This is a genomic window from Paenibacillus sp. S25 (assembly GCF_019454085.1).
Lineage (GTDB): Bacteria > Bacillota > Bacilli > Paenibacillales > Paenibacillaceae > Paenibacillus > Paenibacillus polymyxa_B.
This window is the reverse complement of the sequence record NZ_CP073683.1, coordinates 15,001-72,671: the sequence shown is the minus strand read 5'-3', so window position 1 is coordinate 72,671 and position 57,671 is coordinate 15,001. Positions and strand designations below refer to the sequence as shown.

At 47.5% G+C, this 57,671-nt stretch carries 56 protein-coding genes, 2 rRNA genes and 1 riboswitch (2 of these 59 only partly in view); of the genes, 3 read left to right on the top strand and 55 right to left on the bottom strand.

Features of this window, described 5'->3' with window-relative positions; translation table 11 throughout:
- The 29 genes from folP to pth form a co-directional block, all read right to left on the bottom strand.
- Nucleotides 1-68, bottom strand: the start of a protein-coding gene (folP, locus tag KAI37_RS00335) for a dihydropteroate synthase (protein WP_071639023.1). It extends 802 nt beyond the left edge of the window; the window shows 68 of its 870 coding nt (coding positions 1-68); its start codon is at nucleotides 66-68; its stop codon lies off the left edge, out of view.
- The gene (locus KAI37_RS00330) at nucleotides 65-961 is read right to left on the bottom strand and encodes an aminotransferase class IV (protein WP_220030534.1); all 897 of its coding nucleotides are present in this window, start codon (nucleotides 959-961) and stop codon (nucleotides 65-67) included. The genes folP and KAI37_RS00330 overlap by 4 nt, the downstream gene beginning before the upstream one ends.
- 3 nt (nucleotides 962-964) lie before the next feature.
- Nucleotides 965-1,540 carry an aminodeoxychorismate/anthranilate synthase component II gene (gene pabA, locus KAI37_RS00325; protein ID WP_013308153.1) on the bottom strand — a complete coding sequence of 192 codons (576 nt, stop codon included), beginning with the start codon at nucleotides 1,538-1,540 and terminating at the stop codon, nucleotides 965-967.
- A gap of 5 nt (nucleotides 1,541-1,545) precedes the next feature.
- Entirely contained in the window at nucleotides 1,546-3,168 is a 1,623-nt protein-coding gene (locus KAI37_RS00320) for an anthranilate synthase component I family protein (RefSeq protein ID WP_071639021.1), read from the bottom strand.
- A 126-nt stretch (nucleotides 3,169-3,294) separates the two neighbouring features.
- Nucleotides 3,295-4,233, bottom strand: a complete 939-nt coding sequence (gene cysK / locus KAI37_RS00315; RefSeq protein ID WP_028542507.1) for a cysteine synthase A — start codon at nucleotides 4,231-4,233, stop codon at nucleotides 3,295-3,297.
- Nucleotides 4,234-4,472: 239 nt separating this feature from the next.
- Nucleotides 4,473-5,417, bottom strand: a complete 945-nt coding sequence (locus KAI37_RS00310; RefSeq protein WP_220030533.1) for a peptidyl-prolyl cis-trans isomerase — start codon at nucleotides 5,415-5,417, stop codon at nucleotides 4,473-4,475.
- 20 nt (nucleotides 5,418-5,437) lie between these two features.
- Nucleotides 5,438-6,322 carry an Hsp33 family molecular chaperone HslO gene (gene hslO / locus KAI37_RS00305; protein WP_220030532.1) on the bottom strand — a complete coding sequence of 295 codons (885 nt, stop codon included), beginning with the start codon at nucleotides 6,320-6,322 and terminating at the stop codon, nucleotides 5,438-5,440.
- 219 nt (nucleotides 6,323-6,541) lie between these two features.
- Complete coding sequence (locus tag KAI37_RS00300; protein ID WP_025718328.1) at nucleotides 6,542-7,309, bottom strand: type III pantothenate kinase; 768 nt, start codon at nucleotides 7,307-7,309, stop codon at nucleotides 6,542-6,544.
- Nucleotides 7,310-7,315: 6 nt separating this feature from the next.
- Nucleotides 7,316-8,206 carry a carboxylating nicotinate-nucleotide diphosphorylase gene (nadC, locus tag KAI37_RS00295; RefSeq protein ID WP_025718329.1) on the bottom strand — a complete coding sequence of 297 codons (891 nt, stop codon included), beginning with the start codon at nucleotides 8,204-8,206 and terminating at the stop codon, nucleotides 7,316-7,318.
- Nucleotides 8,196-9,809: an L-aspartate oxidase gene (gene nadB / locus KAI37_RS00290; RefSeq protein ID WP_220030531.1), complete on the bottom strand. Its 1,614-nt coding sequence runs from the start codon at nucleotides 9,807-9,809 to the stop codon at nucleotides 8,196-8,198. Before nadB ends, nadC begins: the two co-directional genes overlap by 11 nt.
- A 277-nt stretch (nucleotides 9,810-10,086) precedes the next feature.
- On the bottom strand, nucleotides 10,087-12,126 hold the full coding sequence (gene ftsH / locus KAI37_RS00285; RefSeq protein ID WP_028542511.1) for an ATP-dependent zinc metalloprotease FtsH: 2,040 nt from the start codon (nucleotides 12,124-12,126) through the stop codon (nucleotides 10,087-10,089).
- A 97-nt stretch (nucleotides 12,127-12,223) separates the two neighbouring features.
- Nucleotides 12,224-12,763 (bottom strand): hypoxanthine phosphoribosyltransferase, encoded by a 540-nt coding sequence (hpt, locus tag KAI37_RS00280; protein WP_023986447.1) that lies wholly within the window; start codon nucleotides 12,761-12,763, stop codon nucleotides 12,224-12,226.
- Between the two features lie 47 nt (nucleotides 12,764-12,810).
- A complete protein-coding gene (gene tilS, locus KAI37_RS00275; RefSeq protein ID WP_076294547.1) occupies nucleotides 12,811-14,259 on the bottom strand; it encodes a tRNA lysidine(34) synthetase TilS in 1,449 nt (482 codons plus the stop codon).
- Nucleotides 14,260-14,325: 66 nt separating this feature from the next.
- The gene (locus KAI37_RS00270; protein ID WP_023986445.1) at nucleotides 14,326-15,264 is read right to left on the bottom strand and encodes a protein kinase domain-containing protein; all 939 of its coding nucleotides are present in this window, start codon (nucleotides 15,262-15,264) and stop codon (nucleotides 14,326-14,328) included.
- A complete protein-coding gene (locus tag KAI37_RS00265) occupies nucleotides 15,248-15,997 on the bottom strand; it encodes a vWA domain-containing protein (RefSeq protein WP_023986444.1) in 750 nt (249 codons plus the stop codon). Before KAI37_RS00265 ends, KAI37_RS00270 begins: the two co-directional genes overlap by 17 nt.
- Nucleotides 15,998-16,123: 126 nt before the next feature.
- A complete protein-coding gene (gene spoIIE / locus KAI37_RS00260) occupies nucleotides 16,124-18,631 on the bottom strand; it encodes a stage II sporulation protein E (RefSeq protein ID WP_081366784.1) in 2,508 nt (835 codons plus the stop codon).
- A gap of 505 nt (nucleotides 18,632-19,136) precedes the next feature.
- The gene (locus KAI37_RS00255) at nucleotides 19,137-19,661 is read right to left on the bottom strand and encodes a S1 domain-containing RNA-binding protein (protein WP_014279051.1); all 525 of its coding nucleotides are present in this window, start codon (nucleotides 19,659-19,661) and stop codon (nucleotides 19,137-19,139) included.
- A 123-nt stretch (nucleotides 19,662-19,784) separates the two neighbouring features.
- Nucleotides 19,785-20,114 (bottom strand): FtsB family cell division protein, encoded by a 330-nt coding sequence (locus KAI37_RS00250; protein WP_013308137.1) that lies wholly within the window; start codon nucleotides 20,112-20,114, stop codon nucleotides 19,785-19,787.
- 4 nt (nucleotides 20,115-20,118) lie between these two features.
- Nucleotides 20,119-20,697, bottom strand: coding sequence for a spore cortex biosynthesis protein YabQ (gene yabQ / locus KAI37_RS00245; protein WP_220030530.1), 579 nt, complete (start codon nucleotides 20,695-20,697; stop codon nucleotides 20,119-20,121).
- Nucleotides 20,694-20,978: a sporulation protein YabP gene (gene yabP / locus KAI37_RS00240; protein WP_025721693.1), complete on the bottom strand. Its 285-nt coding sequence runs from the start codon at nucleotides 20,976-20,978 to the stop codon at nucleotides 20,694-20,696. Before yabP ends, yabQ begins: the two co-directional genes overlap by 4 nt.
- A 178-nt stretch (nucleotides 20,979-21,156) precedes the next feature.
- Nucleotides 21,157-21,435: an RNA-binding S4 domain-containing protein gene (locus KAI37_RS00235; protein WP_016818913.1), complete on the bottom strand. Its 279-nt coding sequence runs from the start codon at nucleotides 21,433-21,435 to the stop codon at nucleotides 21,157-21,159.
- The gene (locus KAI37_RS00230) at nucleotides 21,435-21,707 is read right to left on the bottom strand and encodes an HU family DNA-binding protein (RefSeq protein ID WP_007428028.1); all 273 of its coding nucleotides are present in this window, start codon (nucleotides 21,705-21,707) and stop codon (nucleotides 21,435-21,437) included. The genes KAI37_RS00235 and KAI37_RS00230 overlap by 1 nt, the downstream gene beginning before the upstream one ends.
- Nucleotides 21,708-22,040: 333 nt before the next feature.
- Nucleotides 22,041-23,540, bottom strand: a complete 1,500-nt coding sequence (yabN, locus tag KAI37_RS00225) for a bifunctional methyltransferase/pyrophosphohydrolase YabN (RefSeq protein WP_076294546.1) — start codon at nucleotides 23,538-23,540, stop codon at nucleotides 22,041-22,043.
- 159 nt (nucleotides 23,541-23,699) lie between these two features.
- On the bottom strand, nucleotides 23,700-25,358 hold the full coding sequence (locus KAI37_RS00220) for a putative polysaccharide biosynthesis protein (RefSeq protein ID WP_076294545.1): 1,659 nt from the start codon (nucleotides 25,356-25,358) through the stop codon (nucleotides 23,700-23,702).
- 141 nt (nucleotides 25,359-25,499) lie between these two features.
- On the bottom strand, nucleotides 25,500-26,042 hold the full coding sequence (gene spoVT, locus KAI37_RS00215; RefSeq protein WP_023986438.1) for a stage V sporulation protein T: 543 nt from the start codon (nucleotides 26,040-26,042) through the stop codon (nucleotides 25,500-25,502).
- Between the two features lie 167 nt (nucleotides 26,043-26,209).
- A complete protein-coding gene (locus tag KAI37_RS00210) occupies nucleotides 26,210-27,328 on the bottom strand; it encodes a peptidylprolyl isomerase (protein ID WP_071639011.1) in 1,119 nt (372 codons plus the stop codon).
- On the bottom strand, nucleotides 27,312-30,839 hold the full coding sequence (gene mfd / locus KAI37_RS00205) for a transcription-repair coupling factor (protein WP_076294544.1): 3,528 nt from the start codon (nucleotides 30,837-30,839) through the stop codon (nucleotides 27,312-27,314). Before mfd ends, KAI37_RS00210 begins: the two co-directional genes overlap by 17 nt.
- Before the next feature lie 134 nt (nucleotides 30,840-30,973).
- Entirely contained in the window at nucleotides 30,974-31,204 is a 231-nt protein-coding gene (gene fin, locus KAI37_RS00200) for an anti-sigma-F factor Fin (protein WP_013308128.1), read from the bottom strand.
- A gap of 86 nt (nucleotides 31,205-31,290) precedes the next feature.
- Nucleotides 31,291-31,851, bottom strand: coding sequence for an aminoacyl-tRNA hydrolase (gene pth, locus KAI37_RS00195; protein ID WP_023986435.1), 561 nt, complete (start codon nucleotides 31,849-31,851; stop codon nucleotides 31,291-31,293).
- Between the two features lie 197 nt (nucleotides 31,852-32,048).
- Between pth and KAI37_RS26650 the strand changes: the two genes are divergently transcribed.
- Complete coding sequence (locus KAI37_RS26650) at nucleotides 32,049-32,249, top strand: hypothetical protein (protein WP_023986434.1); 201 nt, start codon at nucleotides 32,049-32,051, stop codon at nucleotides 32,247-32,249.
- A 68-nt stretch (nucleotides 32,250-32,317) separates the two neighbouring features.
- Here KAI37_RS26650 and KAI37_RS00190 read toward each other — a convergent pair whose 3' ends face one another.
- From KAI37_RS00190 to KAI37_RS00130, 13 genes are all read right to left on the bottom strand, one after another.
- Complete coding sequence (locus tag KAI37_RS00190; RefSeq protein WP_013308125.1) at nucleotides 32,318-33,271, bottom strand: ribose-phosphate diphosphokinase; 954 nt, start codon at nucleotides 33,269-33,271, stop codon at nucleotides 32,318-32,320.
- Between the two features lie 58 nt (nucleotides 33,272-33,329).
- Nucleotides 33,330-34,727 carry a bifunctional UDP-N-acetylglucosamine diphosphorylase/glucosamine-1-phosphate N-acetyltransferase GlmU gene (gene glmU / locus KAI37_RS00185; RefSeq protein ID WP_220030529.1) on the bottom strand — a complete coding sequence of 466 codons (1,398 nt, stop codon included), beginning with the start codon at nucleotides 34,725-34,727 and terminating at the stop codon, nucleotides 33,330-33,332.
- Nucleotides 34,728-35,072: 345 nt separating this feature from the next.
- Nucleotides 35,073-35,360 carry a septation regulator SpoVG gene (gene spoVG, locus KAI37_RS00180; protein ID WP_007428016.1) on the bottom strand — a complete coding sequence of 96 codons (288 nt, stop codon included), beginning with the start codon at nucleotides 35,358-35,360 and terminating at the stop codon, nucleotides 35,073-35,075.
- Nucleotides 35,361-35,535: 175 nt separating this feature from the next.
- Nucleotides 35,536-36,363, bottom strand: coding sequence for a pur operon repressor (gene purR, locus KAI37_RS00175; RefSeq protein ID WP_071639009.1), 828 nt, complete (start codon nucleotides 36,361-36,363; stop codon nucleotides 35,536-35,538).
- Nucleotides 36,364-36,544: 181 nt separating this feature from the next.
- Nucleotides 36,545-37,399, bottom strand: a complete 855-nt coding sequence (gene ispE, locus KAI37_RS00170) for a 4-(cytidine 5'-diphospho)-2-C-methyl-D-erythritol kinase (protein WP_025723213.1) — start codon at nucleotides 37,397-37,399, stop codon at nucleotides 36,545-36,547.
- 144 nt (nucleotides 37,400-37,543) lie between these two features.
- Nucleotides 37,544-37,723: a small, acid-soluble spore protein, alpha/beta type gene (locus KAI37_RS00165; RefSeq protein ID WP_007428013.1), complete on the bottom strand. Its 180-nt coding sequence runs from the start codon at nucleotides 37,721-37,723 to the stop codon at nucleotides 37,544-37,546.
- A 162-nt stretch (nucleotides 37,724-37,885) separates the two neighbouring features.
- Nucleotides 37,886-38,167 carry a biofilm formation stimulator Veg gene (gene veg, locus KAI37_RS00160; RefSeq protein WP_013308120.1) on the bottom strand — a complete coding sequence of 94 codons (282 nt, stop codon included), beginning with the start codon at nucleotides 38,165-38,167 and terminating at the stop codon, nucleotides 37,886-37,888.
- 201 nt (nucleotides 38,168-38,368) lie between these two features.
- Nucleotides 38,369-39,265, bottom strand: coding sequence for a sporulation peptidase YabG (gene yabG / locus KAI37_RS00155; RefSeq protein WP_023986432.1), 897 nt, complete (start codon nucleotides 39,263-39,265; stop codon nucleotides 38,369-38,371).
- Nucleotides 39,266-39,320: 55 nt separating this feature from the next.
- Entirely contained in the window at nucleotides 39,321-40,205 is an 885-nt protein-coding gene (gene rsmA / locus KAI37_RS00150; RefSeq protein ID WP_071639008.1) for a 16S rRNA (adenine(1518)-N(6)/adenine(1519)-N(6))-dimethyltransferase RsmA, read from the bottom strand.
- A gap of 7 nt (nucleotides 40,206-40,212) precedes the next feature.
- Nucleotides 40,213-40,758 (bottom strand): ribonuclease M5, encoded by a 546-nt coding sequence (rnmV, locus tag KAI37_RS00145; RefSeq protein WP_013308117.1) that lies wholly within the window; start codon nucleotides 40,756-40,758, stop codon nucleotides 40,213-40,215.
- A gap of 146 nt (nucleotides 40,759-40,904) precedes the next feature.
- Nucleotides 40,905-42,053, bottom strand: coding sequence for a resuscitation-promoting factor (locus KAI37_RS00140; protein WP_220030528.1), 1,149 nt, complete (start codon nucleotides 42,051-42,053; stop codon nucleotides 40,905-40,907).
- Between the two features lie 271 nt (nucleotides 42,054-42,324).
- Nucleotides 42,325-42,607, bottom strand: a riboswitch (cyclic di-AMP (ydaO/yuaA leader).
- A gap of 201 nt (nucleotides 42,608-42,808) precedes the next feature.
- Nucleotides 42,809-43,579 carry a TatD family hydrolase gene (locus KAI37_RS00135; protein ID WP_220030527.1) on the bottom strand — a complete coding sequence of 257 codons (771 nt, stop codon included), beginning with the start codon at nucleotides 43,577-43,579 and terminating at the stop codon, nucleotides 42,809-42,811.
- Between the two features lie 42 nt (nucleotides 43,580-43,621).
- A complete protein-coding gene (locus KAI37_RS00130; RefSeq protein WP_076294542.1) occupies nucleotides 43,622-44,905 on the bottom strand; it encodes an HD domain-containing protein in 1,284 nt (427 codons plus the stop codon).
- A gap of 331 nt (nucleotides 44,906-45,236) precedes the next feature.
- On the opposite strand from KAI37_RS00130, the gene KAI37_RS00125 reads away from it, so the two are divergent.
- Nucleotides 45,237-45,491: an AbrB/MazE/SpoVT family DNA-binding domain-containing protein gene (locus KAI37_RS00125; protein WP_007428005.1), complete on the top strand. Its 255-nt coding sequence runs from the start codon at nucleotides 45,237-45,239 to the stop codon at nucleotides 45,489-45,491.
- Nucleotides 45,492-45,615: 124 nt separating this feature from the next.
- Here the strand turns inward: KAI37_RS00125 and rsmI are convergent, their stop codons facing one another.
- From rsmI to KAI37_RS00075, 10 genes are all read right to left on the bottom strand, one after another.
- Nucleotides 45,616-46,497 (bottom strand): 16S rRNA (cytidine(1402)-2'-O)-methyltransferase, encoded by an 882-nt coding sequence (rsmI, locus tag KAI37_RS00120; protein ID WP_220030526.1) that lies wholly within the window; start codon nucleotides 46,495-46,497, stop codon nucleotides 45,616-45,618.
- A complete protein-coding gene (locus tag KAI37_RS00115; RefSeq protein WP_220030525.1) occupies nucleotides 46,494-47,249 on the bottom strand; it encodes a tRNA1(Val) (adenine(37)-N6)-methyltransferase in 756 nt (251 codons plus the stop codon). Before KAI37_RS00115 ends, rsmI begins: the two co-directional genes overlap by 4 nt.
- Before the next feature lie 90 nt (nucleotides 47,250-47,339).
- Nucleotides 47,340-47,714, bottom strand: coding sequence for a DNA replication initiation control protein YabA (gene yabA / locus KAI37_RS00110; RefSeq protein ID WP_025722558.1), 375 nt, complete (start codon nucleotides 47,712-47,714; stop codon nucleotides 47,340-47,342).
- A gap of 27 nt (nucleotides 47,715-47,741) precedes the next feature.
- Nucleotides 47,742-48,542 (bottom strand): PSP1 domain-containing protein, encoded by an 801-nt coding sequence (locus tag KAI37_RS00105; RefSeq protein ID WP_071639003.1) that lies wholly within the window; start codon nucleotides 48,540-48,542, stop codon nucleotides 47,742-47,744.
- A 138-nt stretch (nucleotides 48,543-48,680) separates the two neighbouring features.
- The gene (gene holB / locus KAI37_RS00100) at nucleotides 48,681-49,676 is read right to left on the bottom strand and encodes a DNA polymerase III subunit delta' (RefSeq protein ID WP_071639002.1); all 996 of its coding nucleotides are present in this window, start codon (nucleotides 49,674-49,676) and stop codon (nucleotides 48,681-48,683) included.
- 245 nt (nucleotides 49,677-49,921) lie between these two features.
- Nucleotides 49,922-50,365, bottom strand: coding sequence for a YaaR family protein (locus tag KAI37_RS00095; protein WP_013308108.1), 444 nt, complete (start codon nucleotides 50,363-50,365; stop codon nucleotides 49,922-49,924).
- Between the two features lie 197 nt (nucleotides 50,366-50,562).
- Nucleotides 50,563-50,892: a cyclic-di-AMP receptor gene (locus tag KAI37_RS00090; RefSeq protein ID WP_007427998.1), complete on the bottom strand. Its 330-nt coding sequence runs from the start codon at nucleotides 50,890-50,892 to the stop codon at nucleotides 50,563-50,565.
- 74 nt (nucleotides 50,893-50,966) lie between these two features.
- The gene (gene tmk / locus KAI37_RS00085; protein ID WP_013308107.1) at nucleotides 50,967-51,614 is read right to left on the bottom strand and encodes a dTMP kinase; all 648 of its coding nucleotides are present in this window, start codon (nucleotides 51,612-51,614) and stop codon (nucleotides 50,967-50,969) included.
- Between the two features lie 103 nt (nucleotides 51,615-51,717).
- Nucleotides 51,718-53,301 carry an aminotransferase class I/II-fold pyridoxal phosphate-dependent enzyme gene (locus tag KAI37_RS00080; RefSeq protein ID WP_220030524.1) on the bottom strand — a complete coding sequence of 528 codons (1,584 nt, stop codon included), beginning with the start codon at nucleotides 53,299-53,301 and terminating at the stop codon, nucleotides 51,718-51,720.
- 144 nt (nucleotides 53,302-53,445) lie between these two features.
- Nucleotides 53,446-53,631, bottom strand: a complete 186-nt coding sequence (locus KAI37_RS00075; RefSeq protein ID WP_023986422.1) for a sigma factor G inhibitor Gin — start codon at nucleotides 53,629-53,631, stop codon at nucleotides 53,446-53,448.
- Between the two features lie 400 nt (nucleotides 53,632-54,031).
- Between KAI37_RS00075 and KAI37_RS00070 the strand changes: the two genes are divergently transcribed.
- Nucleotides 54,032-54,559, top strand: a complete 528-nt coding sequence (locus tag KAI37_RS00070) for a hypothetical protein (RefSeq protein ID WP_025720154.1) — start codon at nucleotides 54,032-54,034, stop codon at nucleotides 54,557-54,559.
- Nucleotides 54,560-54,936: 377 nt separating this feature from the next.
- Here KAI37_RS00070 and KAI37_RS00065 read toward each other — a convergent pair whose 3' ends face one another.
- From KAI37_RS00065 to KAI37_RS00055, 3 genes are all read right to left on the bottom strand, one after another.
- Nucleotides 54,937-55,356 carry a hypothetical protein gene (locus KAI37_RS00065; protein ID WP_013308104.1) on the bottom strand — a complete coding sequence of 140 codons (420 nt, stop codon included), beginning with the start codon at nucleotides 55,354-55,356 and terminating at the stop codon, nucleotides 54,937-54,939.
- A gap of 234 nt (nucleotides 55,357-55,590) precedes the next feature.
- Nucleotides 55,591-55,707, bottom strand: a 5S ribosomal RNA gene (gene rrf, locus KAI37_RS00060).
- Nucleotides 55,708-55,859: 152 nt separating this feature from the next.
- Nucleotides 55,860-57,671: ribosomal RNA gene (locus KAI37_RS00055) — 23S ribosomal RNA — on the bottom strand (it continues 1,119 nt past the right edge of the window).

Genomic DNA, 57,671 nt, shown 5'->3' with positions numbered 1-57,671 from the left:
GAATGTCCGAGCGTAAGCTCGGCATCTCCCATTCGGTAACTACGTTGATAAAGGGTCGGTATGTTCACTTGATCCCTGCTTTCTGTCTATAATCGTGCAACAGCAAAGCTGTTATGGACCTGGGCTGCGTCAAGGAAACCGATAAATGGTTCGCTGCTCCTCCCGGCTCCAACAACAAATCCACGGGCCGTATTTCTTGTATAGAGTTGGTCATAAAAATTTCATCAGCCTGTTTCAGCTCGTCCCAGCGGTACAGGCCTTGCTCACAAGGAATGTCTCGCAGATGCGCCAGCTCCAAAATGAACTCACGCGTAATGCCTGGCAGAATCCCTGTAGACAAGTCAGGGGTATACAACGTATTGTTCCGCACAAAGAACAGATTGCTGACCATTCCTTCTGCCAGAAAACCATCCGCCGTAAGCATCATTCCTTCAGCCTTATAACGGACAGCCTCGGCATACTGCTGAAGTTCCCGCTTTGCAAGAATATTATTCATATAATGGAGCGACTTTAAGCGAACCTCACCCTCTGGAGTGTTTCTGGGAGTTCGCAACAACTGAAGTGCCGATGGGGAAGTGGATTGACCGGTTTGTGTATTGGTAGAGGGCAACGTTTTAGCGAACAGAATATGATTAGGACGCGTATAGTCCCCCGTCGGCAATCCTAGCACCTCTTCGCCCGCTGATACAGTGTAACGGATATAGGCTTCATCCAGTCCATTCGCCACTATCAGATGTTGAATGTGTCTCGTAAGTTGCTCCTCATCCGGTTGAAAAGGAATGCCGAGCATTCGGCAACCTTCCTGCAGTCGATGCAGATGCCGATCCAGCAAGAATGGGACACCCTTGTAGGTGCGGAATGTTTCAAACAAACCCATTCCGTATAAAAAGCCGTGATCACTTACGTGAATCACGGCTTTTTCGGCTTCCGTGAGGACGCCATTGACTCCGATATATTTCATGAATCAGACGCCTACCTTGCGTTTTAGGAAATTGCGTAACAGTTGATGCCCATAATCCGTAATAATGGATTCTGGATGGAACTGGACTCCTTCTACGGCAAATTCTTTATGCCGCAAACCCATAATTTCGCCTTCTGCGGTTTCAGCGGTAATCTCTAGACATTCAGGCAGACTCTCGCGCTCCACCAGCAATGAGTGATACCGGGTTGCTGTGAACGGAGAAGGCAAACCTTCAAATACTGACGTATTGTGATGAAGAATCGGTGATGTTTTACCGTGCATGAGTCGTTCAGCCCGGATAACCTTACCGCCGAAAGCCTGTCCGATGGCCTGGTGGCCGAGGCAAACGCCAAAAATCGGAATGCGACCTTTAAAATGGCTGATCACATCCAGTGATATCCCTGCCTCATTCGGCGTGCAGGGGCCCGGCGAGATCAAAATATGCTCTGGTGCCAGCTCTTCTATGCCTTTCACATCAATCTCATCGTTCCGTTTTACGGTTACTTCTTCGCCAAGTTCACCCAAATATTGAACAAGATTGTACGTAAACGAATCATAATTATCAATCACCAAAATCATACGACTCACCCTCCTGTGATACCGCCTCTGCTCAAAGCGGCTTCTTCTTCACCACATTGTACCGCCTTCATGACAGCTCTAGCCTTGTTCCGACATTCCCGGTATTCCCTGTACGGCTCTGAATCGATGACGATCCCCGCACCTGTCTGTAAATAGGCAGTGCTGCCTTTAACAGCTAATGTTCTTATTATAATATTTAATTCCATATTGCCGTTATAGTCAATCCATCCAAGGGACCCTGTATAAGGCCCCCGACGAACGGGCTCTAATTCTTCAATAATTTCCATGGTGCGCACCTTGGGTGCCCCGGTAATGGTTCCGCCTGGAAAGGTAGCAGCAATTACATCTATAGCTGTACGACCTGGGGCTAATTTTCCCTCAACCTGAGAAACCAGGTGCATAACGTGCGAATAATATTCGACCGTCAGCAGTTCAGGCACATGCACCGATCCGTATTCGGCAATCCGTCCGATATCGTTACGCTCCAGATCGACGAGCATAATATGCTCGGCGCGTTCTTTTTCGCTTGATAGAAGCTCTGCTGCCATAGCGGCATCTTCATCCGGTGTTAGCCCTCTTCTTCTCGTACCTGCAATAGGTCGGGCGCTCACACGTCCATTCTCCAGCTTCACCAACAATTCCGGCGAGCCACTAACGATCCGTAAATCTGGCATACGCAGCATACCCATATAAGGGGAAGGATTCAGCAGACGAAGCCATTCATATATATTTTCAGGGGGGGCTGTAAGCGCACGTTGCTGACGAATCGACAAATTAACCTGGAATACATCCCCTTGGGCAATGTATTCCTGCACACGTTTCACGGCTTGTTCAAAATCCTGTTGGTTGAATGCCGCTGTCCAGCCTTCAGATTCAAGATGAGCAGCCTCTAACCCTTCTTCGGCGAGCCTAGCACAACGACGAGGGTACGCAGGATCAATCTCTCCTGCATTTATGATGTTATTCCACTGAGTCAGCATACGTTCTGCACGTTGGGCAGCTTCCGCGTAATACTCGCAAAGTATAGGATTCGGCCCATCCAGCATAGCATGATTGGTCAAATCGGTATTATTGCTGACTTTATCGGAATGCGCAGGAGCGGGCATATGAACAGCACAATATATGCAGGATTTCTCGTGATCATAAATCCATAGCTCATCCACCCGCATCCATACATAATCAGGTATGCCCGTATCGTCTGCAGCTTGAGATGGCAAACGCTCCAACGAGCGAGCTACATCGTAGCCAAGATAACCCGCAAATCCTCCAGAGAAAAAAGGCATGCCAGGTACACGCGGCGCACGGTAAGGAGCGATCCAGTTGCTCATGACTTTCAAAGGTTTACCATGCATTTCTCCATGTTTCCCGCTTTGCAAATCAGTCCAAACTGCATGTTCTCCCTCGCCCTCCAATATAGCAACCGGATTTAAGGCCAGATAGGTGTACCTCCCACCTTTAGCGCTCTCCAGCAAAAAGGCATATGGAGACGAATCCTCCCAAGCCTTTTGCCACGATGACGGTAGACCCCCCACGGGTAATGAGTACTCAGCAATATAAGGAAGTATGCTCCAGCCTTCCTCCTGCCAAACCTGCCACTGCGCCTCCGTCACTCTAGCTGTCGATTTCATCCGTGTGTGCTTCCCCTTCCCTACTTTTCAATAAGTCTATATTCTCTCCTTAAAAAGAAACCCCCACCCCCCTGCAACAGGGAAATGAGGGAATCCTTACGTATAGTATACACAATTACGACATAATTACAGCTCGAAATTGTATAGTGGTGTACTCAGGTAACGTTCTCCATTACTTGGAACAATGACAACGATCCGTTTACCCTTGCCCAATTGCTTAGCAAGTTTCAAAGCCGCATGAACAGCCGCGCCAGATGAAATACCGGACAAAATGCCCTCTTCCTTGGCCACTCTACGTGCTACCTCGAAAGCTTCATCGTTTTCTACATGAATAATTTCATCATAGATATCACGGTTTAAAATTTCAGGAATAAAGTTGGCACCCAGCCCTTGAATCTTGTGGGGTCCTGGCTTACCGCCTGCTAACAGCGGGGAAGAGGCAGGCTCTACAGCCACAACTTTAATATCAGGGAATTCTTTCTTAAGCACTTCTCCGGCACCAGAAATGGTTCCACCAGTACCTATTCCCGCTATAAAAGCGTCCAGAGTTCCGCCAATGGAACGAATGGCTTCCACAATCTCAGGACCGGTCGTTTCACGGTGAATTTTGATATTAGCTTTGTTTTTGAACTGCTCAGCAGCAAAATATTCCGGATTTTCACTCAGCAATTCTTCCATTTTCTTAACGGACCCGTTCATGCCTTCTGATCCTGGTGTTAACACAAGTTCGGCTCCATAGGCACGCAACAAATTACGACGCTCTATGCTCATCGTTTCTGGCATAACGATTACTGCCTTATAGCCCTTCGCAGCAGCAACCATAGCCAAGCCGATTCCTGTATTACCGCTAGTTGCTTCAATAATCGTACCGCCTGGCTTAAGCAAACCTTCACGTTCAGCTTCTTCTACCATGCTAATCGCAATACGATCTTTTACACTGGAGCCTGGGTTCTGATATTCCAGTTTCAAATAAATTTCGGCGCTATCTTCCGGTACGATCCGGTTGAGCCGAACGAGGGGAGTTTCCCCGATAAGTTCGGTGATGTTATTAACAACTTTAGCCATGATAATTCCTCCCTGACTGTAGATGATATATTAAAAATTGCGAAATCATATTGTAGATCAATCTTAGTCAATCACTTTAATTTTGTACCGTTCATTTAATTTCCGATAAAAATAGTGGGTTTTATACGCTAATCATAACAATCTTCAATTCCAATGTCAATACGAGTGAGTAAGCCGCGATGCTGGCAACCCGCGTTATCAGCATCGTGCTTCCTTCAAACCAATATTCTTTCACTACGTTACAAAGCAGCAGAGGATGCATCTTTTCCAGATAAAATACGCGCTCCATATTTATCACGTAGACTCTTCTCGACCTCTTCCAAAGGAGCGGCCTGTGCAAGCGCAAGAGATCGGCGAATTTGCTGCCGGATCTGCTGCTTATCCGGAGAACTCTTCAACCGGACATCCTGTACATAAATGACAGCATAGCCATCGTTAACAGAGATCGGACCTGCAACATCCCCGGAGCTTAGCTCTCTCGCCGCCTTCATGATCGCCTCCGGTTGCAATGGATCATATTCATCCACCCATCCCAACTGCCCGCTGCTATCCTTGCCAAAAGGCTTACCTGAGTACTCTTGAATCAGCACATCGAAGCTCTCCCCCTGCTTGACCCGATCTAGCAACGCTTCTGCTTCCTCCGCATTATCCACATAAAGAGCTGCCAATTGGATCTGCTTACCGAAGGCAAATTCCTCATGGTGCTGTTCCCAATACTCGTCAATCTCAGCTTCCTGAACTTGAATACCCTGCGTGGCTATTTTCTCCAAACCAATCCGGTATTCCGCTTCATTCCGCAAGTCAACCGGATCTAAGCCAAACTGTCGCTGCATTTCATCAAAGTAGGCATGATCTGAGTCATACCCTTTACTATCCTGCTCCAGCACCTGCTGTAAATCCTCTTGGGTGATCTTGATACCAAGACGCTTGGTTTCAGCCTGCACGGCTTTACGATTCAACATTTGCAGCAGCGTATTGGTTCCATATCGCTTTTTCAGTTCCGCTACCCACTGTTCCTCCGATATGCCTTCCTGACCCATCTCCGCCACAGTATGATCGCCGTCATCCTTGCTTACATCACCCGGCTTTGACAGCCCCCGAAGCATGATAAGACCACCCAAGGCGGCGACGCTAACGGTCAGAATAATGACAGCTGTCCATAATCCTTTTTCCCGTGTAGTCATCGCTTGCACCGCCCATCCGGTTAGGATTTGGCTTGATCTAACAGATTTTGCAATTCATCCTTATTAAACTGATAAGCCTCATTACAAAAGTGACATACGACCTCAGCCTGTCCTTCTTCCTCAATTAACTGCTCTAATTCGCTTTCTCCCAAACTGATCAATGTTTTTTCCACGCGCTCACGTGAACACTCACATTGAAAATGGATATCCAATTCATCGAGAATCCGAACGTCCGGCAGCATCCAGCGCAGCATTTCATCAAGTTCCAACCCTTGATCCAGCAAAGCAGTAACGGGTGGAATGGAGCTGACTGCATTTTCGATCGCAGTAATCTCATCATCATTCAAGCCTGGAAGCAACTGAATAATAAATCCACCAGACACAATAACCGAGTTATCAGTATCTACCAGCACACCCAAGCCCACCGCTGACGGGGTCTGTTCTGATTTGGCAAAATAATAGGTAAAGTCCTCACCCAGTTCACCGGAAATAATCGGAGTACTGCCGCGATACGGTTCTTTTAACCCCAAATCCTTGATGATATGAATGAACCCCTCTGTACCTACGGCACCCGCTACATCCAGTTTGCCCATACTATTGCTTGGCAAATGCACATGCGGTTCAGTAACATAACCTCGCACTTCTCCTACAGCATTGGCATCAACGATGATTTGCCCAATCGGTCCATCACCTTTAACTTGAATGGTCAATCGCTCTTTGCCTTTTAGCATAGAACCCATAATAGCACCTGCTGTGAGGGTTCGCCCCAAAGCAGCGGTAGCCGTTGGATACGTATCATGTCTTCTCCGCAATTCCTCTACCAATTGAGTTGTCCGAACAGCAAAAGCTCTAACCCTCCCATCCATGGCTGTTCCACGAATAAGTCGATCCTGCTTATTTTCCATATTGATATCCTCCCCTATTCACCAGGACAGCTATGCTGCTTATTTTCGTTAGTATTGCTCATCATTGAAGCATAATTTCCTACTATATAAACAACCTGCATCTACAGATCACGCGAATTGTTCAAAAACGTAACATATTTCAGTATAGACGAAAAACGCCGCTAATCCAAACCGATAAGATCATTCGGTTGGACTCAGCGGCAGCTTATATCCACTTTTTTATTCGGCGTTACGTTGGTAAATGATGCGTAATCCTTCGAGCGTCAACATCGGCAACACTTTCTGAATGCTCTCTGTCTCTGATGCGATTAGCTCTGCAAGACCTCCGGTAGCAATAACTGTAGGCTCCGCCTGCATTTCTTCCTTAATGCGCCGCACAATGCCATCCACTTGCCCAGCATAACCGAAGATAATCCCAGCTTGCATGGCATGAACCGTATTACGACCAATAACCTTTTTGGGTTTCTCCAACTCGATGCGGGGTAGCTTGGAAGCCCGTTGATACAGTGCCTCTGTCGAAATCCCGATACCCGGCACAATGACACCGCCCAAGTAGTTTCCCTTATCGTCAATACAATCAAACGTCGTCGCTGTCCCAAAATCCACCACAACCAGTGGCCCGCCGAACCGTTCGACTGCCGCAACAGCGTTCACGATCCGATCCGCGCCTACTTCACGTGGATTCTCATAACGCAGGTTAAGACCGGTCTTGATTCCCGGTCCGACGATTAACGGCGTTTTGCCTATGTATTTATCGCACATTTCTTCTAATACACGGACCAACGGCGGAACGACAGAGGAAATAATAACTCCCTGGATGTCTTCCTTTAATACGCCACCCATACTAAAAAGATTATGTATGAGTACGCCGTATTCATCTGCGGTTGCCTGTCTGGAGGTACTGATCCGGTAATGGTGCAACAGCTCCCGCCCTTCGTATATCCCCAGAACAATATTGGTATTACCTACATCCACTACAAGAATCAATGGGTGTCACCTATCTTTCTTTGCGTTAAGGTCAAGGCTGATATCTAGGTTATGAAAAGAGTAAGTCAGCCTGCCGACAGAAATCACATCTACGCCACTCTCAGCCATCTCACGCACTGTATCCAGCGATACATTGCCCGAGGCTTCTGTTTTGACATGTGGTGCCCGTTCCCGAATGAACCGAACGGCTTCCTTCATATCTGGGGCAGACATGTTATCCAGCATAATGATATCCGCCCCAGCTTCCAGGGCTTCCTGAACTTGTTTCATGTTTTCCGTCTCTACTTCAATCGTCATCGTATGCGGTATATTAGCGCGCGCTCGACTTACAGCCTGTTCAATCCCACCTGCACCCTTAATATGATTATCCTTAATCATAACAGCATCGTACAGGCCAAAGCGATGATTCGAGCCACCGCCTACACGCACAGCATACTTCTCCAGCAACCGATGTCCTGGTGTTGTTTTACGTGTATCCACCAAGCGAGTGGACAAACCATGCAATTGATCTATAAAAGCCCGAGTCCGCGTGGCAATGCCAGACATCCGTTGGAGCAAATTTAACGCCAGTCGTTCTCCAGTCAGAATTGCATGGGTACTCCCCGTCACTTCCGCCAAAACGCTTCCCTTTTCAATCCACTGTCCATCCGTCACCAGCGGAGTGAACGACAAGAAAGGGTCCACTACCTGAAATACAAGGGCAGCCACGGGTAAACCGGCAACCACGCCGCTCTCCTTGGCATGAATGACAGCCTTGGATTGGTGGCCCTGCTCAATCGTCCAGCGCGTGGTTACATCGCCAGAGCCCGTATCCTCTCGCAGCCAGCTGCGAATTTGTGCTGTCAGTTCTTCCTGATATCCACTAAACTCTCCATAAAGCTCGCTGTTAGATGTCATGAACGTACTCCTCCGTTATCCCTTGCTCACGTCTCTGCTGAACATGCTTTCGCCAGACGCTATCATCTGTCTCAGGAAAATCCTCGCGATAATGCGCTCCCCGGCTCTCCTCACGTAGCAGCGCACCATCTGTTACTAATAAAGCACAGGTGAGCAAATTGGCAAATTCGATCTCTTCCCGGCCGGCGATCACACCCTCAAAAATAGGCATTTGCCCTTGCAGCTCATCTAATGCTGCTTGCAACCCCTCGCCGTGCCGCCGAACTCCAGCATAACGAACCATTGCTTCTTGCAGCTTATGCCGCTGCTCCGCGACGGATGAAGCCGGGAACTCTGTACGGTTATCGCTATAAGATATCAACGTATGGCCGACCAGAGGTGGCAATGAATGCAGTCGCTCAATAATCCTGCTGGCGAATACAATAGCTTCAGATAACGAATTGCTTGCCAGACGATTAGCTCCATGAACACCTGTAGAAGAGGTCTCCCCGCAGGCGAACAAACGCGCAATGCAGCTTTCCCCGTGTAAATTGGTTTGAACACCACCCATCATATAATGAGCAGCAGGCGCAATGGGGATCCAGTCTGTCGTCATATCCAAACCAAATGACAGACATGTCCGATAAATGGTTGGAAAACGTTGCTTCACCCGCTCTGGCGGCTCGTGTGTAATATCCAGGTATACAAACGCAGCTTGGGTGCGTTCCATCTCATGAATGATAGCACGAGCTACGATATCTCTGGGTGCAAGCTCCTGCCGGGAATCATACTTGTCCATGAAGCGTTCTCCGTGAATATTGCGTAACACGGCTCCTTCTCCCCGTACAGCTTCAGAAATTAGAAACCTTGGAGCGCCCGGATGGCACAACGCCGTAGGATGAAACTGTATGAATTCCATATCCCGTACAATCGCCCCAGCACGATATGCCATAGCAATACCATCCCCGGTTGCAATATCCGGGTTGGTCGTATAACGGTATAATTGCCCGCTACCTCCTGAGCACAAAATCGTTGCATTAGCAGTTATATACGACCTTTCCCCACCTGGGTTTTGGACGAGTGCCCCAATACACTCACCATGCTCCGTCAGCAGATCAATTACCATGCACTCTTCCCACACTTCGATACCGGGATGGGCAGCAACCTGCTTTGACAACGCACGAACAATCTCATAACCCGTAGCATCTCCATTTGCATGCAAAATACGCCGATGACTATGTGCTCCTTCCCGTGTCAACGCTAGGTCACCCTCCACACGATCAAAAGCCGTCCCCAAACGTATTAACTCTTGAATACCAACTGGACCTTCATGGACAAGCGTACTGACCGCCTCACATTCACACAGACCTGCACCAGCAATCAGGGTATCTTCCATATGATAAGCTGGTGTATCCTCGTCCGATGTGACAGCAGCGATGCCGCCTTGAGCATAACGCGTGTTGCTTTCCATTAAAGCCTTCTTGGTAATCAGCAACACTTTCCGATTCTCCGCAGCCTTAATCGCCGTATATAAGCCCGCAATGCCCGAGCCGATAATTAACACATCGGCCTCCAATCGGGTCAATTCCGCTACATCAAAATCAACTAGATATCTTGGAATCATGCCTTCACCTGATTTCACAGAAGAATAGCGCACACCATAGGTTCTACAGTATGCGCTCACGTATATGTTCAAAATGATAGAAAGTCGATTGCAGCGGCTGTTGGCTTTTATAAGCTAAGAAGACGACAGCCGTTTATTTAACAATAAATGTACACAACGTTCCGGTGTCTGTCAAATCACGTTAGCGATAATCTTCCATTTAAAAAGCTCCGGAAAACCCATAATACCTGGTTCCCCGGAGCTTACATATACGCTTATTCAACTATCCATCGGATGATTAGGTCGTTGTCGGTGGAGTACCACCGGAGTTGCCCGAATTGTTATCATCCTCTGGCTTTTGCAGATTAGGGATATCATTCGGTTGATCCGTTGTATTCTTAGGCTCGTCATCCTTACCTTGAATACGTACACGGACGTCGCCAATGTTGTCGATCACAGGCTCACCGTTTTCCGGTGTTCCTTCTCCCTCAGTCGTGCCACCATCCAAAGAACCTGTCTCAATCAAACGTTTGATTTGTTCAAGTTCCAAGGTTTCTTCTACCAGCAAGGTTTGAGCAATCAAATGAACCTCTTTGGAATACTTGGTCAGGAGTTCTCTAGCACGCTCATAAGATTCAGTGATGAAGCGATTCATCTCCTGGTCAATCTGATAAGCGATCTGATCACTGTAGTTCTGCTCATGACCGATATCACGTCCAAGGAATACTTGGCCTTGTGAAGTACCGAACTGCATCGGACCAAGCTTCTCACTCATACCATATTCTACGATCATGCTGCGTGCAATGCTTGTCGCTTGCTGGAAGTCGCTATAGGCTCCCGTTCCGATCTCACCAATGAACAGTTCCTCGGATACGCGTCCACCCAACAATCCAGTGATTTTGTCCAGCAATTCCTGCTTGGTAGTCAGCATGCGGTCTTCCTTCGGAAGCATGATGACATATCCGCCTGCACGTCCACGTGGAATAATCGTTACCTTGTGAACCATGTCGGCATTTTCCAAGAAGAAACCAATAATCGTATGGCCTGCTTCATGATAAGCAACAATTCGTTTCTCGCGGTCACTGATTACGCGGCTGCGTTTTTCTGTACCTACGATAACACGGTCGATGGCTTCATCTACTTCTCGCATCGAAATATCTCTGCGGTTACGACGAGCCGCCAACAAGGCAGCTTCGTTCAACAGATTTTCCAGGTCAGCGCCTGTAAAGCCTGTTGTACGTTTCGCAATTACGTCCAATTTAACATCCTTCGTTAATGGCTTGTTGCGAGCATGTACATACAATACTGCTTCACGGCCTTTAACATCTGGACGATCAACCGTAATTTGACGGTCAAAACGTCCTGGACGAAGCAACGCCGGGTCTAAAATATCCGGACGGTTTGTAGCCGCTACGATGATGATACCTTCGTTTGCGCCAAATCCATCCATCTCTACGAGCAATTGGTTGAGCGTCTGCTCACGTTCATCATGTCCGCCACCCAATCCGGCGCCACGTTGACGTCCAACGGCATCAATCTCATCAATGAAAATGATACAAGGTGCGTTCTTCTTCGCATTCTCGAACAAATCACGAACACGGGAAGCACCGACCCCGACGAACATTTCTACAAAATCAGAACCCGAGATGCTGAAAAACGGTACTCCGGCCTCGCCTGCAACAGCTCTCGCCAAGAGTGTTTTACCCGTACCTGGAGGGCCCACTAACAGGACACCTTTTGGAATACGAGCGCCCACAGCTGCAAACTTGCGTGGGTCCTTCAAGAATTCTACGACTTCGACAAGCTCCTGCTTCTCTTCGTCAGCCCCTGCCACGTCCTCGAACGTAACCTTCTTCTTCTCTTCGTTATACAGACGGGCTTTGCTCTTGCCGAAGTTCATAACTTTGCCGCCACCGCCCTGTGCCTGATTAAACAGGAAGAAGAACAACAGGAACATGATCACCAAAGGAATGATAGAAGTCAAAAACGTCAGCCAAATGCTTTCGCCTTCCATTTTCTTCTGCACGTATTCAAACCCGTTCGTTTCGCTGGCATTCACCAGTTCACTTAGTGCTTGATCCGTTGGTGGAACATATACGGAAAAATTGGTCGATTTAGCATTAGCCGGCTGCTTCTTATATGCACCGGTTACAAGATAGGCGTAACCGTCAAATTGGACCGTTACTTTAGAGATGTTATTAGCTTTAACCTCTTGCCGTAATTGGTCATATCTAGGGAGATCGGAGGCTTCGTTACTGTTGCTAACAAACTGAACGATACCCACCACAACTAAAAAAAGAATCAAATAAAAACCAGAATTCCGGATGAACCGATTCATCCCCTACCTCCTCTCGAGACACTTAAGTTATTTTACCATAGCCTGTAAGTCCTTCTCAACAAAGGGCCTTATTTAGTCCTAGGACTGGAGGCTGAGATTAGCTGGTGTAGATTTCCGGCTTTAAAATCCCTATGTATGGGAGGTTCCGGTAGTGCTCGGCATAGTCCAGACCATAGCCGACAACAAACGCATCTGGAAGCGTAAATCCAGTATAATCTGCTTCAAGATTAACCGTCCGGCGTGCAGGCTTGTCGAACAAGGTTACGACACATACCGAATTGGCATTACGATTCTTAAGCAGTTCAATCAAATGCGTCAGCGTCAGGCCGCTGTCGATAATATCTTCGACAATCAGAACGTCGCGTCCTTCCACAGATGCGTCCAAATCCTTAATGATTTTGATGATACCTGAGGATTTTGTGGACGCTCCATAACTTGATACAGCCATGAAATCAAGCTCCAACGGCACTGTAATGGATTTAACCAAATCAGCCATAAAGATAAACGCACCTTTCAGCACGCAAATCACCAATGGATTTTTTCCTTCATATTTTACGCTGAGCTGTGCACCCAATTCCTTAATTTTACTCTGAATTTCTTCTTCGCTGATCAATATTTCCTGAATATCATTTTGCAACGGTGTAAACCTCCTAAGTTTATACTATGAAAGCCGTTCCTGCGCAATTACCGGTGCCCCGGACTCTCTCGTCTTTGCCATGACATATATATAACCGAAGACGTGTGCTTTTGCACCGCGGCATGTACAGAACGTCGTACGCCCGGAATCCAGAGAATAGCTCCAGAGTGGTCGCAGACGATGGGAATAACGGAACGCATTGAAGGAGGTATTTTTTCATCAATAAAAATATCTTTAACCTTTTTTCTTCCGTTTAATCCCATTACATACATGATATCTCCAGGTAATCGCGAGCGTACAGTCAAAGGCAGACTCAATTGATCTGCGTCGAACCACGCTTCCTCCTTATTCGCCGGATGGTCCGCATCCGAATAGGAAGCCCTTCGCCACCGAAGTATACCACCTGCCTCAGGCAACTCTAGCTCACCGGAAATAGGCAATACACTTAGTCCATAGCACCATTCGCCCATAACGACTTGCGTACGGTCAAACAAAACCGCCTGGTCATATTCGCGGACTCCAACCGCACCGCCTCCCAAATCCAAACTCCATGTAGACGATGCCTCTTGGAGAAGTCTTAGTCGAACGGTCTCAATTTTACGAAAATCAAAATTTTCACTGTCCGAAGGCAGATAATTTAATATTAGTTTAATCAACCTCCGTTGTAAAGCAACGGATAGCTTACGGTATGAAGCGATGGGAAACATGTACCTGCCATTATCCAAGCTCACCATTTTCTCGTATGCTGACAGCGTAGATGCCTCCATAAAGTCATTTTCGTCAGCCATCGTTTCGGCCAGCCGGTTCAGGGACGGTGTCAGTCGCTCATTATATTGCCCCAAAAAAGGAAGCACATCCATGCGGATGGCGTTACGGCGGTATTTGGACGATAAATTAGTGCTGTCTATCACATAGGAAAGACCATAAAAGTTACAAAACTCAATCAGGTCAGCCTTGTACATACGTAGCAGCGGGCGAATGAGTTGCACATTTTTTTCCCTGCGCGCCAAACGCATACCCGCCAAGCCTGCTGGGCCGCTACCACGCAGCAAGTGCAAAAGAACCGTTTCGGCTTGATCGTCGCCGTGGTGGGCCATTGCAATATGCTGTGCTTCCCACTTTGTAGCCATATCATGTAAAAAGCTGTAGCGCAGCTCGCGGGCTGCTTCCTGTGGTCCCTTCCCGCTCTCCTTCATATAAGCGGGTACATCCACCCGAGTCATTTCAAATGGAAGTTCAAGCTTTCGGGCAATATTGCGTACCTCTTCAGCCTCCGCATCTGATTCCTCTGGTCTGAAGCCATGATGAACGTGAGCGCAGACGAGTTGTAAAGGCATATGTATAACGGATATTTCATGTAAAATGTGCAAAAGGGCCACCGAATCCGGCCCACCGGATACAGCAACCACAATGCGGTCTCCGGGGCTCCACAGTGAATGATCTCGCGCCAAGGCGAGCACTTCCTGTACAACACCGGTCGGTTTTGTTGTTCCCATTCACGACCCTCTTTTCTCCCGACCGTAAAAATGATGATCATCTGTTATCTTATGTAAGTCATGCTGCTACCTTAACGCAATCCAGAGCGCTCCGGCAAGCAGCAAAAGCGATACCGTAAAAGCATATCCCAGCCAGCGTGGGTTCCCTCTTTTGACCGACGATTGCCTGACATGTGCGGAAGCCAAACGTGACCAAGATCGGGCCGCTGCACGAGTATCGGAATATTCTCCACGCACTGCACCCAGTAGCCATTCGGCATAGGGGCGTAATACACGGCTGCGGCGAATGATGACCGTCAATTCTGCCGTATTACGCAACTGTGGCAGCCTGCTCGCAGCCGCCTTTAACGATTCGCTCTCCAATATATGAATCGTTAGAAGAGCGAAGGCAAATAGGTCATACTGGGAATCGGCATTTCGGCTGCCAGCATTCCAGAATCCCCTGTCATACCATTCTGTAAATTGTTTAACACTCCGACCAGCAAGAGACACCCCACCGTAGTCAATTAATTCAGCCTCTCCATAGGCATTGACCAAAATATTCTGCGGCTTCAGGTCGCCAAACACCCATCCTGCCTGATGGAGATCCGCCAGACGATTCAGTATACCGGTTCCAGCCACACCATACCATTCCGGCCCTTTGGCCGCCACAAAACGATGAAGCGGATCACCCTTAACATATCGCATAACATAAAAGGGGATTTCTCCGCTGCGTAACACTACATCATCCACCTCAAACAAAAAGGAAGGATTTCCATTTCGCTGAAGGGCGGCCTGAGTCCCCTGAGACTGCAATGTGGTTAGCACATTAATCTCTGATTGCAGATCAAGCGTGTTCTTCCCCATTTTCAGAGCAAATTGCCGATCGGCCTGTGCTTCTTTTACCAAATATACAGTTCCGTTCGCTCCCCGGCCCAGCAAGCGCTGGATGACATAGCTGCTCCGCTTCCACTTGCCCTTGATGACCGTTCCGGGTGCAAGAACGGGATCAGACGACGTAGTCACCGAGCATCCCTTCTCCTTTGCCATAGGATTCTTCCAGATCTTTCTGTTCTCCTAGTGTAACATATCGGTAATAATCAATCACTTGTAAAATGGCAGGACCTGTCGGTGTTGCCCCTTTCATCCGCAAGCGTCCAAATATCGATTTGATCTGGTTAAGCTCAGAGGTCCAACCGATATCCATGACTGCGTCTTCTCCCATTTTTCCGCCCGGAAAATGAAATACAGATATACGGCTGTGTCCACTTCTGGACTGTAAACTGAGCAGCAAATCACGAATGCTGTCCTCTACAGCAGGCAGCTTGGGCTTCATGCTCGCACTTGCATCAATGAGCAAAGCAATCTCCAGCGTGCTTGTTTCTGTCAGCTCATCCATCACCTCAACTACTTGGGCTCGTTTGGCCGGAGGAAGTTCGCCGATATGTTTAGCGCCACCCTCACCCAGAATGTGCGTTAACTCTCTATTAACCGCCTGCTGAATGGTTTGAACCACGGTCTTGCGCGTCATCATCTGCATGGTCTGCGCCAACTGTTTCGTCCCTACGATTTGGCTAAACCCTCCCCCTGCTTTAGCAATTTCTTGAATCTCCGCACTGCCAAGCTCGCCAATAGTTCCATAATCTATGACTCCGGCGACGTTCACTGTAATACCTTCCCGTAAAGCTTGGGCAGCCGCCATGACCGGACTAACACCTACATTCGAGCATCCGTCTGTAATGATCAAAATTTGCTTCATCGTTTTTTGACCTCCGCTTCCTCTTAATCTATCCCGATAGATTCTATCTTTGCCTAATCCGGAACGATTCAAACGAAGGATGCGGATTTTTAAAAACGAATAAGGAATTTCCCGGGCAATGTCGGATTAGCTCACCGTCCGTGGACGTTCCAACCACCTCATGCCAGGTACATGGAGAGTTGCCCACTCTGGGCGGAAGTGATCTATTTTACTAACGACTACTGTCATATCATCATAGATTTGATTTTGTTGGTATCGAATAACCCTTTCTAGTAAACAGTCGGCCAACTGCTGTGGATCTTCGCTTTCAATTTCCTGAATCATGCGTTTCATCCATATTTCCTTATTAACCGCATAACCCGGTGAGTCGTATATACCGTCTGTAATCATAATGAGAATATCACCCGGCTGGAGCTGCAGTGATACCAGATCAATTTCAATATCCTGTATAATGCCAATCGGCAAGTTGCTGGCAGATACGGGAATGACCTCCTCCCCTCTTTTAATAAAACTCGGCGTAGACCCAATCTTCATAAAGGTTGTCTGGGCCGTGTACTGATCAATCAGCGCCATATCGACCGTAGCATACATTTCCTCAGGTGATCGCAGCATCAGGACAGAGTTAACCGACTTGATCGCCAATTTTTCGTCCATACCCGATTGCAGTAATTCCTCCAAAATGTTAAGTGCTGCACTGCTCTCTTGCTGCGCGCGCTCTCCGTTCCCCATACCATCGCTTAAAGAGACTGCAAAAGTCCCGTTCCCTAGCTCCATCATGCTGTAGCTGTCTCCTGAGAAAAAATCGCCTCCTTTGGCGGCACTAGCTACTCCTGTAGCAATCTCATACGTTTTAGCAGAGCCGAACATGACTGTAGCCAAGCCTTGGCGGCGATCTGCCTCCGTTTCGCGCATCACAGCTATATGCTCGTCCAGTATGTCCGACAGAAGTGGAGCAATGATTTTCCGACATTCATCAAATCCCCTTGTATAGGCATGGACAATCTCAATTTCTACCTGACCTGCATCCAGGTTAATGATCTCAATGGATTGAATGGACAAGCCCAGTCTATCAAGAGCCTCCCGTATTTGCTCCTCCTGCCGATGCATGGTCTGCCCTTCCCGCTGAATTTCTCGCGCTAAATCCTCCATGATTTGTGATACACCCGATAGTTGGTCAGCAACAAGCTGACGACTATCGTATACTTGGCGCTTCCACTGCATATTATGTTGGTAGAGGCTATACTGCTGCTTCATCACTTGCAGGACAGCACCCGTTTTAGCACATGCCTTGCTCCATTGCGGCGGTATCTGATCTGGTTCCAAATCCGGGTTATCCTCAATGGCGCTCATCATTTCCGTCATATACTGATGAGTTTGCATAAACTTGCCGTCCCAGCACTGCTCACACTTGAAGCAGGAGGCACATGTCCCTTCCGCCACCGCATTCATAAAGTGTTCGATTTCACCATCCGACTTCGTGCTCTCACTCGCAGATATCTGATGAAAGCTGCGGGATAGCTGACTGAATACACGGGAAAACTTCGTTACCCGCTCTGCGGTGAGATCGCGGACCCTTTTGGCATACTCATGCTGAGATTTGGCGTGGTCCTGCGTACCGGGAACATAGGTAGAAACCGCTTTAAAGAAACTTTTTGGGGTCATTAAGAATAATAGAATTGCCGCACAGCTCTCCCAGGTTGACGTCAGCACGTCTCCGGTCCCGTCCAAATAGATCGTCAGAATTGAGGAGCCTAGCAGCATCCCAAGCGCAACAGCACCTTTTTTCCCTTCACGCAGCATTCCTGCCAGCAAACCTGCAAAAGCGAGTAAACTCATCTGCACAATTGCAGACATATTGGCCAAGCTTAAAATTAAGCCAGTAATTACACCAACCGATGCACCGAGCGAAGCACCTCCCACCAAAGCAAACACCAAGACCAAATATCGCGACAGTACATGATCGACAGACAATGAATGAACAGTCCATCCTACTGCTCCCGTCATCACAGAGGCTAATAAAATAATAAGACATAAAATTTCCTCATTCTTGAGCTGGCTTGTCTTCTTGCGATACGTAAACAACGGTATGGCCTGCGTGAACACCAGCGTAAGCATAAAGCTGAGAACCGCATCCGTTCCCACAATGATAAGTTCATACCATGTAAAAGTTGGAGCCATCACGGCGTTAAATAAATTGACCATAAACACCGACAAGAAAACCATAAGCGGTGCATAGGATAATTCCAGACGGTCGAAGGTTCGTAGCCCGCGGTAGAGGAGATAAAATACCAGTAGCTCGCCACCAATCATAAATAACGATGGGTAAGGAGCTAACAGGCTGCCTAACACAACTGATACAGCTACAGGCAGCATCAGATCACGCCGAAGAAACGTTATGACCGCAAAATAAGCGAGGGCAAAGGGAGAAAGCTCGTCCAAAATAGTGGCGCGTCCCAGTAGAACTCCCATAGCTGACAATAGCAGCATCCATCTTTGCGCCGTTACCCATTGCACCACTTTATGTGATTCCAGCCGTTTCTTGAGTCTGGAAGACCAACCTTCCGTACGCTCTTTGGATTTGGACTTTCTAGATTTTAACCCCGGAAAATGTACCACGTTCCATTTCTCCATCATGCGTCAGGCACCCCATTCATCAATTTGATGTTCCCATCTTAAACCGGAACGATTGAGAAAGTTTGTCAGAACCTCACGTCTTATTCCAAGAAATTTCCGACAAAAAAACGTTCTGCGCGAAAGGACAGAGCACCACTCCGAACATCAAGCTACGCCCGTATGGAAGCTGATGGAAGAAGCGTCCCGCTCCTCCTTGCATGACCTCTCGATGTCGTCCATCCCGATGCCCAGACTAGCGATTTGCACAGAAGATAGACGGAAAACCGTTGGAGTTTGTCGGACGATTATGTCCTCACGACAAAAAAAACATCCACTTTTCAGCATCGTAGCTCTTATCTTCTTCGTCGAAATTGCGAATCTCATAAATGCCCGTACGACTAACCACTGGATTCAGCGCCGACAGCCACTGCTTATCGCATCTGTTGTCGGTAGAACGCAAAAAAACCGTAGCAGTCTCTCGACTGTACGGTTTTCCGTGTATGATTGATACGGTTGTCAAAGTGAATTAAACACGCTTCGCGCCGCGTCCTCCGCGTTTACCTTCGGTGTTCTTTTTCAGCGACGAAATGCGTTCCTCACTATCTTTCAGGAAGCGTGACATTTTATCCTCAAATGAAGGTTTACCCGGTGCAGGCTTGAAAGAACGGCCTCCACGATCGCGGTTGAAACCACCGCCACCACCACCGCGTCCTTGACTTGGACCTGAACCTCCACCGCCGAAACGGTCGCCTCCGCCTGGTCCTCCTGTACGCTCCGGTCTTGGAGCTCTTGGGGGACGGGCTTCACTTGCCGGCTTGTCAATCGTTTGCTTAATGGAAAGTCCGATTTTGCCATCTTTGTCAACATTAATGACTTTCACCGTCACAACATCATTAATCTTCAGGTGGTCGTTAACATCCTTAACATAGTTATCGGCGATTTCCGAGATGTGAACGAGACCCGTGACACCTCCAGACAAATCCACAAATGCTCCAAAATGCGTGATGCCTGTCACTTTGCCCTCTAACTTGGTGCCCACTTCAATTGCCATAGAATAAAATGATCCTCCCTTAAAATATACAACCGATTTTTTTGCAAAAAAATCCCGCTGTGGTGATTTGATTATACAAAATGGCGGAACCAAGGTCAACTAAGCATTGGCCCGATAATGTTCCTATTTCTGATCTCCGATGATTGGCGTCTCTTCCGGTTTGTAAAGACCGTACTTGCTTCTGGCAATCTCGCCAATGTACTCAGGGTCCTTGAGACGATTCACTTCGGTTTGAAGCTGTTGTTCCGTTTGTGTAGCAGCTTGCTTCTGCTTTTCCTTCTGGGTGAGCTGTTCACTTCGATCGGCCATAATCATGCCTTGAGAAAAAAAGGTAAAAATTGCCCAACTACCAAAGGCGGCAAGCGATAGCAACCAAATCATGATTCGCCTGCGCCCGCCCGCGTTGGACTTGGACGTAGAAGATGAATGGCGATCTACAGACGAATTACGCATGATACTACCTCCTTCCAAACCATCTTTTCGCTGTGTTTTTCAGTCTGATACCCAGCTTCACAAGCAACAATGGAGTCTTCCAGCGCGCTTTAAGCGGACCGATCAGCCATAGGATCGGCTTCCAAACCGGCATCAGGATGTATATCAGCATCCTTCCCAGGAACACAATAAGTGCCCATGTCCATCCGACCAGCTTGCGTAACAGCCGATACAGCGCTAACACCGGAAGAACAATCAGGATGCGCAGTATGCTGTTCACGATCAACGTCAGTCTGCGAACTATCTCTAATAACATTACCACAAAACGTTGGGTTGTAACACTAAAGGCCCAAAAATAGAGCCAAACCCCCAAAAGTAGTCCTAAAAAGACATAAAACCGCAGCTCACCGCGATTGCTCGCGTATAGCACACGGAAAATAAACAAAGCCGAGGCCACCCAGTACAGCACGTCCAACATATGAACGCTCCAGCGGGCAAAATGAAAGCGGATGGACAGCACCCGGTAGCTGTCAAACACCACTCCCATGGCTATGCCCGACAACAGCATCCACGTCAACGTCAGCCATTGCGTGTAAGGATTCATTTGAAGATCTTGCCGAATAGGCTTTTTCCGTTTTTGGCCGGGGCCCCGGGCTCCAGGTAGACGAGGGAAGTAATCAGACCTTCAATGGACAACAGCCCCTCTTCTAGACTGAGGTTTTTGATATGTAAATGTTGTCCGCGAATGGTGAGATGGCCCAGCTCGGTCTGAAGCAAAAATTCTTCACTGTCAAAGCTCTCCACATTGCTGACGCCTGAAATATCGAGCTGCTTGCGGCTTTGCATGCGCAGATCATGGTGCTTGGACTTCCCTTGTTCAATCATGGCATGTACCCCTCCTTCTGTTCTTAGCTTATGAAGGAAGCCGTATGATTTAGAACCGCTTTTGCTGTTAATCAAGCATATGATGGACGAAACCTCGTCTTCTAAAGAAAAAAAGCACTCCTTCATAAAATAATGAAGGAATGCTTTCATGTACAGTTATGAGAAAATCAGATGTCTCTTACCAGTTCAAACCATTATCCCTGGCAATAGGCTCTTCCTTTACCAAAGTGTACATACTTGCAGCCTCGTCCTTGCGTGTAGTGTCGGCGAGCCGTTCCACTCGCACGGTCACCAGCTTCTGGCCAAACTGGACGGTAATTTCATCGCCTACTTTGACCGCACTGCTCGGCTTGGCTTCGCGTCCGTTCACCAGTACTCTCCCTTGTTCGGAGACGTCCTTGGCAACCGTACGCCGCTTAATCAGCCGCGAGACTTTCAAGAATTTATCAAGACGCATTAGTTAACGGCTTCTTTAAGCTTATTACCGGCTTTAAAAGCAGGAACGGTTGATTCTGGAATTTCAATCGTGTTGCCGGTTTGTGGATTGCGGCCTGTACGGCTGGAACGCTTGCGTGTTTCGAAAGTACCAAAGCCGATCAGTTGCACTTTGTCGCCGCTAGCGAGTGCATCTGTAATTTCACCAAGAACGCCATTCAATACAGCTTCAACGTCACGTTTGCTCAAACCGCTTTTGCTGGAAATATTGTTGATCAGATCTGTCTTGTTCATAAGATAAAAGCCTCCCAAATGTCAAAAAATAATCATCACGTTGCATGTCCATTTATGGAGCAGACGTGAGGTCCAACTGTGGCCGAAGCCCTCCTGAATGTCACTGTAACACGCTTAACTATAAGCTACAGTTATTTTCAGAATTACTACAAGTTATTCTGGCTTGTCCGTAAAAATCCTGCAATGACAGGCGTTTTTTTATTCGACCCCAGTTAAGCCAACATCCTACTACAAAACTCTGCCCATTGGCAAGTCTTCTCCAACTAGGCCTTCTTTCAACCCTGCATATGTCTCATTTTAATGGTCTGTACAGCCAAAAGCGAATATGTGGAATCACGCTTTGCCAAGGAGCTTTTTCGCTTCCTGCCAGTAAGTCTCCATTTCATCTACGCTGCTTTCTTCGGGACGACGCCCTTGCTCGCGTAATTTCTGCTCAATATACTGAAAACGGTCAACAAATTTGCGATTGGTAGCAGACAATGCCTCTTCCGGGTCTACTCCCATGAAGCGGGCTGCATTCACTGCAACAAATAACACATCGCCTAACTCCAGCAGCTGGGCTTCCACGGCATGCCCTTCACGAACCGCTTCCTTCAGCTCAGCCACTTCTTCGTCCAATTTATCGAATACGCCCTCAATGCTATCCCAGTTAAAGCCTACTTTAGCTGCTTTCTTCTGGAGCTTGTACGATTTCATAAGAGCAGGCAGATCACGTGGAACCCCATCCAGCACAGAAGGGTCTGCTGCCGTCGTGCCTTTAAGCCGTTTTTCCTCAGCCTTCATCTGCTCCCAGTTTTGCAGTGCCTCTTCCGCATCATTCGCTTGATTGTCACCAAATACATGTGGATGTCGGAAAATAAGCTTATCATTCAGCCCCTGGATTACATCATACACATTGAAGGTTCCGACTTCCTCTTCCATTTGGGCATGCAGCAAAATTTGCAACAACAGATCGCCCAGCTCTTCCTTCATATGCTCAGGGTCGTCCTCATCTATCGTTTCGATGACTTCATACGTTTCTTCGATCAGATTTTTGCGGATCGACTGATGTGTCTGTTCACGATCCCATGGACAGCCTTCCGGACTGCGTAAAATATCGACAATCTCGTGTAAACGGTCAAAAGAACGCCGTTTCAGCGCCTCATCTTCACTGCGAGGTATGTATACCAAGGATAGATTTCCGTAGCCCTCTACTCGATCCAGCTCGTACAGCGGCACCTTGTGCACCGCTTCCTCACCTTCCACCCCAAGAGCGTGACCGACGTACACCTCATAATCGTCAGGATACCGCTCCATCAGGCACAGCTTTACATCAGATGCTGTGAAGGTGTCATACACCTGTCCGATCAGCGTATGCAACTGAGGCTGGAGCCAGCTGGCATCCAGTGTACCTGCGTCTAACAGCTGGAAACCCTCAATCGGATCAAAACCAAGACGCACAAAAGCTTCATCCAGAAAACTTTCGCCACCCAGAATGTTCAGTTCAATCCCTTGCGCAGGACAACGCTCCTTAAGCAACTGCACCGCTGCTTCCGCCACCATCGGGTGACCGGGAACCGCATAGACGATTTCGCTTCCGTCTGCCGCCTTAGCAGCCATCGTAATCAATTGGCTGGTAATTTCCTCGTATACCTCTGGAAAAGACTCCTTTGTCTCATATACCTCGTCAAACGACTCAAAAGCCACTTCAAACTCATTCAGCACTTGAACCGCAGGATGCTCCTTGGTCCGCAGATACAGCGCTGAAGCGCCCCGCATTTTGTTCAATATCCCTATCGTAAGCTGATCCGGATCCCCCGAACCCAAACCTACGACCGTTAATGTTACGCTCATATCCAATCCTCCGTTTCGCAGAAACAAGGTTCATGCTCGAAAAAATATACGGCCTAACCCCGCTTCCGCTTCCTTTGCTTTGGGATTTACTATACCACAAAGTTGTATAGGCTCATAAAATGGCTGTGCCACTTTCGCGCCCTAAGCCCTATGCCTGGGCTAAGCCAGTACACGCAGCCTACGCAGCACGGCTGCCAGCGGGCGTCCGAGCTTGGGCACCGCCATAAGCTCGGACGCCGTGATCAGCCTCAAGCGTGCGAGGCCGATCACGAACACAACGGCGCCTACGGCTACGCCCAGCAGGCTCTCCGCGGCTGCCGTGGCGCGACCTCCGGCAGCCCATCCCAAGGCACCCAGCACAGCGCTGGTGCCCCACATCGCCGCCCCGGCCGCACCAGCCAGGGCGATAAGCAGTGCCGCCGGCTTGAGCACGCTGGCGGACCAGCTCCCACGCAGGCCTACCAAGCGAGCCAGCAGCACGATGTTGATCACCGCCGCCAGTAGATAGGCGACAGCCCCCGCAATGGCGGCTCCAGCCGTGCCTAGCTGCGGCACGAGCAGCCAGTTTAGCAGCGCCTTGGCTACTGCGGCCGCGAGCATCGCCAGAGCCGGCGCGCGAACCGCGCCTAGCCCTTGCAGCAGCGCAGCCGAGATGATGCTGAGCGTACCGCCAACGGCGGTTAGCGCCATCCAGCGTATGACCTCGCTGCCGGTGTCGTCCGCATACAGCATCACATTGACGGGCACAGCCAGCACGATCAAGCCTGTCGCAGCGGCTAGTCCCAGCAACCAAAACCAGCGCAGCGATTGCTCGCACTGGCGACGTGCCAGCTCCGTACCGCCGGTCACCCGCGCCTCGGCCAGCGATGGAATGAATAATGCCGACAGTGTAGTGGCAAACATCATGACTAGCTGTACCAGCGGCAGACCTCGGTTATACACGCCAAAGGCCACCATAACCGCAGTATCGTCCAAACCCTCCTGCTTTAACAAGCGAGGTACGGTAAATGTGTCTACTAGGCTAATTAACGGAACGGCTAGCGCTCCAAGGCAAACAGGCAAGGCATAACGCAGCAGCGCCTTTAGCAAGGCACCGTTGCTTTCCGCCGGGTGTAGCTCTCCAGTTTGTGCTTGCACTGTCGCCATGACCGTCCCTTGCCTTCTAAGCCTCTTCCTGTGATTTCGCCAATATAGCAACATGACGACCAAGCCCGCTGCTCCACCTGCTGCTGAACCAAACACTGCTCCGGCGGCAATCATATCCGCCCCCGCTCCTTGTGACAGCATGAGTAGCAGCAGCATAATCATCACGCTTACCCGTATCGCCTGCTCCGTCACTTGGGAGATAGCAGTCGGAAGCATATTTTGCAAACCTTGAAAATATCCTCTCAGTCCCGCCATAACCGGCACGAACAAAAAGGCAAACGCCGCCGCCCTCACCGACGGAATGACGTGAGCATTGTCGATCCATTGACCAATGAGCGGCGCACACGTATACATCAGCACGCCCAGGATTAATCCAAAGACACCCAAGACAAGCGAAGATAGCCGTGCAACCCGTTGCCCTGCTGCCCGGTTTCCCACTGCCTCAAACTCAGCTACAAATTTGGATATTGCAGCCGGAAATCCAGCAGCTGCAATGGTAATGAACAGCGTATAAAAAGGATAAACCGTATTATAAATGCCAAACACGCCGTCGCCGCCGATATTCTGCAGCGGGATTTTTTGCACTGTGCCGATCAGCTTGCTCGCTACTGCTGCCAGTGTCAAAATGACAGCACCCCGTAGCAGCCGCGAAGCGGCGCGATTTTCCTGCATTCTCCGTCTCCACTCCCACCTGAAATATGCATCTTTCACGAGTCCTATTATACCGCCTCTTCTCCCGGAAAGAAAAAAAACCCTGTACAACGCAGGACGGCTTTCGCCATTCTGTACGTCATACAGGGGTGAAACGGGATGTTACTGTTCCATTTGTTTGCCCAGGAAGCCAGCGGCTGTTTCAGCCATTTTGATCTCCATTTCGGACATTTTTACGTTTTCGTCCTTGTTCAACAATACAACGGAACCAATGGGATCACCACCAGAAACAATGGGAGCCGCCACAAAGGACGAGAGTGTTTCTTCGTGGTCTCGCGTTAGCTCATAGGAGCCGCTGGCTGTCTCCAGCACAGTTTTGCGATTATCCATACTACCTTCGATAATGCTACCGATTGGCTTGTCCAGAAACTCTTTTTTAGAGCCTCCAGCCACCGTAATAATGGTGTCCCGATCGGTAATCATTGTAATATGGCCCGTGCTTTCAAACAGGGACTCAGCATATTCTTTGGCGAAATCACCAAGTTCACCAATAGGTGAATACTTTTTCAAAATGACTTCTCCGTCACGATCCACAAAAATCTCAAGCGGATCTCCTTCGCGAATTCTCAAGGTGCGGCGAATTTCCTTTGGAATAACTACCCGCCCAAGGTCATCAATACGGCGAACTATACCAGTAGCTTTCATTTCACATGTTGCCCCACTTTCTCAAGAAGAATTTAGTAAACTACTGACGGTATCGAAAGACGCTTCCACTCCCCCAGAAGCGGTCACGAAGAACGTCACGGTCATGGTGTTTATGGTGATATCTGACCATAGTATTCATCTGTTCCCAATTCCTTATGCATGTTCAGTTATTTACCTTCGTTTGTAGCTCCATCTTTGGCTGTTCCTGCTTTGGTATCGCCCGTACCGTTTGTTGTTGCGCCCGGTGTAGTTGTGCTACCAGCACCGGAAGTTGCACCGCTTTTCTCTTGCGTAGCTGGTACCTTCGGCAGATTGATTTTCAAATCAAGCTTCGTCAAATCATTTTCGGTAAAGTTTTGGATACTTTCCCCGGCCAATTTATTTTTCAGGGCAGCCTTTTCGTTATCTTTCAATTTATCAAACGTTGGCTCATTGCGGGACTCCACTTTGATCACGTGATATCCGTATTCCGTTTCCACTGGCTCACCGATTTTGTTAATCGGTTGAGTCTCAGCGGCCTCTTTAAAGGCAGGTACCCATTGCGCTACGGATGCATTCTCATACAGACCTCCGTTAGACGCAGAACCTGGGTCTTCTGAATACTTCTTGGCAATCGTTGCAAAATCGGCTCCTCCGTCCAGCTTCGCCTTCACTTCTTTAGCCAGCTTGAGGGCATCCTCTTTTTTGCGCTGTTTCTTCGTTTTAGGATCTTCGAAGTTAATTAATACATGACGCACGGTTGCTGTTGTGAATTGATCTTTATTTTTCTCAAATTCCTGTTTTAGCTGATCATCTGTTACTTTGTTGGTTTCGCTGTTGATTACCGTCATTACACGCGTGAAGTAATCTTTCACACCTTGTTCGGTCAGTTTTTTATCACTCAGAAATGTCTTGAACTTATCTTCTCCGACTGACTTTTTATACTGCTCCAGCTGTTCGTTCCCTTGTTTGGCACCCTGCTCCTTGGCTTTGTCGTCCGCTTTGGCCGCCAGAAGCTTGTACACCACTTCCTGCTTTACAATTTGCTCCCGTACCTGATCCGAAGCTAACGCAGACTCATATTCCGGGTAAAGGAATTTCATCATGCTAATTTCTTGGTTGAACTCATTTTCGGTAATGGTTCCACCCTTATAGGTCACGACAACCTTGCTGTTGTCCTTCGGTTCATCCTTGACCTTGTTCTCATCCGCTTGCTTCGTACATGCTGCCAGCACGGATATAGCTAGCAGCGCTGCCATTCCCAAGGAGAGCATTCTCCAAGGTTTTCTTTTATTTAGTTGTGGCATTTTGCAGTTCCTCCTTCAATGTGAATGCTTCTTTCAATGCACTCAAAAATTGTTCCAGCAGTTCTAGCAACTGTGGATCATCTAGACCTTTGCCCTTTATGCGTGCGCTCATAGAAGTGCCCTGTTCAAATTGTACACGTCTTTCAAAGCGATTGCCAATCTCGGCAAGTTTAGCAGTCTGTACCGCCTGCTGGCGCCCTTCATGGAATTTCAACACTATATTTTCATCGCGCTGCACTATGGACTCGATGCCATACATGCGTCCATATACCTTGAGACGAGCCACGGCTAGCAAATGAAGCACAGCCTCTGGCAGATCACCAAATCGGTCGACCAGTTCATCTTCCAGTTCGGAAGCCTCGTCAAAGGTGCTGACCGCTGCAACTTTTTTATAAATCTCAATCTTCTGGATGCTGTCATAAATATAGTCTCCCGGGAGGTAAGCATCGACGCCTAAATCAATCGACGTACTCCAATTCCGGTTGGACTGATCCTCTTCTCCAAGTACGCTGACTTTACGTTTATTAATTTCCTCAGCCAGCATCTGCGAGTAAAGATCAAAACCGACGGATGCGATGAATCCATGCTGCTCGGCGCCAAGCAAGTTACCCGCTCCGCGGATGGACAAATCGCGCATTGCAATCTTGAAGCCGGAGCCCAGCTCCGTAAATTCTTTAATCGACTGAAGGCGCTTCTCCGCCACTTCCGTGAGCACCTTATCCCGCTGGTACGTGAAGTAAGCATAGGCAATCCGATTGGAACGACCTACACGCCCACGCAGCTGATAAAGCTGGGATAGCCCCATTTTATCGGCATCATGCACAATGAGTGTATTCACATTTGGGATATCCACGCCGGTTTCGATTATGCTCGTACTGACCAGCACATCATATTCGCCATCCAGGAAATCCAAAATAGTTTTCTCCAGTTCGGTTTCGGACATCTGTCCGTGACCCACGCCCACCTTGGCCTCCGGTACGAGCGCATTGATCTCTGCAGCCATCTCCTGAATTCCCTGCACGCGATTATACAGATAGTACACCTGCCCTCCACGTGCCATTTCGCGTTCAATGGCCTCACGAACTAGAGTCTGGCTGTGCTCAACCACATAGGTTTGCACTGGAAAACGGTTTTCCGGTGGTGTCTCAATGACTGACAAGTCACGTACACCCAGCATGGACATATGCAACGTACGCGGAATAGGTGTTGCCGTTAATGTCAGCACATCTACGTTCGTTTTCAGCTTCTTCAGCTTTTCCTTGTGGGTTACGCCAAATCGCTGTTCTTCATCGACAATCAGCATTCCCAAGTCCTTAAACACCAGATCCTGCGACAACAGACGATGGGTACCAATGACAATATCGACCGTGCCTTGCCGGACCCCTTTAATCGTCTCATTCTGCTCTTTGCGCGAGCGGAAACGGCTCAATACCTGAATATTGAACGGATACCCTGAAAAACGTTCACGGAACGTCTCATAGTGTTGTTGTGCCAAAATTGTCGTCGGTACCAGCACCGCTACTTGTTTGCCTTCAATAGCAGACTTAAAAGCAGCACGAATAGCAACTTCAGTTTTGCCGTAACCTACATCACCGCATAGCAAACGATCCATCGGGCGACTCTGCTCCATGTCCTTCTTAATCTCTTCAATGGCCCGAATCTGGTCACGTGTCTCATCATACGGGAACATATCCTCAAACTCTTGTTGCTCCGGTGAATCCTTTTCAAAAGCAAACCCTGGCGCCGACTGTCGTTCTGCATATAGCTTGATCAAGTCATCCGCAATATCCTGAACCGAGCTGCGCACCTTACTTTTAACCCGTGTCCACTCATTGCCACCCAGTTTATAAATCTTGGGTTCCTTGTCCTCTGAGCCGACATATTTCTGAATCAGATCAATTTGTTCAATCGGTACAGACAACTTATCTCCACCCGCATAGAGGACATGCATGTAATCCTTATGGATACCGCCAACCTCCAGCGTGCCGATCCCCATGTACTTCCCGATCCCGTGATTTTGGTGTACGACGTAGTCGCCCACCTTCAGCTCGCTATAGCTCTTAATCCGTTCTGCATTGTCCACATGCCGCCCCTGCTTACGTGCTTTCCGCTGCTTCTGGGAAAACATTTCACCCTCAGTGATGACTGCCAGATGAATAGACGGCATTTCAAAACCGCTTTGCAGATTGCCGATAGCCATCGTCGGCTCATCAATACCATAATCTTCAAGCACTCGGCGCATCCGATCCAGACGTTCATCTCCACTCGCCAGCATCATAACCTGTGTGCCCGCTTTGCGCCAACGATCCATCTCCGCCTTGAGCACATTCATTTGGCCATGGAAATCCTGCATGCCTCGGCAGATGAAGTTCAAAATATTTTGTGGCTGGGTATGAGGAACCTGACGGAGGAAAATCGACAGGAACAACGTCTGAAATCTCCGGTTGTACAGCAGATTGTCCGCGTCATCTGACAGTTCTAGCTGCGGTAACGTTTTACCGTTTTGAAGCAAATGCAGATTCCATTCCGACTCATCTCGTTCCAGTTGCTTGGCTGTTTCCAGCATACGTGCCGGTTCATCAATAATCAGAATCGTATCTTCCGGCATATAGTCTGCTAGGGTTTTACGTTCAGGATACAGCAGGGAGATATATTTATAGATTTCGTCAAAATACACATGCTCTCGCAGCAACTCAATTTCACGATGAATCTCTTCTTTCAGGTGCTGCTTAGCTTGACGATCCGTCATTTTGCCCAGCTGCTCCTCCAACAAAATAGCAGCGGCATCCGCCGCCTGGTCCATACGCTGGTTATTCGCAATAACTTCCTTACACGGTGTTACAGTAACGTCCTGAACCTTTTCCACCGAGCGCTGATCTTGCGGATCAAACTTACGGATCGAGTCAATTTCATCGTCAAACAGCTCCACACGATAGCCCCAACGGGTTGTCATTGGATAAAAATCAATAATTCCTCCGCGTACGCTCATCTCTCCACGTGATTCCACACGCTCTACACGCTGGTATCCCATCTCGACCATATGTAGCAAAAACGCTTCCAGCTGAATCGTTTCGCCTTCTTTCAGCTCAATACGAGCCTCACGCCATGTTTCCGGAATTGGCAGTAAACGTCGGACACCAGAAAACGGCACGACAACAATCCCACGAAAACCCTGGGCGCAGCGTATCAATACATCAATTCGTTGGGACAATGTCTCTGGACTAGATATTGCTGCTTCAGCAGCTACCAGCTCATTAGCAGGATACAATAAAACCTGATCAGGAGAAAGCGCTTCCTGTAAGTCATCTGCTATTTTTTGAGCGGCAAACATATTGTGCGTCATGACCATTAACGGTCGTCCGGTATCTTCGGCAAGCGCGGCCATCAGTACCTGTCGGGAAGAGCCTGATAAACCTGATATCAGTTGTTCCTTCATCCCTGATGATATGCCTGCTGCAATGGATGCATAATCAGCATCCTTCGTAAAAGCCTGAATAAGTGCTTGTAACAAAAAAGGCACCCCTTTATGCTTATAAATAGTTACATGTAAACCGAAAAAGAAGCCTCAGCAATGCTGCCAAGGCTCCATAAGCGGAATTGCCGCTTCACCTCTCAAGCTGGTACATCCTACCAGTTGAATACCTGTTATTGGAGCGGATTAACGAGCAGACTCAGCTCTGGATTATTCTCCAATGCCTGACTGCAATGCTCGCAAATGACTTTGACGGTCACTTCACCACCCGAATTATACGCTATTATATCTCTACGTTCGGCAGGGGTCAAGGAATGGAAGCCCAACCTTTCTTCGGTTATTGCTGCGGAATCAATTCGTCCCAAGAAAGTTCGACAATGTCTGCATACATAATTAACAATCATGTAATGTATATGCCTCCTGAAAGTTTTCTATACCTTTCAGTATGTCCAACAATCTTCCATTTAAGCCCGTCTGCCTACGTCTGAACTTACTTGTTGAATTCAGCCATCGTCCGTTCAAACGGATGACTCAAGCTATGCTCTAAGGCGTTGCACGTGTCCTCGATCATTCCGGCCAGTAATTCTTTTTCCTTCTTTGGAAAGGTACCCAGAACATAATCGACAATAGCATGTCCAGGCTCCGGGCGGGAAATGCCCATACGTATCCGATTGAAGGACTGCGTGCCGGTATGCTGAATGATCGATTTAATGCCGTTATGACCGCCTGCGCTACCTTGATAACGCAATCTTATTTTACCGACTTCTGTATCCAGATCATCGTACACGACAACCAGATCTTCCATATCGGCCTTATAGTAGTCCATATAAGCACGTAGAGACTCGCCTGATAGATTCATATAGGTCATTGGCTTAATCAGTACGGTTTTCACGCCACCAATGTGGCCCTCTCCAATCAATGCCTTGCATTTGCTTTGGTTAATCTGGATGTTATGACGCGAGGCAAGAGCATCCAATGCCATAAATCCGACATTATGTCTCGTTTTCTCGTATTGGGGACCGGGGTTGCCCAATCCTACAATCCACTTCATAACCTTGACACCCTCTTTCACAGTCTGGATTTTTTGGTAAAATAGTTGTATTGAGGATTTTGCAAAAATCTAATAAGCGACTTTCAATGAACAATATATAGATCGAAATGGTCTAGTTCGTCTATATATTGCACTTTAGAGCGACTGGAATCGAATTTTGCAAAGTCCTGGTATTGAATAGGAAGGTGCGTGCCGGTATGCTCAATCAAGGTGATATCCTCTTATATGACAGCCATTTTCTATATCATTTAAAACATTCCGTTCCTGTCCAGATATATGACGGGAATGTACATATTCAAATTGGCATCGTTGCGCGTTTTAATGAGCATTTCGTCGAAATAGAGGACACACTATACAATCGTCAACGCTTCACATTCATATCTCGCCCAGGCTTTTAGCCTGACATGCTGATAGGGGTTACCTTTTCCATATGGAAAAGGCAACCCCTTTTTTAATGAGCCAGCGCTTATTCGATTTCAAACAGTTTGCTGATCGACAATTCTTCATGCACACGGATGATAGCTTCTCCCATTAATGGAGCCACAGACAATACCTTCAGCTTGCTTGTCGGATTCGGGTGGACGATCGGGATCGTATCCGTCACAACCACCTCTTTTAATGGCGAATTCTCCAGTCTTTCCATAGCAGGACCGGAAAGCACAGCATGTGTACAACACGCATACACATCTTTTACGCCGCCTTCTTTAAGCGCATTTGCACCTAATACAATCGTTCCGGCTGTATCAATGATATCATCAATTAAAATAGCCGTTTTACCCTCAATGTTCCCGATGATGTTCATCACTTCACTGACATTTGGCTCTGGACGACGCTTATCAATAATAGCGAGCGGCGCACTCAGGAAGTCCGCCAGCTTACGAGCACGAACAACCCCACCATGATCGGGTGAAACGACAATCGGGTTCTCAATTTGCTTGGAACGGAAATATTGGGCCAGAATTGGCGCTCCCAGCATATGATCCACTGGAATATCAAAGAATCCCTGAATCTGCATCGCATGCAAATCCATGCTGATCACGCGGTGAGCTCCCGCTTTTTCAATCAAGTTAGCGACAAGTTTCGCTGTAATCGGATCGCGTGAACGAGCTTTACGATCCTGACGAGCGTAACCGTAATATGGCATAACGACATTGATACTTTTGGCAGAAGCGCGTTTAAGTGCATCAATCATAACCAATAACTCCATCAAGTTGTCGTTAACCGGCAGACAAGTTGACTGCACAATATACACATGGCAGCCGCGTACGCTTTCGGACAGCTTAACCTGGATTTCACCGTCACTAAACGATGTGGTATGGGATTCCCCCATTGGGATGCCGATGTAGTCCGCAATCTGGTGGGCTAACTTCGGATTGGAGTTACAAGTAAATATTTTGAGTTTGGAATCGCAATAAGTCATTAATAGAAACCCTCCGTGCTGGTTCATTCATTACAGATTCAACAGCTTGCTGATTAGGTCATTCCGATCTTTTCTTCTTCGCTTTGGCACGTGCGCGGATTTTGTCCGCATATCCGGCTTTGTTCTCTTGACGTGGTCTGGCAATGGCCAGATCGTTATCAGGGACAGCATGTGTTACAGTGGAGCCTGCTACAACATAAGCACCTTTTCCAATCTTAATCGGGGCGATCAGATTCACGTTGCTGCCAATAAAGGCATCGTCTTCAATTTCTGTAATGGATTTATTATATCCATCATAATTGACCGTTATTGCCCCGCAGCCAATATTTACGTTTGTACCCACCTTGGCATCACCGACATAGCTCAAATGAGACACCTTGGAATGATCTCCAATGGTCGCATTTTTCACCTCAACAAAATCACCAATTTTCACATGTTCGCCAAGCTTCGCGCCTGGACGCAGATAAGCAAACGGCCCCACAGATGTACTGCTTCCCACTTCCGCTTCGTTCAACACCGAATGTTTTACCGTTGCGCCTGAATGGATAATCGTATTCTGAATCTCAGCCTGCGGACCAATCACACAATCTTCTCCGATTTGTGTTTGACCATGCAGCCATGTGTTCGGGTACAGTACTGTATCGGAACCAATAACAACCTCGCTCCCGATATAGGTAGAAGACGGATCAATGACAGTGACACCATTCAGCATATGCTTGCGAACGATGCGCTCACGCATATAACCCTCAGCTACCGACAAAGCGACTCTGTCGTTAACACCGATGGATTCAGACACATCATCTGTCAAATACGCCTCAACCTGCTCACCTTCACCATGCAAAATACCAATGACATCTGTCAGGTAATATTCCTGCTGTGCATTGGTGTTCGTTACCTTGTCCAGCGCTGCAAACAGCTTGGCATTGTCAAAGCAGTACGTTCCCGTATTGATCTCCCGGACAGCATCTTCCTCAGGTGAACAATCTTTCTGTTCCACGATCTTGAGCACAGCCCCGGAAGCATCACGGATAACTCGTCCATATCCTTTCGGGTCGTCCAACTCAGCGGTCAGAATCGTCGCAGCCGCCCCACGGCTCTCGTGCAGTTGCACCAAGCCCTCTAGCGTTTCTGCTGTGATCAAAGGAGTATCCCCACAAATGACAATGGTTGTACCTTTTTCCTGAGCGAGCAAGTCCTTGGCTTGTTTGACAGCATGGCCCGTTCCCAACTGCTCTGCCTGAAGCGCATATTCTGCCGACGGCCCCAAATAAGACTGTACCTCCTCTGCCCCATGACCCACGACGACTACACTTCGGGACACACCGATTTCACGAACCGTGTCGAGCACATGCCCGACCATCGGTTTTCCGCACACCGGATGCAGAACTTTATATAATTTGGATTTCATACGTTTTCCCTGCCCTGCGGCAAGAATGACTGCCAACCTTTCCAACAAGTCCAACCTCCTATCCTGAAAATAACAGTTACCCCTTGGCTAAAACGTTAATTCCCAGATCAGATTTTGCTTAACTTTTCACAATCCTCCTGAAAAATAACGGCGAACCTTTGGTTAATGGCTATTTTTTCAGGCCAGCTTGTGCTGGACATACATCCCCGGGACGCATCGCTGCCTAGTCCCTGTCTTATGAAAAAGCCGCTTCGGCAGCCCGGATGGCTCCAAGTTGCCTTAAAACTGACTGTTAACTCACTAAAGAATATATCTCATTCCAGACAAAAAGAAAAGAGAGCCACAGTTAGTGGCTCTCTTTTTCTTTTGTACCCCAATCCTGCTTTAGGCGAATTAAGCGCCTTCTTCAATAGCAACTTCTTCATCCACAGCTGCACGTTCGTACTCAGTCAATACAGCAGCTTGGATCTTCTCACGGGTTCCTGAAGATATCGGGTGAGCGATATCGCGAAACTCTCCGTCTGGAGTTCGTTTGCTTGGCATAGCTACGAACATCCCGTTATTACCGTCGATAACTCGGATGTCATGAACAACAAACTCATTATCAATCGTAATGGATGCAATCGCCTTCATTCTTCCTTCTGAGTTCACTCGGCGGAGTCTAACATCCGTAATCTGCATGTGTGTTTCACCACCTTTTTCCAAATAGGACTTGGTGTATACATTCCACACAGCAGTTCGAAATCCTTCTTTTTTTCGGCAATTCGTATCCTAAATTCAGGTAATTTTTTTGAAAAGATTTCTTTTCGACATATTTAGGTATTTTATGATGGATTGTGACAATTTACTGCCCTGTTCACTCATCAAAATAATTGCCCAGCTTGACTGTAATTTGCTTGCTTCGAGAATCGACTGCGGTCAGATTCGCCAGTGAAATATAATCGTGCAGCAGGCGCTCTTCGTTCTCCACCTCGCCTGATTCTACCAGCACACCTACACCGGCCACCTCAGCATCGAACTCAGCCAACAAGTCGACCATTCCCTGAATCGTGCCACCGGCCTTCATAAAATCATCTACGATGAGCACACGCGATTTCTCACGCATCGCACGTCTGGATAAAGACATCGTATGCAGGCTCTTTTGTGATCCTGAAACATAATTAATACTTACAGCCGAGCCTTCTGTCACCTGATGATCACGCCGTACGAGAACGACTGGCAAATTCAGCTGTGCTCCGGTTGCATAGGCAAGTGGAATACCCTTGGTCTCCACCGTCATAACCACATCAATCTGACGATTGGCAAAAGCGGTCGCAAATATTTTACCAGCTTCGTTCATCATCGCAGGTTGGCCCAGCAAATCGGACAAATACAGGTATCCTCCCGGTAATATGCGGTCAGGTTGCTCCAGTTGCCCACATAGGTCGTTCGCAAACGCAAGCGCATGCTGCTTGGAAAGCCTCGGGATCAGTTTCACGCCCCCTGCCGCTCCCGCCAGCGTCAGAAGCTCGCCAGTACCCTCATCCTCAAATACTTCCTTGATGATGGCCAAATCCTCGCTTATGGACGACTTAGCTGCCCCGTAGCGATCCGCAAAATGAGTAAGAGGCACCAGCGTATGCGGCCGTGACAATAAAAATTGCGTCATTTCCACCAATCGTGAGCTTCTTTTAAGTTTTTTCACAACAATTCCTCGCGATCTATTCTCCTGCCGCCCGCTTTGTACAGTAAAGCACCGGCGGACTGGCCGGTTGCTGGCGGAATGTAAGTGATATAGTAAAATCCGAATATTTAATAGTAAATATATCATCTTCGTACGTATTTGTACAACAATTACCACTATAATAAGAAAAAATTATCTAAAATCAGGTCAAAAGTCGTACTGCGTACACATCTTTACAAAAACCTCTTAGTCCATTATAAATCCGTGGCACTTTGGCTTCCTTCGATACCAGTCCGAACACCGTAGGTCCACTACCTGACATCAGCACACCGTCTGCTCCTAAGCGGATCATGGAACTTTTAAGATGCTCTACCTCTGGATACAGCTTTAGTGTTACATCCTCAAGTACATTCCCCAGCGCGTTGCATACTTCGGTAAAAGAAGCGTTGCGGATTGCATGCTCCATCTGACGGGCAGACGGGTGGTGCGTAATCTGATCTGCTTTGACACGACCATATACTTCAGCCGTCGACACATTAATCGGCGGCTTCGCAAGGATCACCCAGCATTGTGGCGGATTCGGAAGTGGCTTGAGCAGTTCTCCGCGTCCGCTCGCTAAAGCTGTACCCCCTGTAATACAGAAAGGTACATCTGAGCCCAACTCAGCACCCAGCACCCTTAATTCTGCATCCGAGATGCCAAGCTTCCATAGCTTGTTCAGTCCACGCAGCGCTGCGGCAGCATCACTACTTCCACCCGCCAACCCTGCCGCCACCGGGATATGCTTATCCAGATGGATGTGGACGCCCGTAGACACGTTATAACGTTCTTTGATCAGACGCGCAGCCTGAAAAGCCAAGTTCTTTTCATCCAATGGTATGTACCCGGCTTGACTTGAAATAATAATGGTATCACGCGGTAACTCAGACATCGTCAATCGGTCAGAAAGATCGACCATGGTCATAATCATCTCGACCTCGTGATAGCCATCGTCCCGCTTACGTAGAACATCAAGCATTAAATTGATTTTCGCCGGTGCTTTTTCATATATTTTCAAGGCGTTCACCCACCTTCAACTTTTCCCTCAAGACAGCTTAACATATTATATCAGACTCAGCGTGTCAAGTCATGAGGTTCAAAAAAGCGGAGATGACCCGGTCTAATCCCGGATATCCCCGCTTTTCATCAGCACCACCGATGGTTACGATTTGCGGGAAGCTGCCTGCTCGGCAAGTTGGATAGCCCGCTTGACCATATTGCCCGCATCCTTGGCTTTAATGCCTCCCCAGCCTTCTTCCTTGACCGTGTCGTAAAACCCAAGATCTTTGGCTAGCTCGTACTTTAGCTCCTCCGACATGACACTCCGTCTTCTTCGGCTCATACATACGCCTCCTTCGGCAATGGAATAAGGAAGATCATTCCCGGCTTAGTATGTGCAGAGATGTCATGCTTCATCCTGCTCTGTATATACAAAACGGCCCCGTCATTTGAAATGACGAAGCCATCGTTAAACCTGCAAAGCTGGTATAAATCACGAAATCAATTAAGGTGTTTCAAAATATTCGACTACACTTGTATGGGAGTCGGGATCATATACGCTGACTTCCACCGACTCGGTAAGAATGTCAGCATAGCTGTAGGAGACACGTTTAAACGTCTGTTGCTCCTGATCCAGCTTGACGATAAAAACAGAAGGGTACGTTTCTTCCAAGACACCAGTTCGTTCGACGGTCTTACGGCGTCCGCCGTTAGCCCGCAGCAAAATTTTTTGCCCTACATGTGCGTCGAGACTGCGTTTGATTTCCAACAGCGTATTTTTAGCCATTGCCTAACGACCACCTCTTTCCTTGTCCATTATAACGAATTTTAGAGGGATTGTCAAATCAAGCTAAATATTATAGCAACACGAAAAATAAGTTGTCAATTTAATTTTTTGCGAACAGGAATAATTTATATAAAAAATGACAAAAAGCCTCTGAAAGCAGAGGCTTTTTGTTCAGATTAATCCTATTGGCACATTTGAATCCTAGATTGCGGAAGGCGTTACTTTAAGCGTAGACAAATTTTCAAGCTTCGGCAGGCCGATGCGATAGCTTCCCCTAGTTTCAATTCCACCCACTCCGCGACTGCCGCTGATTGTCTGGTGAAACAGGTCCCCCATGTTGACCGTATCACGGATCGAAGTAAAGGCCGCCTTGGCAGCCACGTAAACGGGGTCCAGCGCGTGAATCAGGATACGCCCTGGTGAGCTGGCGAAGTTCGCCCCCGCACGTAGCAGCGCCTCAAAATGGGACTGGCACGCCCCTGCTACAATCGTCAGCGAATCCAGATGACGTTCATATTGTCTTGCTACCTGAATCGCCGCCACAAAATTTTGCGAATTTTTATAACTTTTCAAGCTGTACAAATCGTAAGGCTGTGGCTGCTTCAGCACACCGTCATGTCCGGTAATGACTACGATATCTGGACGGATACGGGGAAGCAGTCGGTACAACGTGTCCGCCATTGCCGATTCGTGAACGTGATGTCCCTCTGCAGGAACACGGAGCTGTTCATATAAACTGAGACATTTTTTCAAATAGCCGGGATCTCCATCCAGATGAAGAACCTTTCCCGGCATTTCAAAATACGTTGACTCGACCGGATCACTCCAGTCCCCAACCAGAGCTGCCTGACTACGAGCAGCTTGCTGCTGGCGTGCCCGTTGCAACAGATTAAGAGACTCACCAGCCTTAATGTGGGCCTGCTGAGTCTTACCGCTAATCTGGTCTGCAGGCACTCTGACCAGATCGTTCACCGGGGAATCGGCCAGCAGCCGAAATTCTATTCCCTTAATGATCGCTTTATCCCGCTGGATGTCCTCAACACGAAACGTGACATCTCCGCCGTACGATTTCCGAACGACCAAGTCTCCTAAACTCATCACACTGTATCACCCCTCCTATATCGTATGGGTGAACGCACAGTTTGGTTCCAGCTTAGGATATACCTGCCTCCAACAGCACAGCGCTTAGACGCGCAAATTCCTCAATACTTAGCGTTTCTCCTCGACGCGAGGGTTCAATACCAGCTCGTTGCAACAACGGCTCCAGCGTGTCCCTGTTCTCTTTGGTGAAGAAACGGCTTTTTAAGTTATTAGAAATGGTTTTACGACGCTGGGCAAAAGCAGCATGAACCACTTCAAAGAAATGCTTCTCATCCACCACTTCCACTGGAGGGGCTTCCCGTACACGCAATCGGATGACTGCAGACTCCACATTCGGCTGGGGAATAAATACTGTATTCGGCACAATACAGACTAATTCAGGTTCGCTGTAATATTGGACCGCAATGCTCAGGCTACCGTAATCCTTCGTCCCAGGAGACGCAGCCATGCGCTCAGCCACTTCTTTTTGAATCATAACAACGATATTCTCCAAAGGGAGCTTGTCCTCCAGCAGCCTCATCAGAATCGGTGTAGTAACGTAGTACGGTAGATTAGCCACAACACTTACTTTGCTCACGTCTGCAAAATCGGCTGCGAACACCTCGCGCAAATCCAGCTTCAACACGTCTCCATGACGTACCTTCACATGCTCGTAAGGGGCCAACACTTCTTCGAGAATTGGCAGCAGCCGCTGGTCAATCTCGACAGCGGTAACTGCCTTGGCCGATTGGGCCAGCTTCTCGGTCAAAGCACCAATCCCAGGACCGATCTCAAGTGCGCCCTTTGTCTCATCCAATCCGGCAGCATTTACAATCTTATTGAGAATATTCTGATCAATCAGGAAATTTTGTCCCAAACTCTTTTTGAACGAAAAACCGTGCCGTTGAATAATGTCCTTCGTACGCCGCGGTGTTGCTATATCTTGAATCCCTGTCATATAGATATCACAATCCTTCACTTTCAATTTGTGCCAGCGCCCCGGCAAATTCCTCGCGGCTGATCTGAAATACAGAGAGCCGTTTATGTAGCTGCTTTCCGTTACAATAACCAATACCCAGCACATTCCCTAAGGCCATACGGCGTGCAGCAGCATTGGGATGGGTGATGAGTCCAGCATCAATCAGGTCCGCCCACTCAATCAGCGGGTCGGCGCCTTCCACTGTCGTATGGACCCGTGCAAGAGCGTGTCTGATCGCTTCCGGTGAGGCATTCTCCACGCCAATATCTCCTTTGCGCGTCGCTTCTGCCTCGGGTATAAAGGCCTGCTTGCAGCCAGGCACCTTGGAAGCGATAATCTTACGGATGCGCTCCCCTGCATGATCAGGATCGGTTAAAATGATGACCCCCCGCCGCTCCTGCGCCAATGCAATTTTACGCAGCGTCATTTTATTAATGGCTGAGCCGCCAGTTTCTATCGTATCCGCTTCAACAGCGCGGCGAATGGCCACCGTATCATCCCGGCCCTCTACCACGATCACTTCCTTGATCATTTGCGTTTCCCTCCACTGCTACAAAGCAAGCTATATTTATCTTTCCCTGCTTTTGAAAACAAAATAAGAAGAGGATATCCTCTTCTTAGCATGGCATAACTATGTTGTTAATACTATCGCATTGCCCTCAACATACACAACCTGTTTTAGTTGATTTCAGGCTTTACGGGTCCGATAACATATACGGTTTTACCGTGCTTACGACCAAATTGGTTGGCTCGGCTTAAACTCTCATAATACACATCGATTTTGTGACCTTTAATCGCGCCACCGGTATCCTCCGCACGGCGGAAGCCCACCCCTTCGATATAGACCCACCAGCCGATTGGGATTACACTCGGATCGACAGCGATGGTGCGTCCTTCCGTGACACGTGCGCCGGATGCAGTACGTGTACCGATCCCTGGCTCCTGTGAGGAATACGCCGTCATGGAGACATTTTGTAAAACTTTGCTATATTTAAAATTTACGCCTGCTTTACGGACAGCACTGCCCGAACTAACCATTGTTGCCTTAACCGCATCATTGGGACCGACGGAAGCAGCAAGAACGACCGGTTTTTTCTTCGTTCCTACAGCAATGACCTTATCCACACGATTCTGTGCAACTTCCTTGTTTACCAGCTGTTTGGATACCAACTTTCCATCATGGTATACCTTTTGAACGTGCTGGACTACCACACCCGATTTGCCGCTTTGAATGACCCGATTATCGCCTTTATAAAGACTCGGATCGGCCGTTTTGATGACCTGATAAGGCACCTGTTTTTTCTGTTCGACCTGCTGTTTCTTCACACGGACGATTTTTATGTCCATGTTAGACGAAACAGAGGCATCCAACGCAGGATAAACTTTATCCGTTGAGGATAATTTATAGCCCGAGGTACGAATGGCACCTTCTACTGTATTTTCTGTTGTGTACAGCTTTTTCGTCTCATTGCCTGAAGATACTTTAACTTGATTGGCACGTTTAATGACTACGCGATCCCCATCCTGTACTGCTCCATTTAGCGGCATGGAAACTGTATCATGCGGCTGAAGTGAAATGGAATGCTCGCTCAGCAAATCTTGAAGCTTGGATTCCCGGGTTTCTACCGCAGATGCCTTGCCATCGATGACAAAAAAGACTTGTTTTTTAGATTGCGTGTACATCAGAATTGAAATCATAATCGTTAGCGCGATTAGAAAAATAGCAACCAAGGCAGCCTGGCGCACATTCTCTTGCTTCCAACGCAATACGTAAGACATGCTGGATGAGCGTGACTCATGGGTCTCCTCTTTTTGGAAAATGCCCATTTCCTCCGTCCTCCTTACATAGCCCGCCGTCTGGAGTAAGACATAGTTGAGATTTGACGTGACTATAACAGATTTTCTACAAGACAAGCCCAAACTGCGACTGTCCTGCACCATGTACCCGTCTTCGCGGCATGCTGTCCTCCCCTGTTTAACCACAGTATGATGACAGATTTTCTTTTATTCACAACAAAAAAAGCCAGAGAAAGAGACTAGAGAGCTCTTTCGTGGCTTCCGGCATGTGTGAATATGCGGGAAAACTCATGCACGAGATGGCTTCTCTCTTGTTACGCTTACGGGGTTAGCTGTCGGGTTCGGACGTAGAGAGTCGCCCTAGCTTGGGTCAACCGCTCATGGCGGTCGCCTTCACATTCACCCCGAAGACCCAGAAAGAAATCGAAATACGGCTCCTCCACCTATTCAATCCCATCCTGGAAAAGAATTTCGGTCGAGCCGGCTGGCGGAAGAGACGTTCCCTTCTTGCACATACGCCGGACGTACTGTAAGCCATATCGGTTCCCCCGTTCCCTGTAAAAGGGACTCAGCGAGACTGGTTCATGAAATGACTTGTTGATGTTTACATTCAAACAACAATTCACTGAAAAGATGATATCCTGTTTCTATGCATGTTGTAAAGCAGGTTTCAAGTACATTTTTTAAAATATTCGGTTAAAATATTGTAATATTCTCGAGTTTCCTGCAACAAATTCATGATTAGCTTCGTCTATCTCTTTATTTTGATCGATTTCTTCACTTTTTCATTGAATGTCAAATCGTTCCAAGGCATTTCGGGTCGTTATTGACACTAATTCCTCCACTGTAATCCCTTTGATTTGGGCTGCGGTCTCTGCTACCAGTCTCACATGTGCGGACTCATTTCGCTTCCCGCGGAACGGATGCGGCGTCAGGTAGGGAGCGTCCGTTTCAATGAGTAGACGATCCAGCGGCACCTGTGCGAGCACCTCTTTTGGCTGCTTGGCATTTTTGAACGTTATTGGACCACCGAAGGAAAGGTGAAATCCCATATCCAACACCATTTTGGCTGTCTCCCAGCTACCCGAAAAGGAGTGCATGACTCCGCCAATCTCACTCGCTTTTTCCTCGCGCAAAATCCTAACAATATCTTCATGCGCATCCCGGTTATGGATAACAATGGGCATTTTGAGCTCACGAGCCAGACCAATTTGATTTCGAAACACCCGATGCTGAACATCCTTCGGTGAAGTATCCCAATAATAATCCAGACCAATCTCCCCAATGGCTACAACCTTCTTATGACTGCATAACGATGCAATCCATTCTAAATCGCCCTCTTGCATTGTATTCGCATCCTGCGGATGCCATCCAACTGCCGCATAAATAAAATCATATGTCTCAGCCAATTTCATAGTGGATGGAATGGTCTCACGATTAAATCCGATGTTGATCATCCGCGTTACTCCTGATTCGACAGCACGTGCTATAACTTCTTCACGATCTTCGTCAAATTGTGGTGCATCCAAGTGAGTATGGGTGTCGAATAAATCCAAGGTTTACATCTCCTTTTTTTACTTATATTTCTATATAGTTGTCTATTCTTTGACAAAATAATTCCTTATTTCGGCAGGAAGTCTGTCTTTTACCGCGTTCAATTTATTCTGGGGGAAATACATATGATATTTTCCTCGGTGAATACCACTTATTGAGCGCACAATTTCCGAAACTTCGGATATTTCACTCACCTCGCCCTGACGTCCAAGCAGTAAAATCTGGTTGTCCGTCGAGCCACCCTGCCGAAACACATCATAAGGAAGATCTGTCGGAAAATCAATTTCAAAATCATATTCAGGGTGCAAACCAGCCTCTTTCAAAGCTTCTCTAATACTGTCAATGGTATCTGTATCCATATTTTCAATCTCTACATATTTATACAATCTACGGTCCATAAAACGACTGCTCAAATCGCTTAAAATATCGTCCTTTTCTCGTTTCCACTGGCTAAATACGGTCTGGATTAATGACTCGTCGAGCATCAGATATTGCTCTACTGTAAGCTCTCCTTTCAACAGGTCCGGTAGCGGGTCCAGCAGAAAACCAAACTCATATCCGTTTTTAAACAATTCCTTTGCTCGCTTGAAAATTTTACGTAAAAGGATTTCCGAGCTGCGTGTTACAGGATGAAAATAAATTTGCCAATACATCTGATAGCGTGACATTAAATAATCTTCTACTGCATGCATGCCTGATTCCTTTACAACAATTCTCCCATTATGAGGACGCAGCAGTCGTAAAATACGATCCAAATCAATCGTGCCGTAGTTGACACCTGTCGAATGAGCATCCCGCAACAAATAATCCATACGGTCGGCATCTAGCGGACTGGTTACCAAGTTGACAACAATCGGCTTATCATACGTTTTGGCTATAACCGCAGCCACCTTTTGTGGAAGCTTGTCGTCGACTTGCCGTAGCACAGCGTTGATCTTCGTGTCTCCCAGTACAATGCGGCATGTCCAATCCTCATGGTTCATATGAAAGGCTTCCTCAATTGAATGAGAAAATGGGCCATGCCCCACATCATGCAATAGAGCTGCACACAGCGCAACCAGCCTTTCCTCCTTCGGCCAATCTGGGAAATCTCCACGTTCAAATTGAGAAATAATACGTCTCGTAATCTCATATACACCCAATGAATGTGAAAAACGGCTATGCTCCGCTCCATGAAACGTAAGATACGATGTGCCTAACTGCCGTATGCGCCGTAAACGTTGGAACTCCGGCGTGTTGATCAACCGCCATATCACAGTATCCTGAACATGGATGTAATTATGTACCGGGTCTTTAAAAACTTTTTCTTCACTGAGTGGCTGGTGCAAGATATCAGCTCCTTTAATATTCGGAATAATGGATTAAAATACAATAAAATCCTAAATGATTCCCCTCATTCGACATTCTTTGTCGTAATATGTCGAATTATAGTTTTTCGACATTTCCAAATCGACAAACTGAATAAATCATCAATAAGATAAGGCAATACACATGAATAAAGCTCTTTAATCTAAATACTTTTGCATAATCAGACTGTTACTACATTTTTAAGGTTGACTGTTTTGGGAATCGTTGGTATAGTAAATATCAGAAAAGAGAAAATTTTGTCGAATCATGACACTTATATTATTTTAAACGGCGAGAGGAGCCTGATTTATTATGATGAAATCCACTGGTATTGTAAGAAAAGTTGACGAGCTCGGACGTGTTGTTATTCCAATCGAATTGCGCCGTACCCTGGGAATCGGAGAGAAAGACGCTTTGGAAATTTATGTTGATGGCGAACGCATCATGCTTAAAAAATACGAGCCAGCTTGTATCTTCTGCGGCAATGCTGAGAACGTAATTTACTTCAAAGGGAAAATTGTTTGCCAAGATTGCATTTCTGAAATCCCAACACCTGTGACAAACTGAGAATTTTAGTATATAATAGACTTATCAGATATTGTTAATTCTAACCTTTTTCATATATACTCCTTGTTGCCTTCCACGGTTTGAACCCAACCGTTGGAAGGCCCTTTTTTGTTCAGACAGATATTCATAAGAGTGCGTTGTAAACATCTCTTTTGGAGATTGAACGATCTGTGGCTGTACGCTTCATTGCATCCTTGCGTGTAAGTCCCTCTGCCTCGTAATGTGCGACATGGGACTCCAAAGATAAGGACTGCCACCACGCCTGACGTTCCTTTTCCTCTTCCTCTTCGTCTTTTCCTTCAACCACCAGGCAATATTCACCAATCGGCGGATTCTCCTCTAGTTTAGCAAGACATTGCTCCACGGTTCCTCGCACCCATTCCTCATGCAGCTTGGTCAGCTCACGCGCAAGCACCACTTTGCGTGAACCTAATGTTTCCTTCAACACCATCAATGTCTTCACAATGCGATGAGGCGATTCATAAAAAATAATTGTGCCGTGAGATACCTGAAAAGATAGCAACAGCTTCTCTAGGTCCTTTTTCTCCCGTGGTGGAAAGCCAGCGAAGGTGAACCTTTCTGTATCCAGTCCTGAAGCAATCAAAGCCGATAGTGCCGCATTTGCTCCTGGGATAGGAATGACGCTAATTCCCGCTTCCAGTGCCAGTTTGACCAAATCCGAACCAGGGTCAGAAATGGCCGGTAGACCTGCATCGCTAACCAGTGCCAAATTTTTTCCTTCTATTATATAACGTATCAGTTCAGGCCCACTGGCAGCCTTATTATGTTCATGATAACTGAAGAGCATATCCGGTGTAATTTCGAAATGGGTGAGCAGTTTGCGTGTCTGACGCGTATCTTCGGCAGCGATAATACTGCATGATTTCAAGGTGTTAATCGCCCTAAAGGTCATATCGTCCAGATTCCCAATGGGTGTTGCAACAAGATACAACTTTCCCCGTTCTTCTTCGCGGACACTAAAGCTTTTTTGTACAGCTGCTTTCACACAGAATCCCCCTTGCTTACTTCTCCATAAATATCTCTTATTTCCTGAGTATAATTCCCATTTTCCTGATATACAATGAGCGGAGGCAACAGACGAACCTCCGGTTTGCCGTCACGTAATGCTTCGACCAGTACCATATTGGCTTCCATATGAACTCTTGGGTGAACAAAACGTATTCGTTTGGGTTCCAAACTGTTATTACGCATTAAGGTTATGATCTCACCCAATCGCTGCGGGCGATGAACCATGGATACTTTTCCCCCATTACGGACAAGCCGGGTGGATGCCTGAATGACTTCTTCCAGTGTACAGTTCACTTCATGACGGGCAATTGCCTGGTGAGGATTTAGCTTGATATCGCTACCATTTAGCGGCATATAGGGGGGATTCACGGTAATTGCATCATAAACACCATGTCCCGTGATGTGAACCAGCTCACGTAGGTCCCCTTCCCGAATCTGAATTGCTGCTTCTAATCCATTCAAGCTGACACTACGTCTAGCCATATCTACCAAGCGTGGTTGAATCTCAATTCCTTCAATAGACGCTTTTGTTCGTGTCGTTAGCAACAACGGGACAACCCCATTGCCAGTACACAGATCCAGAATCTTTCCACGCTGCGGAATACCGGCAAAACGTGCCAGCAAGACCGCATCCATCGAGAAGCTGAATACTTCCTCACTTTGAATAATGCGCAAATTATGTGAAAGCAAATCATCAATTCGTTCAGACTTCTTTTCATTTTCGTCCATAGTGCTCTCCCGTCTTTTATAACCAAAATCGCTTTTCACTCATACTTCCTTACAAAAAAGCCGTAGGCATCTTGCTCCTACGGCTTGTTTTTATTTATTCAAAAATGACAGACAGAAGAGGCAATCGCCTTCCGTTCGCAAATGTCCGTAATACACGTTGCATATATGAAATCCTTCATGATACAGCCTTGCTAGATTGTCGTAGCCTTCGCCGACGACCTCACCCGTTTGCCCTTCATCCTTAATGACGATCGGAGGAGGAAGCTTCGGCTTGTTTGCCGTCTTTTCTTCTCCAGAGGTTTCACGTTTGAGCATCTTGCGCACCTGTTCGTTTTCAATCGTTAGTCGTTGATTTTCCTCCAGCAGCTCTTTTACTGCCAGTTTCAATTCACCCAGATCGCTATGCAACTGTCCCATTTGGGTTTCCATTTCGTGAATACGCGCAAAAACATTTAATTTATCCAAGTTTCCACCCCGAAGCAACCTAATGGTTTACTTGACGACTACATCGTCCATTGGAAGTTCCTTGACCTTACTGATCTCAAACAGTTGAACATGCACCGTGCGATGACCTGCATTCACACCTACGACTTTACCTTCTCCCAAAGAGGTGATAACCATCTTACCCACCTGAGGTAGCTCTTCTCGCATGCTTTCGTAGTTATCATGTTCAAACTTGAGGCAGCACATCAATCTCCCGCACAACCCGGAAATCTTCGTCGGATTCAGCGACAAACTCTGATCCTTCGCCATCTTAATAGATACCGGCTCAAAATCCCCCAGCCATGAGGAGCAACACAGAATACGTCCACAAGGTCCGATTCCGCCAAGCATTTTAGCCTCATCCCGTACGCCGATCTGCCGCAGCTCGATCCGTGTACGAAAAATACTGGCCAAGTCCTTTACAAGCTCTCGAAAATCCACCCGACCCTCTGCCGTAAAATAAAAAATGATCTTATTGCGGTCAAATGTAAATTCTACATCTACCAGCTTCATTTTAAGGCCATGGTCTTTAATTTTATTTAAACACGTGCCGAATGCATCCTTGGCCGCCACTTTATTCTCTTCTACAACAAGAGCGTCATCATCCCCAGCAATACGAATGACTTTTTTTAAGGGCAGGACAACATCCGAATCATTTACCTCTTTTTTGCCCACTACAACCTTGCCATATTCAATACCGCGCGCGGTCTCTACAATGACGCAGTTTTCTTTCTCCACTGGAAGGTCCAGCGGATCAAAATAATAAGTCTTGCCCGCCTTCTTGAAACGGACACCCACTACACTATACAAAAATTAACCCCCTTGTATGCCACTAAACCTCATTTGAAGCCGACATTGTACGAATGGCCGCAATTGAAGTCTCACTGTCGCACAAACCGGGAACCTGGCGTCGCGGATTGTGCAGAGTGGAACAAGCGCGCCTTCCTGTTAGCCGGTGATAGAACCGCTTGTATCGGACAACCCAATCAGAAGCTGCTCCACGCATAATTGCCCGTTGACGTGAAAACGGAGCTTCTTCCTGCAATTCGCGGCCAAATCCATATAAGAGACCCATTGTTCCGTGCTGCGGGTGATTGCCAATTTGGAGACGGACTCCAAATGATCTATGAAAACAATGCTTTCGTGCCTTCCGTAACGGAAATGAAGCATATCCTTAAACCACAAATGAAACAGATGAAACAGAATATCCAGGTGTTCAGAAAGTCCAGTTTTAAAAATCTTCTGTTGAGCCAGAATAATAGACGAGCTCCCCCGACTCATGGACTCCTTCACTAATTGTAACACTACGTTTCTAATTTCTGCAAACCAATTCTGCTGGAGAATTTCTCTACATGATTCCAGTCCTGAAGCAATATGAACGACTGACCGGACAAGCCCTGCCGTATAGCCTTCCCCAATTAACGCCTGCATCATCACTTCCGGCTGTAAAGCGTGGAAAGGAACCTGCTGCGTCCGTGATTGAATCGTAGGCAGCAACGCCTGTCCATTTTCAGAAATGAGTATGCCGACCACTGGAATCTGGGGCTCCTCTAGAAATTTAAGTAGGCTATTAGCAGCTTGCACTGTCATGGTATCCGCCTGCCGAATGATATATACCTTCGGATTGGAGCTTTCAGATTTGTAAGAAAATATACGTTGAAGCCCGCGAATCTGATCAATTTTAATCGTAGCTCCATCCGGCTCTACAATATGCAAATCTGGATGATTCCCGTGCTCTACCTTACGGCATGACAAGCACTCCCCACATGCATCATCCGTCTGTCGCTCACAAAATAAAGCCTTAGCAAAGATCTGCGCCATGTTCATCTGCCCGCTTCCCGGCGGCCCGCTAAAAACATAGGCATGGTTGACCGTATGATTCCGCAGTGCACTTTGCAGCATTTTTTTGGCTACATCCTGGCCCATTATATTTTGAAAAGACATATTTCCTCACTTTCTCCACTGAAAACAACTGTGATCCCTCAGCAAACCGTTGTTCTTCTGGGCAAACTTTGTTGCTATTTTCATGATTCCAACTTCAAATCCTTGTTTTTGGGGTAACAGCTGCTATTTCCGTATCACGTCTGCCCACATATACATAGTCAAAAATAATCTGCCAGCATGATCAGCAAGCAGATTATTTCTCGTGGCAACAGCCCGTCTGTATTCATTTATAACATAAGTCTGCATTAAAATGAGAGATTAATCAGCAATCCTCTGATCTCACCGACCCCTTGCAAAAGCTCAATCTTGCCTTGTTCGGTTTCGAGCAGCTCATCCGCCATTTTTAGCAATAGCTCATCCACTTCATCAATCAGCTTATAACGTTTGCTGCGTCCCCGGCGATCCCAGCCCTTTGTATCCTTCATGGACACGCCTCGCCGAACTGTATCTTCCAAAAACCGTTTAACCAGCATCTTATAAGCCTTCAGCTCACGAATCGTCATTGAACGTGCAAGACGATCTCCCTGCATTTGTATTTCCTTAAAGCGCCGATTCAATTCCTCCTGCGAAGCCTGCTCCCCATTTTGCTGCATAACGTCGGAGAAGCTCTTGGGCTGAATTGGCTTTGCACTCATTTCATTTGTAGACAATGTACTTTGTAAAGGGCGATAGCCCGGATTTATTTTCATATAAACCTGCTTTCTCCCCGGATGCTTCCACTTTCCCCCTTCATGAACAGTTCAAACTAGAACTCAGGGTTCCTTCGGCTTTCCGGGGACTGCGCTATAGCGCTGCCGTTTTAGTGGATCTGCCCTCACTCCCATCATGTGAGAAGATACAGGCGATTCCCCTATCATATCGGCAGAATAGGCCCTATTGTGTAGATTCAGAAATGCTCGAAACGGTCTACAGGCATCACGAATACCGTCGCTCCACCCACCTGCACTTCAACAGGTAACGGTAAATAGGAATCCGTCGTCCCGCTCATAGGGGTAACGGGTGTGACCAGCTGTTCACGAACCTTGCAACTGCTGCGAATGACGTTCATTAATGAGTCCACCTGATTGTCATCAACACCGATCATAAATGTCGTATTACCTGCACGCAGAAATCCTCCTGTGCTCGCCAATTTGGTAGCACGGAAATTAGCTTTCACCAGTCCGCTGGATAATCTATTACTGTCCTTATCCTGTACAATCGCAATAATCAGCTTCATCCTGTATTCCTCCTTCAAGTCATATTAGAGACAACCTTGTCCCTAGCTCAATTTTACCGTATATCCTTCGACAATTATATGCTAAAATTCTGAACAAACCGCTTTTTCAGCAAATCCTTCAATACTTGCTCCACCTGCTCTGGCGCCGGAGATGCATCAACAATTGTAATTCGCTCCGGAAATTTGCGAGCCAACTCCAAATATGCCTCTCGCACCTTATGGTGAAACGATATACTCTCCATGTCGAGGCGGTCCATTTCTGCTCCTCGTGACGCATTAATTCTTGCCAATCCCAATTCGGGCTCAATATCCAGATAAAATGTGGCGTCCGGCTCCCAATCATCCACCGCGAAGCGATTAATTGAAGCTACCTCTTCAATTCCGATCCCTCTTGCAAATCCTTGATAGACCAAGCTACTATCCACAAAACGATCACATAATACGATAGCTCCCTGTTCAATAGCCGGCTTTACCTTCTCCACCAAATGCTGACGCCGCGCCGCTGCGTATAAAAGTGCCTCTGTTCGAGCGTCCATACTGGTATGAGCAGGGTCCAAAATGATAGAGCGAATCTTTTCGGAAATTTCGATGCCACCCGGCTCCCTCGTCGTGATGACTGGATAGCCTTCTTCCTCCATAAACTTCGCCAGCCGTTGAATCATAGTTGTTTTACCGGAGCCGTCTCCCCCCTCTAGTGTGATAAAAATGCCTTTGCGATTCATGTTATTCCCTGCTTTCCTGCCTGAAAAATAAAAGTCACCCACAGGCTACGTATGCTTCTTTTATTCAGTCTTCTGTATTTGTTAAGTCTCTAGTATCTAATCTTTATTGTAAACGGAATACCCGAATTGTAAGCATACCTTCATCTGCTATCCCGTGCCACTTGGCTCCCAACTCACGTAGACGACTCATCCGCAGTGCAATCGCTTCTGTGATCGTTTCTCCTGTATATAACAGAGGAATACCTGGAGGATACGGGATAATCATTTCAGCCGCTACCCTGCCAGCGGATTCCTCTACAGGCACGGTCTCCATCTGATCCGGGCTAATCGGTCGAAGCCCAAACGGAACCGGACTAGAGTATCCCTTCATTCTATCATTGTTCCACGTGGAAAAATCTAATTCGAGTCTTTGCGGCTCTTTTTCCGTTGCCCCCGGCTCACCAGCCGTCTCCTTAAATCTTATATCATTATTTATATGCACAAGAGCCTGCAACAGGTGACTCGCATCCTTAGCTGTAGAGCCTAACGTAAACAATAAGACAACATGTTTTTCATCGCTCATCTCTGGAACACATCCGTAAGTCTCTAACTCATGCTTGAGTCCAAACCCATCCAGTATCCCCCATGTATCATACAGCACCAATTTAAAAGGATCCTGGGATGAATATCCGCTTATTCCCTCCTCAGCCCTTTCTAGGACCTCAGAGATTCCCCTGTGAGCGTCTCTCCCCTCTAGTTCCTGCTGTGTAGGTTCTAGCAAGCGAAAGCGTGGGAGCTGCTCCATGCCCTTTCTAAAAGCATCTGCAGCCGCTAAGCCCACTGTAAAAGCATCCTCTCCATACGCCTCTATATACCATCTTGCCAAATCCAGTGAAGCCATTAACGGATAAGAAGGGCTAGAGCTCTGCACCATCGCCAACCGCTGACGAAGCAGTTCCCGATGGATTCTCTCTCCCTGCACATGTAACATGGCCCCCATGGTCATGGCTGGAAGCATTTTATGTGTCGACTGGACCACTACATCTGCCCCGCAGGATAGCGCAGAGGCTGGCAAACGAGGATGCAACCCAAAATGGGCACCGTGTGCCTCATCTACCAATAGCGGCACATGGGCTGCATGACAGGCCTTAGCCGTTGCCGTCAGGTCATGCCCCATCCCATAGTAATTAGGTAGTGTAAGTAACACCCCTTTAGCCGAAGGATAGGCCTTCAGTGCAGCCTTTATTGTATCCGTCGTTGGGGCAACCGCCAGTCCGCTTAGTGTATCTATTTCCGGATCCAGGAATACCGCGTTAGCCCCTGACAGCATGAGACCGTTCAGGACAGATTTGTGTACATTTCTCTGTACCAGCAGCAGATCTCCTGGCTCCGTACATACAGTTAAAATCATAGCCAAATTACCGACCGTGCTTCCTCCAATTAGCCAAAAGCTCTCTTCAGCACCAAAGCACCTTGCAGCCAGTCCCTGCCCTTCACGAATCACATCTTCTGGGTGATGCAAATCATCCAGTCCAGAAATTTCTGTCGCATCAATAGACATCACTTCTTGCAACAAAGACGCAATATTTTCATGCTCATATACTTGTCCATTTTTATGACCGGGTACATGGAAAGAAGCATTGCCCTGAGTCCGGTAACGTATTAGAGCTTCCATTAATGGTGCATGTACCGCCTTTTTCCCCATCATTCTGCAATCCTTCCAAACAAAGCTTTATATCTACCTTATTTTATCGTAAAATCAAGCGGAATCCTACTTTTACTCACAGAAAAAAAGGCCCGTATCGACAGACCTTGGAATGCCAATCCTTTAAAGACTAATTAGCAAAGGATATTATGCATTTTTCTGTACCCAGATTTGCTTTAATTGATCAATAAAAAAATGATATTTGGCATCAGTTGCATCCGTGTGCACCATTTCAGCTTCACACGTATCACAGATAAACTCGGAAACGATAAAAATGCCTTCATGCTTGTGCTGCCCGCATATAATACAGCGGTGGCCGCCTTGATCATGCATATCCATCCCACCTTGTTTCTTTTACTATTAGTATGGGGCACTTTCTACTATTTTAAACCTTTTCATAGCCCAGTTCGACGATATACTCTATATATATTCCTTTTGGGCCATTATGGTGTTTGTACCCCGTATGTTTAAAAAACAGCCATCTATGCCGATATAATAAGAAAAGCTCTTATGTATGGATACCCTTTCATCGGAGCCCTTGAACACTTCATCAGTGATAGCTTTTCCAGTAATTATAGAGTAGGCTAGCTAACACTGGATGTTGATCATTCTGTATTTCTACAAAAACGATTAAATGCTTATTTAAAGCGGCATGAGCGAAGTACCGTCCCTTTTTCCGGCTGTGGACGGGAAGCCACTTGTGATGCAGTAGATTAATGAAAGGACTGTTCGCATGACAGAGGAAACCGGAACCAAAGCTACCTACTATCACTACAAGCTCATTAAAAAAATCAGTATACCGCGTCAACTAATATGGAGTCACATCACATTACCTATTATTATGCTTCTCTTTCTGCTTCTTGCCTTTTCCTGGACTAGCGTGTTTTTGTTTGCTCTTGCCTTTTTCCTAACCCTATGGGTACACTTCGTAATCTCACGATCTGTCCTATACATCGGTGGCGGAACATCCTTCCGCAAACGCTGGGCATTCCATCGTAAATTACCTTGGCTAGGCTATATGACAGACCAGTACATAGGCTATAGCATCTTTCGTCGTGTGCACATACATACACTCTGGATCGGTGTCTGCTTGTCAGCCGTATTCATTCTCTGGTCTCCACCAGCCTTTACTGTATCCTTACTCTTCTGGCATCTATGGCTTATTGCACCGCGTCTATACATCCTCAGTCGGCTTACAGGCGAGAGAAAAGACGGCATGTTGAAGTTTACCGATGAAGATGCCTCATATTATCAACAGTAAATTTAACCACTCATATCCGTACAGATAGAAAATTCAGGTCTGAACTAACCTACAACCATATAGACCGAAGCAATAAAAAAGGAGCAACCTCAACCGGTTACTCCTTTTTTTGTGACTTAACAACTCTAATCGTTTTATTCTCTTATCTTATCAAGTAAACTTTTCCTCATCTTTATCCTCGTTATTCATGTAGAGCATTTGATCAACATGCAAATATATAAAAGGAAGTCACTCCCTACTCAACGGCAGTTCTGAGTGCTTCCCCATATCCGATCTCTTCATTCATCATTATACACAGCATACAATACGCTATGAGTTTACTAAAAATATGATCTACAATAAATCCTATGCTGCTTACTCGGTTGAAAACCGTGTCCCTAATTAAGATCCACGCTTTTGCTCTTCACAACAGCCTTTCTGTCTTTTGGAACCAATACAGTAAAAGAACCATCATGCACAGACAAATGCACCATGTGTTTATTTTTCTGAAACACCTTCTGATTCGAGGTGGATAAATTCGGTTCCTCAGTCCAGCCCCAAGCTGCAATCTCCTCTAGATAAGGAGCAGGTAGACTATCACTTTCCTTCAACGCTGGCAGTGCATAGCGAACATAGTCCATGTCCGAATTACTGCTGGCCCGATCGGTTTTACTAGCTTCTTTGGGAACCGGAAACGTCTTCTCGTTGGCAGCACCCTCAAACGATGTCCAAGAAGGCTCCTCCTCCACGCACCCGGTAAGAATCGCGACAGCGACACTGAATAGCACCAATAGAGCAAGCCATTTATTTCGCCGCATGATCTTCCCTCCTTACCAGCCTGATTGACTATACAAAATCCTATGATGGAGTTTGCATAATTCTGCAATAATGCAGCGTGTGTGTATGGGATTCAATACCTATATTATACAGGGTTTACTCTTACATTCCGTAACAAAAATGTTACCTTCCTTTTGTAAGGATATTTCTAAAATATACGTATATGCAAAAAAAGAACCATAATCTCATTGAGATCATGGTCCTCTTTACTTGTTGCTTGGCGACGTCCTACTCTCCCAGGACCCTGCGGTCCAAGTACCATCGGCGCTGGAGGGCTTAACGGTCGTGTTCGGGATGGGTACGTGTGGAACCCCTCCGCTATCGCCACCAAACATGAATTTGCTGCGCAAACTCTACCGTACGGTTATTCGGTTCATCACTTATCGTGTGAATGAATAGCCATGCGCTTGTCGTATGTCACTTGTACATACTTTCAAGGTTACACCCTGAAAACTGGATCCGAAACTCATTTGCGTTTTATTTTTAGGATAAGCCCTCGACCGATTAGTATTGGTCAGCTCCATGCATTACTGCACTTCCACCCCCAACCTATCTACCTCGTCGTCTTCAAGGGGTCTTACATACTGGGAAATCTCATCTTGAGGGGGGCTTCACGCTTAGATGCTTTCAGCGCTTATCCCTTCCGTACATAGCTACCCAGCGGTGCTCCTGGCGGAACAACTGGTACACCAGCGGTACGTCCATCCCGGTCCTCTCGTACTAAGGACAGCTCCTCTCAAATTTCCTACGCCCACGACAGATAGGGACCGAACTGTCTCACGACGTTCTGAACCCAGCTCGCGTACCGCTTTAATGGGCGAACAGCCCAACCCTTGGGACCTACTTCAGCCCCAGGATGCGATGAGCCGACATCGAGGTGCCAAACCTCCCCGTCGATGTGGACTCTTGGGGGAGATAAGCCTGTTATCCCCAGGGTAGCTTTTATCCGTTGAGCGATGGCCCTTCCATGCGGTACCACCGGATCACTAAGCCCGACTTTCGTCCCTGCTCGACTTGTAGGTCTCGCAGTCAAGCTCCCTTCTGCCTTTGCACTCTTCGAATGATTTCCAACCATTCTGAGGGAACCTTGGGGCGCCTCCGTTACTCTTTAGGAGGCGACCGCCCCAGTCAAACTGCCCACCTGACACTGTCCTCGCACCGGATCACGGTACCAAGTTAGAACCTAGATACGATCAGGGTGGTATCCCAAGGATGCCTCCCTTCAAGCTGGCGCTCAAAGTTCAACGGCTCCCACCTATCCTGTACAGATCGTACCCAAATTCAATATCAAGCTGCAGTAAAGCTCCATGGGGTCTTTCCGTCTTGTCGCGGGTAACCTGCATCTTCACAGGTATTAAAATTTCACCGGATCTCTCGTTGAGACAGCGCCCAAGTCGTTACGCCATTCGTGCGGGTCAGAATTTACCTGACAAGGAATTTCGCTACCTTAGGACCGTTATAGTTACGGCCGCCGTTTACTGGGGCTTCGGTTCATAGCTTCGCCCCGAAGGGCTTACCACTCCCCTTAACCTTCCAGCACCGGGCAGGCGTCAGCCCGTATACTTCGCCTTGCGGCTTCGCACAGACCTGTGTTTTTGCTAAACAGTCGCTTGGGCCTTTTCACTGCGGCCCCCTCGGGCTATTCACCCTACCGAGGCACCCCTTCTCCCGAAGTTACGGGGTCATTTTGCCGAGTTCCTTAACGAGAGTTCTTCCGCGCGCCTTAGAATTCTCTTCTCGCCTACCTGTGTCGGTTTGCGGTACGGGCACCTTCTCCTGGCTAGAGGCTTTTCTTGGCAGTCTGAGATCATGACCTTCGCTACTACAATTTTCGCTCCCCATCACAGCCCAGCCTTAACGATGTGCGGATTTGCCTACACACCAGCCTCACTGCTTAGACGGACATCCATCAGTCCGCGTCACTACCCTACTGCGTCACCCCATCGCTCATAACGGATTACGGTGGTACAGGAATTTCGACCTGTTGTCCTTCGACTACGCCTATCGGCCTCGCCTTAGGTCCCGACTTACCCTGAGCGGACGAACCTTCCTCAGGAACCCTTAGGCTTTCGGCGGATCTGATTCTCACAGATCTTTTCGTTACTCATACCGGCATTCTCACTTGAATGCAGTCCAGCGCTCCTTACGGTACACCTTCAACCCGCATTCAACGCTCCCCTACCCCTGATGCATAAGCATCAAGCCATAGCTTCGGTGGTGTGTTTAGCCCCGTTACATTTTCGGCGCAGAGTCACTCGACCAGTGAGCTATTACGCACTCTTTCAATGGTGGCTGC

What these genes read in the sequence shown, in the direction of transcription:
- KAI37_RS00125 (WP_007428005.1), top strand. Translation starts at nt 45,237, where the DNA reads ATGATGAAATCCACTGGTATTGTAAGAAAAGTTGACGAGCTCGGACGT.
- spoIIE (WP_081366784.1), bottom strand. Translation starts at nt 18,631, where the DNA reads ATGATGGAGAAATGGAACGTGGTACATTTTCCGGGGTTAAAATCTAGA.
- KAI37_RS00235 (WP_016818913.1), bottom strand. Translation starts at nt 21,435, where the DNA reads ATGCGTCTTGATAAATTCTTGAAAGTCTCGCGGCTGATTAAGCGGCGT.
- KAI37_RS26650 (WP_023986434.1), top strand. Translation starts at nt 32,049, where the DNA reads ATGCTCAATCAAGGTGATATCCTCTTATATGACAGCCATTTTCTATAT.
- yabP (WP_025721693.1), bottom strand. Translation starts at nt 20,978, where the DNA reads ATGATTGAACAAGGGAAGTCCAAGCACCATGATCTGCGCATGCAAAGC.
- KAI37_RS00165 (WP_007428013.1), bottom strand. Translation starts at nt 37,723, where the DNA reads ATGAGCCGAAGAAGACGGAGTGTCATGTCGGAGGAGCTAAAGTACGAG.
- KAI37_RS00320 (WP_071639021.1), bottom strand. Translation starts at nt 3,168, where the DNA reads ATGAAATCGACAGCTAGAGTGACGGAGGCGCAGTGGCAGGTTTGGCAG.
- spoVT (WP_023986438.1), bottom strand. Translation starts at nt 26,042, where the DNA reads ATGAAAGCTACTGGTATAGTTCGCCGTATTGATGACCTTGGGCGGGTA.
- cysK (WP_028542507.1), bottom strand. Translation starts at nt 4,233, where the DNA reads ATGGCTAAAGTTGTTAATAACATCACCGAACTTATCGGGGAAACTCCC.
- KAI37_RS00310 (WP_220030533.1), bottom strand. Translation starts at nt 5,417, where the DNA reads ATGACTACACGGGAAAAAGGATTATGGACAGCTGTCATTATTCTGACC.
- tilS (WP_076294547.1), bottom strand. Translation starts at nt 14,259, where the DNA reads ATGGGAACAACAAAACCGACCGGTGTTGTACAGGAAGTGCTCGCCTTG.
- KAI37_RS00095 (WP_013308108.1), bottom strand. Translation starts at nt 50,365, where the DNA reads ATGAAAATAAATCCGGGCTATCGCCCTTTACAAAGTACATTGTCTACA.
- KAI37_RS00115 (WP_220030525.1), bottom strand. Translation starts at nt 47,249, where the DNA reads ATGGACGAAAATGAAAAGAAGTCTGAACGAATTGATGATTTGCTTTCA.
- hslO (WP_220030532.1), bottom strand. Translation starts at nt 6,322, where the DNA reads ATGGAAAATAAGCAGGATCGACTTATTCGTGGAACAGCCATGGATGGG.
- rsmA (WP_071639008.1), bottom strand. Translation starts at nt 40,205, where the DNA reads ATGACAGGGATTCAAGATATAGCAACACCGCGGCGTACGAAGGACATT.
- nadB (WP_220030531.1), bottom strand. Translation starts at nt 9,809, where the DNA reads ATGATTCCAAGATATCTAGTTGATTTTGATGTAGCGGAATTGACCCGA.
- KAI37_RS00265 (WP_023986444.1), bottom strand. Translation starts at nt 15,997, where the DNA reads ATGAAGCAAATTTTGATCATTACAGACGGATGCTCGAATGTAGGTGTT.
- KAI37_RS00140 (WP_220030528.1), bottom strand. Translation starts at nt 42,053, where the DNA reads ATGGGCATTTTCCAAAAAGAGGAGACCCATGAGTCACGCTCATCCAGC.
- rnmV (WP_013308117.1), bottom strand. Translation starts at nt 40,758, where the DNA reads ATGATCAAGGAAGTGATCGTGGTAGAGGGCCGGGATGATACGGTGGCC.
- pth (WP_023986435.1), bottom strand. Translation starts at nt 31,851, where the DNA reads ATGAAGTGGATTGTAGGATTGGGCAACCCCGGTCCCCAATACGAGAAA.
- KAI37_RS00075 (WP_023986422.1), bottom strand. Translation starts at nt 53,631, where the DNA reads ATGCATGATCAAGGCGGCCACCGCTGTATTATATGCGGGCAGCACAAG.
- KAI37_RS00090 (WP_007427998.1), bottom strand. Translation starts at nt 50,892, where the DNA reads ATGAAGCTGATTATTGCGATTGTACAGGATAAGGACAGTAATAGATTA.
- KAI37_RS00070 (WP_025720154.1), top strand. Translation starts at nt 54,032, where the DNA reads ATGACAGAGGAAACCGGAACCAAAGCTACCTACTATCACTACAAGCTC.
- KAI37_RS00210 (WP_071639011.1), bottom strand. Translation starts at nt 27,328, where the DNA reads ATGCCACAACTAAATAAAAGAAAACCTTGGAGAATGCTCTCCTTGGGA.
- fin (WP_013308128.1), bottom strand. Translation starts at nt 31,204, where the DNA reads ATGATTGTTAATTATGTATGCAGACATTGTCGAACTTTCTTGGGACGA.
- KAI37_RS00065 (WP_013308104.1), bottom strand. Translation starts at nt 55,356, where the DNA reads ATGCGGCGAAATAAATGGCTTGCTCTATTGGTGCTATTCAGTGTCGCT.
- nadC (WP_025718329.1), bottom strand. Translation starts at nt 8,206, where the DNA reads ATGACATCTAACAGCGAGCTTTATGGAGAGTTTAGTGGATATCAGGAA.
- KAI37_RS00230 (WP_007428028.1), bottom strand. Translation starts at nt 21,707, where the DNA reads ATGAACAAGACAGATCTGATCAACAATATTTCCAGCAAAAGCGGTTTG.
- KAI37_RS00330 (WP_220030534.1), bottom strand. Translation starts at nt 961, where the DNA reads ATGAAATATATCGGAGTCAATGGCGTCCTCACGGAAGCCGAAAAAGCC.
- yabG (WP_023986432.1), bottom strand. Translation starts at nt 39,265, where the DNA reads ATGAGTTTAGGAGACTTGGTCGTTCGGAAATCGTACGGCGGAGATGTC.
- yabQ (WP_220030530.1), bottom strand. Translation starts at nt 20,697, where the DNA reads ATGAATCCTTACACGCAATGGCTGACGTTGACGTGGATGCTGTTGTCG.
- pabA (WP_013308153.1), bottom strand. Translation starts at nt 1,540, where the DNA reads ATGATTTTGGTGATTGATAATTATGATTCGTTTACGTACAATCTTGTT.
- KAI37_RS00080 (WP_220030524.1), bottom strand. Translation starts at nt 53,301, where the DNA reads ATGATGGGGAAAAAGGCGGTACATGCACCATTAATGGAAGCTCTAATA.
- yabN (WP_076294546.1), bottom strand. Translation starts at nt 23,540, where the DNA reads ATGAGCGTAACATTAACGGTCGTAGGTTTGGGTTCGGGGGATCCGGAT.
- spoVG (WP_007428016.1), bottom strand. Translation starts at nt 35,360, where the DNA reads ATGCAGATTACGGATGTTAGACTCCGCCGAGTGAACTCAGAAGGAAGA.
- KAI37_RS00190 (WP_013308125.1), bottom strand. Translation starts at nt 33,271, where the DNA reads ATGACTTATTGCGATTCCAAACTCAAAATATTTACTTGTAACTCCAAT.
- tmk (WP_013308107.1), bottom strand. Translation starts at nt 51,614, where the DNA reads ATGAATCGCAAAGGCATTTTTATCACACTAGAGGGGGGAGACGGCTCC.
- KAI37_RS00220 (WP_076294545.1), bottom strand. Translation starts at nt 25,358, where the DNA reads ATGCAGGAAAATCGCGCCGCTTCGCGGCTGCTACGGGGTGCTGTCATT.
- ftsH (WP_028542511.1), bottom strand. Translation starts at nt 12,126, where the DNA reads ATGAATCGGTTCATCCGGAATTCTGGTTTTTATTTGATTCTTTTTTTA.
- veg (WP_013308120.1), bottom strand. Translation starts at nt 38,167, where the DNA reads ATGGCTAAAAATACGCTGTTGGAAATCAAACGCAGTCTCGACGCACAT.
- KAI37_RS00250 (WP_013308137.1), bottom strand. Translation starts at nt 20,114, where the DNA reads ATGCGTAATTCGTCTGTAGATCGCCATTCATCTTCTACGTCCAAGTCC.
- holB (WP_071639002.1), bottom strand. Translation starts at nt 49,676, where the DNA reads ATGTCTTTTCAAAATATAATGGGCCAGGATGTAGCCAAAAAAATGCTG.
- KAI37_RS00255 (WP_014279051.1), bottom strand. Translation starts at nt 19,661, where the DNA reads ATGGCAATTGAAGTGGGCACCAAGTTAGAGGGCAAAGTGACAGGCATC.